The sequence below is a fragment of the Henriciella barbarensis genome (assembly GCF_003576345.1).
Taxonomy (GTDB): Bacteria; Pseudomonadota; Alphaproteobacteria; order Caulobacterales; family Hyphomonadaceae; genus Henriciella; species Henriciella barbarensis.
This window is the reverse complement of sequence record NZ_QWGB01000007.1, coordinates 112,078-167,280: the sequence shown is the minus strand read 5'-3', so window position 1 is coordinate 167,280 and position 55,203 is coordinate 112,078. Positions and strand designations below refer to the sequence as shown.

Here is a 55,203-nt window from a genome sequence, read left to right as displayed (position 1 = left end):
TTTGTGTGCGTCGCCCTGCCTAGCGAGTTGATTGGCGCGCGTCGATGCTTAGTTTTCGCGTCAAACGGAGTTTATTCATGAAAATCACATTCGCTGAACAAGCAGAAACCGAAATTGTCGCATTTGTTGTCGATCAGGACGGTGGCCTGCCGGGCGCAGCCGCATCGCTGGACGAATCAAGCGGCGGTCTTTTGAGCGAGGCGCTCGAGCAGAAGCGCTTTACTGGCAAGCATGGCCAGACAGCTGTCGTTGTCCTGCCGAAAGGGGCGTCTGCCCGCCGCGCCGTCCTGATCGGTGGTGGCAAGCCAGCCGACCGCGACGCACGCGCTCAGGAGAAGATCGGCGCGCTGCTGGTCAAAAGTCAGGCTGGCAGCGGTTTTAAATCGCTCGCTCTGTATGCCGATGACGCTGAGTTTGCGGCGCGGGTCGCGATTGGCGCTAAGCTCGCCTCCTATCGCTTCGATCATTACTTCACGAAACTGAAGGATGATGACAAGCCGAGCCTTGAGACCTTCACGCTTGTCGCTGGCGACGTTTCAGCTGCCGCAGACAAATGGGCACCACTTGACGCAGCCGCAGACGGTACGTTCATGGCGCGGGACCTGATGAACCTTCCGCCGAATATTCTCTATCCGGCAAGCTTTGCTGATCGCATCAAGGAACTCGAGAAGCACGGACTTGAGGTCGAAGTGCTTGGTGAGAAAGAGATGGAAGCCTTGGGTATGGGTTCGCTGCTCGGCGTCGGGCAGGGGTCCGTGAAGGAATCCAAGCTCGCTATCATGAAGTGGATGGGCGGCCAGGATGGGGACGCACCAGTGGCTTTATGCGGCAAGGGTGTGTGCTTTGACACTGGCGGCATCTCACTGAAACCTGGCCCGGGTATGGAAGCAATGCGCGGCGATATGGGTGGTGCAGCCGCCGTCACCGGCGCCATGCTTGCGCTCGCCAAGCGCAAGGCCAAGGCAAACGTGGTCGGTCTGGTCGGCCTCGTTGAGAACATGCCTGACGGTAACGCAATTCGTCCGGGCGATATCCTCACCTCGGCATCTGGTCAGACTATTGAAGTCCAGAACACCGACGCCGAAGGTCGTCTCGTGCTCGCTGACGTGCTCTGGTACGCCCAGAAGGAGTTCACGCCAAAATCCATCGTTGATCTTGCGACGCTGACCGGCGCGATCGTAGTTTCGCTCGGCCATCATCATGCAGGTCTCTTCACCGACAGTGACGAGATGGCCGAACAGCTTACCAAGGCGGGCCTCTACGAAGGGGAACGCGTCTGGCGCCTTCCAATCGGTCCTGAGTATGACCGACAGCTGAAATCGCAATTCGCTGACATGAAGAATATTGGCGGTAAGTCTGCCGGCTCCATCACGGCGGCGCAGTTCCTAAAGCGCTTCATCAATGAAGGTCAGGCCTGGACCCACCTCGACATTGCAGGCGTTGCCTGGGTCGAGACCGAGAAGTCGCCGCTCGACCCGAGCTGGGCATCTGGATTCGGCCCGCGCCTGCTCGATCGTTGGATCGCCGACAATTACGAGGGCTGATTGACATGAAGAAGGCCGTAACACTCGAGGAATTTGTTGCGGCCTTCGGCGACGTCACTGGTGATGCGTGCACGCGCGACACTTGGCTCTACAAAGACCTGCGGATAGACGATGACGAGCTTGGTTGGACTTTGATGGAGATGGCTGCGGCGGGACATACCGTTCCCTCCGCATTCGAAATTGACCCATACAAATACCTACCTGATTGCGGGGGGTGGCCATTCAACCAACAATGCGCTGACCTCACGCTTCGCGAATTGTACGCCTTCAGTCAGTTTGAGGCCCGTTCATGAGTGAAACCAGCAAACCTGAATGGTGGTTCTATCACCTCAAGCGCACAACGCTTGAGCAGGCGGCCGGGCCTCTGCTGGAGAAATGTCTGGAGCGGGGCTGGCGCGTGCTCGCCGTCAGCCCCGATATCCGTCGTCGCGGGGCGCTGGACGCGGCGCTCTGGACGTACGATGACCAGAGTTTCCTGCCTCATGGACAGGCTGAGGCAGCAGGCCTGGACCCGGCGCGTCAGCCGGTCCTGATCGCTGAGAAGCCTGATAACCTGAATGAGGCTGCCGTCGCACTATTGATGGACGGGGCAGATATGCCGGTCAACGCGTCTTATACGCGGTGCATGGTGATGTTCGACGATGGTGATACGCCGGTACGCAACAAGGCGCGCAAGATGTATAAGGCGGCGTCTGATGCAGGGCTCACCACCCGCTACTTTCAGCAGACAGACCAGGGCGGCTGGAAAGAGGCCGGCTAGGCCTTTGGCGGGCTATTTGGCCTCGATATCAACAATATGATCAACGAAACGATGGTGAGAATGCCGAGCGTCCCCATGATCTCTGCTCCGTAGGCGGGAATGGTGCCTGTCCAGAGCCAGATGAGCGCGTAGATTGCCGAAATCAGAACGGCCAGTGCTATCATCAATCTGAAAATACCGATCATGGCCCGAAATCCTTTTCTCACGCGGCAATCTGGCTTGAACCTAGTCGCTCAAGGCCAGCCTGTCAGCAAGAGTTGCCCGACTGCAGCCTGCTCGCTATAGGCCGCGCGAGAGTTTCACACCAATCAAGACCATTGAAGGAGCCATTCATGGCTATCCAACGTACTTTTTCGATCATCAAGCCGGACGCCACCGAGCGTAACCTGACCGGTGCCGTGAACGCTGTCATCGAGAAGGCAGGCCTCCGCATCATCGGCCAGCGCCGTATCAAGATGACCCGTGAGCAAGCCGAGCGTTTCTACGAAGTTCATAAGGAGCGTCCATTCTTCGGTGAACTCGTTGACTTCATGACCTCAGGCCCAGTCGTCGTTCAGGTCCTCGAAGGCGAGAATGCCGTCAAAGCTCATCGCGATGTCATGGGCGCAACCAACCCGGCAGACGCTGAAGAGGGCACCATCCGAAAGCTCTACGCAAAGTCGATCGGTGAGAACTCGGTTCACGGTTCTGACAGCGAAGAGAACGCTGCCATCGAGATCCGCCAGTTCTTCTCCGAAGCTGACATCACGGGCTAAACGCTCATCAGCATCGATGAATTGAGGGCCCTCTCGTCGCAAGCGAGAGGGCCCTTTTGTTTGGTAAACGCAAATTAACCATTGTCGCGCGATAGTTGATTCGTCGTAGCCTGGAGGATCCGCGCCGTTGAAACGTTTGATCTATCTTTCGAAAGCCCGACCGTCGCTTCACGGTGATGCGCTTTATGATCTTCTCGCGGCGGCGCGGGATCATAACCGCAGGGCGGCGATCACAGGACTTCTGATTCAACAGGACCAGTTTTGCCTACAAGTCATTGAAGGTGATGAAGCAGCAGTGCGCGGCTCCTTTGCGCGTATCCGGCGGGACTGGCGACACGAAAACTGCCACGTGATTTTTCATGATGATGTGCCGGGCCGGCTGTTTCCGGGGTGGCCGCTGGCTTACCGGGCCGGGCGAGACCTGGAACGCGGGCAAGTGCGCCAGCTTGCAGACATCGTCGAGTGCGCGACGCGCCTCGCCGACAAGCCTGCCGACTCTGATCGTTGGGCTATGGACGTCTATCTGCGCGCGTTGCTCGACAGTTTCAGTGCGCTGACGGTGCAGTAATCATTCGGCACGCATCGGCCAGGGCGCGCGGATAAAGCTCATGTTCGGCGATCAGAACACGTTCGGCAAGGCTATCTGGGGTATCGCCTGCTTTCACGGGCACGCGGGCCTGGCCGATAATCGCGCCTTCATCGACGCCTTCGCTGACCCAGTGCACTGTACAGCCAGCCTCGCTCTCACCTGCCGCGATCGCCCGCGCATGGGTATCAAGACCTGGATAGGCAGGTAGAAGCGATGGATGGATGTTCACCATCCGGCCTTCCCATTTGCCGACAAACCAAGGCGTCAGCACGCGCATGAAGCCTGCAAGCGCGACGATTTCAATTTCGTGCCGGACGAGCGCTTTATGCAGCTCCTCTTCGAAGGCGCGGCGATCATCGAACTGCCGGTGCGGAATGAGCGCTGTTCCAATCCCGAACCGCTTCGCGGCGTCAAGCCCGGGAGCTCCTTCTTTGTTTGCGATTACCAGCCTCGGTTTCGCCGGGTAGGCTTCATGGATCGAGGCTCGTAGCAGGCTTTCCATATTGGAGCCTCGGCCAGAAATCAGGATGCCAAGATTGAGCCGTCTCATGCGGGAACGATGTCACCAATGATGATGGGGCTTTCGCCAACCGCTTCAAGCTCTGCAATCGCGCGATCAACCTGGTCGGGCGCGACCGCAAAAACGAGGCCGATACCCATATTGAAGGTCCGGTGCATCTCATCCTCGGCGACATTTCCTTCTTCCTGCAGCCAGCGGAAAATATCCGGAAGCGGCCACGCTGCACGATCAAAGCGGGGTGTCAGGTCATCAGGCAGCATGCGCGGGACGTTTTCAGTCAGGCCGCCGCCCGTGATATGGGCGAGCCCCTTGATCCGATCATTTCGGATAAGCGGCAGGGCGGCATGGGAATAAAGGCGGGTAGGCGTGAGCAGCGCGTCGCCGAGCGGCTTGTCCGCGAAGGGGGCAGTTGCATCCCAGCCGAGGCCCGTTCGCTCAACGATGCGGCGTATCAGTGAATAGCCATTGGAGTGTGGGCCGGACGAAGCGACGCCGATCAGGACGTCGCCTGCCTTCATCTCTGCAAAGCGAGGCAGCACATTCGCGCGCTCAACAGCGCCAACGACGAACCCCGCAAGGTCGTAGTGGCCGGGTGGATACATGCCAGGCATTTCAGCCGTTTCGCCGCCGACTAGGGCGCAACCTGCCTGTCGGCAACCTTCCGCGATGCCTGACACAACCGCTTCGGCAATACCCGCATCGAGCTTGCCGCAGGCGAAATAGTCGAGGAAGAAAAGCGGCTCCGCCCCCTGTGCCAGCACATCATTCGCGCACATGGCTACGAGGTCGATGCCGACCGTGTTATGAATGCCGGTCTCGAAGGCCAGCATGAGCTTGGTGCCCACACCATCTGTCCCTGAGACGAGGATCGGGTCCCTCCAGTTCTCCTTCTTCAGGTCGAAGAGAGCGCCGAAGCCGCCAAGACCGCCCATGACGCCTGCACGGCGGGTTGCCTTGGCCAATGGAGAGATCGCATCGACAAGGCGTTCGCCCGCCTCAATGTCGACACCTGCATCCTTGTAGGAGAGGGAGGGTTTGTCTTTTGAAGTCATGGGGAAGCGCGTTACCATGTGGATGAATATTCGGCCAGCCGGACATGGCGGTTCCATCGTGCCTACGGCCTTGCTAAGGACATTTCGAACCGGAGTCGGAAAGGCGACCAAATGACCAGACGAATCCTTCTGATGTTTGCTGTGGTATTTTTCGTAGCAGGCACGGCGGCGGCCCAGCTGCGCGATATCTACACGATCCGTGAGATCGAAGTCGAAGAAACCGCTGGCAGTGTGATCCAGGCCCAGCAGGAAGCCTTTGCCTCCGCGCGTGTCAAAGGTGCCTACAGGCTCTTCGAGCGCCTTACGCTTCCGGAGGACCGCTCCGGCAAGCTTTCGTCAGGCGCGGTCAGCGCCGCGCTGGCGAACCGTTTAGCCGTAGCTGTTGATGTAGAAGAAGAAGAGCGCGGCGGCGGCAAATATGTCGGCAAACTCGCCGTCGTCTATAATCCGACCAATGTACGCGAATTCCTTGATGAGCGGTCCATTCCGTATATCGACCAACTCGCGCCGAAATCCGTCGTATTCCCGGTGCGTAGCTCTGCGAACGCGGTTGCGTGGAATTCCGCCTGGCCAAATTCTTCGCGCGGACGCCTGGCGCCGTTTGAAACTTCACGCGGCACGTCGGCCACGTCGTCCTCGGCATGGCAGGAAATGCAGGGCGACGTCATGGCGGCAAATGCCCGCCGCGCGATCAAGGCTGAACTGCTTGGCGATGCGGGTAGCTACCGGGTCCGCCTGATTAGCGTGACCGCTGCGGGTGAGACCGATCTCGGCACAACCGGTTCTTCTGCGACGCTGGAGGCGGCCGCAGAGAACGCAGCCGACCTGCTCGACACTGTATGGAAACGCTCAGCAATCATTCGTTCGGGCGAACGCACTCCCGTCGAGGCGACCGTTCTGTTTACATCGCTTCCAGAATGGAACTCGCTACGAAGTGCGCTGGCGCGTTCGCCGCTAGTGTTTGGTTTCGAGATTATCGGTCTTTCCCGTCAGGGAGCCGTCGTTCGGTTCGCTTACGCTGGCGAGCGCGACAAGTTCATCTCAGGCCTGCGCGAACGCGGTGTGACGGCGGACGCTGATGATTTGGGCTGGGTGATGACCTCAGCGGTAACGCGCGCGCCGAGCTAGCCCTGGTGTCTCGTACGGACCATCCCCAACGGAAGAGCCGTCAGCTCAAGTTCGAATTCCCGGGCCAGGGGCACACGCTGGACACGCTGGCGGTTACCGATGCCAACAGGACCGCGCTTGCGCTCCTGAAGCGCTGGCCTGACTGGCGGACCGCTGCTTTTTGTCTGGTCGGCGATGAACTCTCCGGTCTCACAACGGCTGCTCAGGCCTGGTGTGAGCTGGCCGGTGGTGCGATGCTGGGCGCGAAGGCGCTTTCCAAGCTCTCACACAAGAAGATTGACGCAATCGCGCGTACACCTGTTGCTGTCGACCGCGCTGACCTTGTTGAAAATGACGACAACCTTCTATCGCTCATAAATCTCTCTGCCAGTCATGGCGGTTCCTTGCTGTTGACGGGACGGTTGCCACCAGCGCGATGGCGCACGCGCTTGCCAGACCTTCAGTCGCGACTCAGCGCAATGACACTGATCGAGCTTGGCCCCCCCGATGATGATATGATGTCGATCCGTCTCAGGGCTGCAATGAAACGCCGCTATCTGAAGCTGCCGGATGAAGTAGAATCCTATCTGATCATCAGGCTAGAGCGCAGCTATGCGGCAATAGAAAACTTCGTGGAAAATCTTCACGAAATGAGTGATGGGCGTGAGGTAACAGTCCCTCTTGCCCGTGAGATCCTGGACGAGATGGACGGCACGCGCCCTCTATTTGAAGACTAGATAGGTAGGGCATACGAGAGGCAGTCGATGAGCACGACCGAAACAAGGCCCGAAGCTAAGACGTCAGTGCGGCTTGCGAAGTCCTGGATTGCGCAGCCCCAGCGCTTTCTCAACAGAGAGCTGTCCTGGTTGAAATTCAACGAGCGTGTGCTCGAAGAGGCGCACAACGTGTCTCATCCCTTGCTTGAGCGTCTTCGTTTCTTGTCGATCTCGGCGAACAATCTCGATGAATTCTTTATGGTCCGATATGCGGGCCTGCGCGAGCAGCTCCGGGCTGGTGTCGTGCGCACCAGTCAGGACGGTATGATCCCGTCGCAACAGCTGGAGGCCATCGAAACACAGTCTGCCAAGCTGATGGAGTCGCAGCAGGCCTGCTGGCGAGAGCTTCGCGCGCTGCTCGATCACGAGAAAATAGAAGTAAAAAAGATCGGTGAGCTTACCAAAACCGATCTTGGCTGGCTGCGCGATCACTTTGAAAGCCATATCTTCCCGATGTTGACGCCGCAAGCCGTCGACCCGGCGCATCCATTTCCATTCATCCCGAATCTGGGCTTTGCGGTCGCGTTCCAGCTTGCGCCTGAGAATTCTGGCGAGGCGATGGTCGGGCTCGTGCCCATGCCGGCATTTTCACCGCGCTTCATTCGCCTGCCGGACCGGAACAGACAGTCGATACGGTTTGTGCGCCTTGAAAGCGTAATCGCGACTTTCATGAACATGCTTTTTCCCGGCTACCGTTCGCTGGGACATTGCGTGTTCCGTATCGTCCGCGACAGCGACATCGAGATTGAGGAAGAAGCAGAAGATCTCATCCACGAGTTCGAGATTTTGCTGAAGCAACGTCGGCGCGGCCGGATTGTACGCATTCACATCGACGGTGATGCGCCTGAAGAACTCGAGAAGTTCATCACACGCGAGATTGGCTCCGAGCCTCGCGACGTCATGATTCTTCATGGTCTTCTTGGTATGAAAAACCTGTCCGAACTGATCGTCGAAGACAGGATGGACCTGCAGTTCAAACCGTATGAACCACGCTACCCCGAGCGTATCCGTGAAATGGGCGGCGACTGCTTTGCCGCGATCAAGGCGAAAGACTTCGTCGTCCACCACCCGTACGAATCGTTTGATGTCGTAATCCAGTTTATTCGCCAGGCCGCGATCGATCCGGACGTCGTTGCAATCAAGCAAACCCTCTATCGCACCACGCTAAACTCTCCCATCGTGGCGGCGCTTCAGGAAGCGGCCGAAATGGGCAAGAATGTCACCGCCCTCGTTGAGATCAAGGCGCGCTTTGATGAGGAAACCAATCTGCGTCTTGCCCGCGATCTGGAACGGGCTGGTGTTCAGGTCGTGTATGGTTTTCTGGACTACAAAACCCACGCAAAGGTTTCGCTGGTGGTGCGCCGTGAAGGCGGCAAGCTCGTGTCCTACACGCACTTCGGTACGGGCAACTACCATCCGGTGACGGCCCGGATTTATACAGACCTGTCGCTCTTCACCTCGGATCCGGCCCTTGGCCGCGACGCAAACAAGCTGTTCAACTACATCACGGCTTATCGCGAACCTCCTGAGAACGCACCAGATTTCGAAAAGATCGCGATGTCGCCGCGCACACTCGAGTCCTACCTGATTGATATGATTGATCAGGAAGCTGAAAATGCGAAAGCAGGAAAACCAAGCGGGGTCTGGGCAAAGATGAACTCGCTGGTCGATGGGGACGTCATTGATGCGCTCTACCGTGCGAGCCAGGCTGGCGTGCCCATCGTCCTTGTTGTGCGCGGCATATGCTGCTTACGCCCCGGCGTGCCCGAACTGTCCGAAAACATTCAGGTCAAAAGTCTGATTGGCCGCTTCCTCGAACATTCCCGGATCGTTTGCTTTGCCAATGGCGAATACCTGCCATCGGCCCGAGCGAAGGTCTGGATTTCGTCAGCAGACTGGATGCAGCGCAACCTGAAGCGGCGCGTTGAGGCGCTTGTGCCGGTGGAAAACCCCACAGTACACCGTCAGGTCTTGAACCAGATCATGATCGCCAACCTCAATGACGACGAGCAAAGCTGGGAGATGGACGGAGATGGTGAGTTTCACCGCCTCCGCCCGCCAGAACGCGGCAAGGGCTTCAGCGCTCACCGGTACTTCATGGAAAATCCTTCGCTATCCGGACGCGGCAATGCGCTGGTCGTGTCGATCCCTCCGAGACTCGCGCCAAAAAAGCGAGGCTCTAAATGAGGCTAGCGCTGCAGCCTGAGAAAGCTGCCGTTGTCGATATCGGCTCTAACTCCGTTCGGCTCGTAATCTACGAGGTGACAGGCGCTGCGGCGCTTCCATACTTCAACGAGAAGGTTCTGGCCGGGCTGGGACGCGGCCTGCCAGAGACCGGGCGGCTGTCCGCGGAAGGGGTCGTCGATGCTGTGGCCGCCATTCGCCGCTATCGCGCGATCCTGACCGGCCTCGGCGTCACGCAGGTGACGGCGGTGGCGACAGCAGCTGTGCGGGATGCTGAAGACGGGCCGGAGTTTGCGCGCATGGCCGCGACCGAACTCGGTGCGCGCCTTCGTATTCTCCCGGGACCTGAAGAGGGCCGTCTATCGGCCCTTGGCGTGCGTACAGGGTTCGACCAGCCAGAGGGGTTGGTCGGTGATCTTGGCGGCTCCAGCCTCGAATTCCAGCCAATCTCTGCAGCCGGGCAGGACGGGCAGGGTGAAACCCATAAGCTTGGTCCGTTTTCCATGCCGCGGGGAGATGAAGCCAAGCCGGCCGAGCGGCGCAAAGCCATTCGAAGAGTCCTGAAGTCCTCAGAGCTCCTGAATCAGGGGCATCGAAGGCTTTATGCGGTGGGCGGCTCATGGCGCGCCCTGGCCGGCATTCATATGGACATCAAGGCGTACCCGCTTGCCATCCTGCATGGTTACAGGATGACGGGGCCGGCGCTTCGCTCGGTTGTGCGCACAGTGCTCGCGACGCAACGTGATAAGGAACTGGCCGGGCGCATTTCCAGTCTGGTCGGACGCCGGTATGACACGATCATTCATGCCGCGCTCGTCCTTGATGAAGTTTTTGATGCGGGTGGGTTCAAGGAAGTCCTGATCTCCGCAAACGGCCTGCGCGAGGGCGTTCTCTTCGATCGAGGCGAAAAGCTGCTTTTCGAAACGATGCGCGAGCCGTTTGGCGATGCACTTATCGACGGAACGATTGCATTCCTTAGGCTTGAAGCATCCCAGATGGCTTTCGGGGAGGCTTTGTACCAGTTTATTAGGCCAGTCCTGCCGCGCTCCCACTCTCGCCAACGCCTGTTTCGAGCTGCTTGTCTGATGGCTGACTGTGGCGGACGTTTTCATCCCGACCACCGGGCTGACATGGCCTATTACTTGATCCTGCGCTCGCCCATTCGCGGTATTACGCATGATGAACGCGTGCTGCTCGCGCACGCGACAGGTGCACGCTACACACACAAGTTCCAGAGACCGAAGCCGTTCGCGCGACTGGGACTGGAATCTGATGATCAGCTCGCTCGTATCATGGGAGCGGCGATGCGGCTTGGCGCAGTTTATTCCGGGCGCTCGGCACCACTACTCAAACAAGTAAAGCTGAAGGCGTCCAAGTCGAAACTTGTTCTGGAGGTAGAGCCCGGCAGTGAAGACATGATCTCTGGCACCGTAAAGAAGCGGTTCGAGCAGCTGGCCACCTTTGTGGATCTCGATGCGCAAATCGTGACAGCCGAACAGGCTGGCTAGTCGTTTCAGCTTTTCGGTTCAAAAAGCCGAACCTGTCCATTCTCGAACGAAAGGGCGAGTTTACCTGTGAGCAGCGCGCGCGCTTTCTGACCGAACACCTCATAACGCCAGCCTGTCAGCGCCGGGATGTCCTTATCGGTCTCACCGCGCGCGATCCGTTCGATGTCGGCCGCGTTCGCGATGAGGCGCGGAACCACGTCACTGTCCTCGCTTACATACTTCAGCAGGACTTTCAGCATTTCCGGAGCACCGGCAGGTGTTTGGGGGTTCTGCTTGCGCTGTGGTGCAGGCGGGGCGTAGGCGTCAGGATCGGCCAGCGCGTTTTCGACGGTCTGCAGCAAACCGTCGGCATTGCGTGATCGGATAAAACCTTTGGGTACGGCGCGCAGCCTGTCGAACTGCTCTTCAGATTTCGGTTTCTGGTCGGCGATTTCCTGAATGGCGTCATCTTTCAGGATGCGCCGACGCGGCCTGTCCAGCGATTGGGCCTGACGCTCACGCCATTCGGCGACAGATGCGAACACAGCAAGATATTCCTTGTGCGTCTTGCGAACTTTCAGCCGCTGCCAGGCATTCTTTGGGTCGGTGTCGTAGAGGGCCGGCTCGGAGAGGCTGCCCATCTCTTCGGCAATCCATTCCATTCGTCCGCGCTTCTCAAGCTCATCACGCATCCAAAGATAGGCGTCGCGCAGGTGGGTCACATCGCCCAGTGCATAAGCGAGCTGTTTGTCCGACAGCGGGCGCCGCTTCCAGTCGGTGAACTGGCTCGACTTGTCGATATGACGGCGAAGCACGCGCTGGATCAAATTGTCGTAGGAGATGGAATCACCAAGGCCGAGGGCCATCGCCGCGATCTGTGTATCAAATACCGGGGAAGGCGGTGTGCCGATCAGCTTATTGAAGATCTCCATGTCTTGCCTCGCAGCGTGAAACACTTTCACGCGCGACGTGTCCGCTAGAAGATCAAGGAAGGGGGCGAGATCGATGCCATCTGCCTTGGGATCGATAACGCCTTCCACGCCGGGCGCGGAGGCCTGGATCAGGCACAGCTCGGGCCAGAAGGTCGTTTCGCGATGAAACTCGGTATCGACACAGATGAAATCGCTCGCCGAAAGCGAATCGCAGAACTTTTGCAGCTCTTCCTGCTGTGTAATCGGCGTCAGCGTCTTGTCAGTCATGGCGCGCACGCGTATCGCATCCGCACAACAATGGCGAGGGGAAGGTTCACAAAGCTTCTCAGGCCTCAAGAATCCTCGGAGTGAGAGAATGCACGCTTACCGCACCCATACCTGCGGCGAACTCACCAAGTCTGATGTTGGCGCTACGGTAAAACTCTCTGGCTGGCTGCACCGCCGCCGCGAGCATGCTGGCGCCCTGTTCATTGACTTGCGCGACCATTACGGCCTGACGCAGGTCGTGGTGTATCCAAACGCGTCCTTCTACGAAGACGCCAAGCGCGCGACTGCCGAAAGCGTGCTGACGGTCACCGGTGAGGTGATTGCACGCGATGCTGAAGCGGTGAATCCAGAACTGCCGACCGGCGAGATCGAACTGCCCGCCGAGACGCTGGTCATTGAAAGCGCTGCAGCCAAGCTGCCGCTGCCAGTGTTCGCAGAGCCGGACTATCCCGAAGACATCCGTCTGAAGCACCGCTATCTCGATTTGCGCCGTGAGACGCTGCACAAGAACATGGTTCTGCGTAGTCAGATCATTGCGAGCCTGCGCCGCCGCATGATCGAGCAGGGCTTTACCGAATTCCAGACGCCGATCCTCACGGCTTCAAGCCCGGAAGGCGCACGTGACTTTCTCGTACCGTCGCGTCTGCACCCTGGTGAATTCTACGCCCTGCCTCAGGCACCCCAGCAGTTCAAGCAGCTCCTAATGGTGTCGGGTTTCGACCGTTACTTCCAGATCGCGCCGTGTTTCCGCGACGAGGACGCGCGCGCCGACCGCTCCCCTGGCGAGTTCTACCAGCTTGACATCGAGATGAGCTTTGTTGAGCAGGAAGATGTCTTCCAGGCAATCGAACCTGTAATGCGCGGCGTCTTCGAAGAGTTCGCAGATTGGCAGGGAAAGGGACGCTCGATGCCGGAAGGCCCGTTCCCGCGCATTCCATATGCTGAGGCCATGGCGAAATACGGCTCTGACAAGCCGGACCTGCGCAACCCGATCGAACTTGCCGACGTCACTGACTTCTTTGCCGATGATAGTAAGACAGGCTTTTCCATCTTCGCGAAGATCATCGCAGGTGGCGGAAAGGTTATTGCCATCCCAGCGCCAAAAGCGGCTGAGCAGAAGTCACGCAAATTCTTCGATGACCTCGACAAGTGGGCGAAGAAGGAAATGCAGGCGCCTGGCCTTGGCTATGCGCGCCTCAAAGAAGCCGATGTCGGTGGTGTCGACAGCCAGGACCCGGTCTTGAAGAACTTCGACGCCGATCACCTGAGGGCTTTCCTTGACCATCTCGGACTTGGCGCCGGTGACGGCATCTTCTTCTCCGCAGGCAATCACGACGCCGCCTACAAGTTGGCTGGTGCAGCCCGTAACAAGGTTGGCGAAGAGCTGGAGCTCATCGAGCAGGGTATCTTCAAGTTCTGCTGGATCGTCGATTTCCCGATGTATGAGTGGGACGAGGACAACAAGAAGATCGACTTCTCGCACAACCCGTTCTCCATGCCGCAAGGTGGTATGGAAGCGCTGGAGCAGGCCGATACGGTCGAGAAGCAGCTCGATCTGAAAGCCTTTCAGTACGATATCGTCTGTAACGGTGTTGAGCTGTCCTCCGGCGCAATCCGGAACCACCGTCCTGACATCATGCTGAAAGCGTTCGAGCTGGCAGGATATGGGGCCGATGTGGTCGAGGCAGAGTTTGGCGGCATGCTGAATGCGTTCCGCTTCGGCGCCCCACCGCATGGCGGTATCGCGCCGGGCGTTGACCGTATCGTCATGCTCCTCGCAGAGGTCGACAATTTGCGCGATGTCACACTGTTTCCGATGAACCAGCAGGCTCGCGATTTGATGATGCAGGCACCATCCGCTGTGGACGACAAGCAGCTTCGCGAGCTTAACATCCGTCTTGCGCCGCAGGCCAAAAAGGACTGAGCGAAGCCGGCTCCATTATTCAGTGATTAGACAAACGCCCTTCGATTGCTCGGAGGGCGTTTTTTTATTGCCCGGCCGTCTGGATCAGGCCGCCGCGGAGTTCTTCGCGTCCAGGGAGCCGCACGGCCTGGCAGGATAGAAGTGCGATGCCTGCCGGTACATTTGTCTTCTCGCCAGCGCAGCTACCTTCGAAGACGGTGCTCTCCAGACCGGTCGCACCTTCGAAACTGACATTGATCAGGCGGATATTTGTTAGCCGGGCCCCATGCAGGTCCGCATTCGCAAACGAGGTCCCGTTGAGGATAGCGTTGTTGAACCGTGCCTCGCGAAGGACTGCGCCCTCAAAGACAGCGCCGGTCAGATTGGCACCGGAAAAATCTGTTCCAGATGCGCGCGCTCGTGAAAAATTTGTTCCAGTTGCCGTTGCCGCGCCGAAGTGCGCGCCTGTGAGATGGGTGTCAGAAAGCGAGGCTCCCGACAGGTTCACATTGAGCAGACTGGCTCGCTCAAAGCGCGAGCCCTCAAACTGAGTGTTCGAAAGCCTGGAACCATCAAGCGTCGCGCGGCGGAAATCCGTACCCTTCGCCATGGCATCGGAAAGATCGATATTGAGAGCGCGCGTACCGCGCAGGAATGCTCCGGAGACATTGGCTTTGGGGTAGTGTGCAGCTGAAATATCGCCGCCGGACATATTGCGTCCGCGAAGGTCACAGCTCACACAGGACCCGCCATAAGCCGGCGCCCAGGAAACGCGGGTCGACTTTGATTGAGCGTTCGCTGCTCCGGACGCGACCCCGCAAGCGGCAAGCGCCAGGATGACAGACATGCGACGAAATCTAAGCATGCGGTGTTTTTACGAGGTCCAGAGCCAGCTTTGAACTGAATTCCCGGTAATGACTGTAAACGGACGCTGGGGTGTGTCTCTCTAGCCGCACCGCGGAATGGTCATTCCCGCAGGCAGGCGCGTGGCCTGATCGCCGCAAGCTTTCCTCAGCTGTGCTTGGGTCAGACCCTTGGCAAGACGAAGGTCTGCGCCGGATAGATTTGCGCCGGCGAGGCTCGCTCCGGAAAAATTGGAAGAGCCGAAATAGCCACCCACCAGCGTCGCGCTCTCTAGGTTCGCATTGGAAAAATTCGAAGCGTTGAAACGCACGCCGAACATATTCGTGACTGACAGGTTCGTGCCGCGAAGGTTCCAGTTATCAAACGTGGACAACTGCATGTCACTCTGGCGGAGCCGGGCACCGGAAACGTTGACGTTAGCCACATCAAGATAGGCAAGATCTGCCTGAAAGAGGTTGCATCCTGAGCAGGACTGGCCGTTACGAACCTTCGCAATCTCGCCTGCGTTCTGTGCGTTGGAAGGCAGGGCGAGGGCGGCAAACGCGAAAGCGGTCAGGAAATGTTTCAGCATGGCACACCTGTGGAGCTGGGGATAAGACTTACCCGGCTCTCACGCAATCGCGCTGCCAGATTCCCCACTTAGTTGAATCCGGATTCAGACCGCGTTGGCTCATTACAGGTAGCGCAATGGGCGACACGTTCATCGCCTGTCGGCATGAGGGTGAAGCTCGAACAATTAGGGCATGGGTCACCAAGGTAGTCTTCGGCGTCGTCATCCTCGTCGAGTTCTGCAGTTGACGCGGCTTCATCGCGCTCTGCCCGCTTGCGCTCTAGAATGACTATATTATCCGGCAGCTGACCGCGTGAAAAGCCGCGCGAGATGAACTGTACGGCTTCATCTGGCAGCGGCTGTGGCCCTTCTCTGGTTCCGTCCTTCAAGCCACGGCCAAGTCCGTCATGGCTGACATCGTCGCCAAGCTCCGCAAGGTCGTCGCGGCCAAGATAGGAAATGGCGAGCTCACGGAAAATATAATCGAGGATGGAGGTCGCTTTCGTGATGCGATCATTGCCAGTCACCTCGCCGGCCGGTTCGAACCGGGTGAAGACAAACGCGTCGACATATTCATCAAGAGGCACGCCATATTGCAGGCCGAGCGACACGGCGATCGCAAAATTGTTCATCAGCGAGCGAAAGGCGGCGCCTTCCTTGTGCATGTCGATGAAGATTTCACCGAGGGCGCCATCTGCAAATTCGCCTGTGTGCAGGTAGACCTTATGGCCACCCACCGTCGATTTCTGGATATAGCCCTTACGCCGGTCCGGCAGGCGCGTGCGGCGCGCAGGCTTGCCAGTCTCGTCGAAACTGTCGGCGCCTAGGCTCATTTGCGTTATCGCCCGGGCCTCTTCAGCGTGCAGGTCCTCGGCGAGCTCCATGATGGCGTTCATCCTGTCCGAAGCAGCCCCGTCTTCGCCACGGTTGCGCGCTCGCAGATAGAGCGCGATGCCAGCTTCCAGCGCCGCGCTGCGGTCGGCATGCTCGTCCCACGCGCTGGCATCAATGCAGACAAGCGCGCCGCTGGCTGCCAATGGCGCCGCGACGGCGAATTCGAAGGCGCGTGGGTCAGGCAATGTGATGCCGTGCCTTAGCAGGACTTCGCGCGCAATTGTTTCTGATGCGCTACTGACACATGCATCCGCCGCAACGATCTCTTCATCGGAAAAACCGATCATGCGCAGCAATGGGCGCCCGTCTGTATCAAAGCTTTCAGGAGCGAGTTTCAGGCGTGAAGCGATAACATCATCCCCAAGCACCCAGCGAGAGAAGGCCGCGCCGAGTGGTAGGCCTTCCTTGAGGGCGTTGCGAACCCTGATGACCGCTTCGTCAGAGAAGCCGCGGGCGTTGAGAGCGTCGCTATCGATTCCGTCCAGCCTGTCGAGGTCGCACCCTGCGTGAAGTGTCTCGCGTAGCTCGTCTGCAGCACTTGGCGCGAGACGTAGCAACGACGTAATGGCAGCTGGCGAGGCGCTGGCACCAGCCTCTTCAGCGGCCTGTACCAGCGCGACCTCACCGGACAGACCATCACTTGCGGGTGTGAAGGTTGTCTCATTGCTTGCACGAAGCGGCATGGCAGCGAGGCGCAAGCCTTTGACTGGTTTGAAATCGGCAATGCTAGCGCCAAGAAGTTCCGCCGTTTCGGCCGATAACGTCCAGCCCGAAACAAGGCAGGCAAGAGCCTCACAAAGCGCGCGGCCCTTCTGGACGAACGAAGTCTCGTCAGTCGCGCCGAGGGCGAGTGCACCGGCTGCAACACCGTGCACGATGACCATGACGGTCTCATCAGGCATGAGGTCTGGGAGGGCTGAGAGCGTGTCATGCAGCAGACCTGCTTCCAGACCTTCGGCGGAAATGAACGCGGAGATGTCCAAGGCGCACGCTGGCGCGTCGCCCGAGGGTGCAGGACCTGGCCACACGCTGAGGCTGATGCCTTCATTGAGCGCGTGTTCAGCTAGCGTCGGCACCTCAAGATACTGGGATGCATCGAGGCCAACCGGCACCTGCTCATCAGCTGACATGGCGCTGCGCCTCAGCCAGCGCTCCAGCCCGGGGAAACCTTCAGGATGCGTGATTCCCGCTTCGATCATTTGCGCTGGAAGACCTGCATTGAGAGCTTCAGCGAGCTCTGCATTCTTGGGAGCAACCCCGAGCTGTTCGACAAGGTCCGCCAGACCCAGGCGGGATTCCTTTTCCAGCCGGTCGCTTGTGCGGGTATCCAAAGCCTCGCGAAGGGCAGCGGCGCCGTCTGCGGCAAAACGCCTTTGCGGTAGCAGTACAAGCGTATCCAGTGGCAGGATCGGACTGACACGTCCTGACTGCATCGCATCGCGGAAGACCTTGTCTGCATGCTGCTGTCGGCTCATATCGTCTTTCTTTCGCATCGGTGTCGGCCGGTCGTCTTCATACCCTGGTGGGTGATGCAGAAGGCTTGACGGCCCGTTACTTATATTGTGAGCCGATCCATAACTGGATTCGCCGCAGGACCTGCTCCATATTCCAGATTGCGCACAGAAGTTTCAGGATCGCGACATGCTCAAACTCTTCACCTGGTGGAATGGCGTCACGCTTGGCGGCCTGTTCGACATCAAACGCCGCAGCAACTATGTCGGCACCGATGATTACGGCAACACGTACTACGAAGACCGCAAGGTCTCCATCGAACGCCGCAACCGTCGTTACGTGGTTTACAAAGGGCTTGCAGAGCCTTCCAAAGTGCCCGCCGATTGGCATGGCTGGCTGCACCACACGCTGGATGAACCACCAACGCAAAAGCCGCTTGACCGCCGCAGTTGGGAGAGAGATCACAAACCCAACATGACGGGCACGCTGTTCGCCTACCGTCCGAAAGGCGCGCTTAGCGAAGGTGGAAACCGCCGCAAGTCCGACGCCGATTATGAGGCCTGGACCCCAGATGCGTGAATCCGCTCTCGAAACGATCATTGGCGCCGCCGTGCTGGGTGTCGCCGCAGTTTTTATGTGGTTCGCTATAGGGAATGGCACCGATCGCGCGGAAGCCTCTTCCGGCACTGTCGAACTTGGGGCCCGCTTCAATAGCGCCAAAGGTATCAATGTCGGGACCGAGGTCAGCATGGCCGGCGTGAAAGTCGGTACGGTGCGCAATATCCGGCTGAATACAGAGCGCGCAGAAGCGCTGGTCACGCTTGCTATTTCTCGTGATCTCGTCCCACTCGATGATGGCACGACCGCCCGTATACAGTCCGAGGGTCTGCTGGGGGGTAGCTACATTAATCTCGAGCCAGCCTCTGGTTTCGGCCAGATCGAACCTTGCCCGCAGGGCGAGGAACTATTCGGCGAGAGCGGTTGTGGCGAGATCCTGTACACGCAGGGCAGCGTCGACCTTCTGACGCTCATGGCTTCATTCGCGAGCGGCAGCGGAGACGATAGCTCCTCTTCCGCATCCGGGTCTTATGACAACACGATGAGCTCACCTGAAGATGATGCCGGTGTGAACACAGATTCTCCCCAATCGAATGGTTCGGTCAGCGACACCGAAGATGAACCGGCAGGAGAAACAGAGTGAAGCGCCTTTTCTGCACCGCAGCCATGGCCGCGCTGACCCTTGGCGGGGCGACAGCGCAGGGAAACTCGGATCTTGAAGAAGGCGCCTTCGATGCTGGTGCTGCTGAGGATGACGCGTTTGAGGAAGAAGAGCAGGCGAGCAGCGCTCCGACCTACTCGCAGGAGCAAATGGCGACGCTGCGGGCGCTCGACAAGATTACAGGCCGGTCTGCTGACTTCGAAATTGAGGTCGGGGCGCCGATTGTCTTTGGTGTCCTCGAGATTGATCTGAAGGTCTGCTTCCAGACCCCCCCGGAAGAACCGCCAGAGAGCGCTGCCTTTCTACAGATCAAGGAAGCAGACTACGTCGAGACCAATACGTTGACAAAGCCGCGCCTTGCGTCTGAAGTACGGGCGGAAATGAGCGCTGCCGAGACATCTGACGAGTCTCCGTCGGTGACAGAGAGCGAAAACGAACCGGCTGGACCGCTCTTTTCAGGTTGGATGTTCGCGTCGACGCCGGGCCTTAGCGCACTCGAACACCCTGTCTACGACGTATGGGTGATCAGGTGCAGGCAGCCTTCGCCCGATAGCCTGTCCTCGCCGGTCGTTCCCGACGAATAGAAGTCGCCTCCGTGCGAAAGAGCTGCTTCAAGGCGCTTGATGAAGTCTGCCTTCTTCATCTCAAGCAGTCCGAACTGCTCAAGATGCGGGTTGTGAAACTGTGCATCCAGTAGCTCATAGCCACCCTCGATCAGCCGAGCGACGAGGTGGACAAGCGCGATCTTCGATGCGTCGGTTGCGCGGGAGAACATGCTCTCGCCGAAAAACGCTGCCCCCAGAGATACGCCGTAAAGACCACCGACGAGGTCTCCCTCATCATTCCAGCACTCGACGGAGTGGGCGTAACCCCGCTTGTGCAGCGAGCTGTAGAGGTTCTGGATGGGCACATTGATCCAAGTCGTCGGGCGGTCGGGTGTATCTTCGGCGCAGCCTTCCATGACACGGTAGAATGCCTGATCAACCGTCACACGGTAAGGTTCCTTTCGCACGGTCTTTCGCAAGCGCCGCGGCACGTGAAATCCCTTGAGCGGCAGAACGCCCCTGATCTCCGGAGAGATAAGGAACAGATTCATGTCCTCGCGCGAATCAGCCATAGGGAAAACGCCCTGCCGATAGCAGTCGAGCAGCATGTCCGCATTGAACCGGTCCGACATATGTCCAGCGTTCGTTTAGGCCGCCGAATTGGCTGCGAGGAAGCGCTCCAGCCAGTGGATATCGTAGTTGCCGTCGACGACATCCTGCGCTTCGACGAGACGCTGGTGCAGCGGCAGTGTCGTGTGAACGCCGCCAACCACCATCTCATCAAGCGCGCGGCGAAGGCGCATAATGCACTCATTGCGCGTGCGGCCGTGCACGATCAGCTTGCCAATGAGGCTGTCATAATTCGGTGGGATCTTGTAGCCGGCATAGGCCGCGCTATCGAGACGCACATCCGGTCCGCCTGGGGCATGGAAGTCAGTTATCGTGCCAGGTGAGGGCGCGAAGGTTTCCGGGTGCTCGGCATTGATCCGGCATTCGATGGCATGACCGACTAGCAGGACATCTTCCTGCGTGAAGGAGAGCTTCTTGCCGTCGGCAATGCGGATCTGTTCGCGAACTAGGTCGATGCCCGTGATCATCTCCGTCACCGGATGCTCCACCTGCAGGCGGGTATTCATTTCGATGAAGTAGAAGTTGCCGTCCTCATAGAGGAATTCCATCGTACCTGCGCCAAGATAGCCAAGCTTCTCGACCGCGCGAGCGACAATATTGCCGATCTCTTCGCGCTGGGCCTGGTTAAGGGCAGGGGATGGAGCTTCCTCGAAGACCTTCTGGTGGCGGCGCTGCAGCGAGCAGTCGCGCTCCCAGAGGTGGGCGACATTGCCGTGGCTGTCCGCGATTACCTGGATTTCGATGTGGCGCGGCGTGCCGAGATATTTCTCAAGGTAGACCGCGTCATCGCCAAACGCGGACCGGGCCTCGTTCTTGGCCGCACGGATTGCGCTCTCCAGCTCTTTTTCGGTCTTGGCAACGCGCATACCACGGCCACCGCCGCCAGCTGCAGCCTTGATCAGGACCGGATAACCAATCTTCTTGGCAATCTTTTTGGCGTCACCAATACTGTTCACGCCACCATCGGAGCCTGGCACGACGGGGACGCCGGCGTCGATCATCGCCTGCTTGGCGGCGATCTTGTCACCCATTGTACGGATGTGCTGCGCTTTCGGTCCGATGAACTTCAGCCCGTGAGCTTCGACCATTTCGGCGAACTGGGCATTCTCGGAGAGAAAACCATAACCGGGATGGATCGCGTCGGCATTCGTGATTTCTGCGGCGGCGAGAATGCGTGACTTCTTCAGATAGCTTTCGGAAGACGGTGCCGGGCCGATGCAGACGCTCTCGTCGGCGAGACGGACTGCCATTGCATCCCGGTCTGCTTCCGAGTGTACCACAACAGTGGCGATGCCCATTTCCTTACAGGCCCGGTGAATGCGCAGGGCGATTTCGCCCCGGTTGGCGATAAGGACTTTCTCGATCATGCCGCTTGCCTCACTCAATGACGATCAGCGGTTCGCCGAACTCCACAGGCTGGGCGTCCTGCACGATGATTTCTTTAACCGTGCCGGCCTGCGGTGCCTCGACGGGGTTAAACGTCTTCATGGCCTCGACGAGCATCAGCGTGTCGCCCTTCTTTACCTTGTCGCCAACCTGGACGAAGGCTTTCGAGCCTGGCTCTGGAGACAGGTAGACGGTCCCAACCATTGGGCTGGTGACGGCATTTTCAGAAACTGGCGCGGCGGCTGGAGCCGATGCCGCAGCTGCAGGCGATGCTGGTGCCGCCGGTGCGGCGGCCGGGGCAGGCGCTGCAGCATACTGGACAGGTGCTGGGGCCTGCATCGGGCTTGCCTTGCTGACCCGGATACGAAGGCCGTCGTGCTCGACTTCAACCTCGCCAAGGTCTGCATCCCGGAGGATGGCGGCGAGTTCCCGGACGAGGCCGGTGTCGAGGCTGTTCTTTGCGGTGCTCATCAGATTGTGTGTCCTCAAGCTTTCATTCTTATCGCAGCTTCGAGTGCGACTTCATAACCATGCGGACCAAGCCCTGCAATCGAAGCCACGGCTGCGGGAGCCACATAATTTGTCTGGCGAAACGCTTCACGTGCCGCCGGGTTTGACAGGTGAACCTCAATCAGAGGAGCGGTGCAAGCGCGCAAGGCATCATGCAGCGCGACAGAGGTATGTGTGTATGCGCCAGCATTCAGGATCAGGCAGCCCGCCTCGCGGGACGCTTCCTGAACCCAGTCGACCAGCTCGCCTTCGCTATTGGTCTGGCGGAACTCTAGCGCTTGATCGCCCGCTTTCTGGCGAAGACGTGATTCGATGTCTGCGAGCGTATCGTACCCGTAGATTTCCGGTTCACGTGTGCCCAGAAGGTTGAGATTTGGTCCGTTAAGGACATAAATCGGCTTGGTCATGGCTTCCGTTTGCGCGCGTTTCCCGCGCATGGCAAGCCATTGAACCTGAGAGGAGAGCGCCAGATGAAAGTGTTCGTGAACGGCGATGAATTTGAGATCGAGGATGGCGCAACTCTCTCGGACCTTGTTGCGAAGCTGACCGATGATCCGCGCGGCGTTGCAATCGAGCGCAATCGGGAAATCGTCCCGAAGTCATTGCACAATCAGACGGTGCTGCAGCCTGATGACCGGCTCGAAATTGTGCAATTTGTCGGCGGCGGCTGACCTTCCCTAAGGACCTGCCTTTTAGCTGCCAACGCGCGGTGCTAGGCCCAACATTGACAGTCAAGGAGCTCGTGATGGCGAAGAAACTGAAGAAGCATGAGGAAGTCGGTGAGGAGTTCATCGCAGACGCCTCCAAGACCAAGCTTGTCCGCCATGAGTTTCCATTTCCCCGTGAGGTCGTCTGGAAAGCGCTGCTGGATGGAGATACCTGGACCAAGTGGCTGCCGATTACAAAAGTCGAGTGGACTTCGCCCGAACCATTCGCCGTTGGCACGACACGCACGGTCTGGATAGGTGAGCAGGCCGTCGAAGAAGTCTTCTTTGCCTGGGAAGACAATAAGCGCATGGCGTTCCGCTTCGATAAATCGACGCTTCCGCTGAAAGCATGCGTCGAGGACTATCAACTGGTGAATACGCCGGGCGGTTGTCGTCTGGACTGGCGCTTCCGGGCCAAGGCACCCTTCATTCTCGGGCCTCTCATTTCGGGGCAGATGTCGTCAGGCATCAAGAAGGGGCTGCCACAGCTCGAAGCCTATATTCGGGATAATCCATCGAAGTTTGGCCTTTCCTGAGCGGCGTACCAGTTCTGACATCCGCCCCCCTAGCTTTGGGCCGGTTTGTCACATACCTAGCTCACCATGACAGACGATACGCTCAAGATCGCCGGGCGCGAATACCAGTCGCGCCTCATCATCGGCACCGGCAAGTACAAGTCCTACGCCCAGAACGCTGAAGCTGCTGAAGCGGCAGGGGCGGAGATGGTCACGGTCGCCCTGAGGCGCGTGAACCTGTCCAATAAGGACGAGGACCGGCTGCAGGATCACGTTTCACCTGACAGGTACACCTACCTGCCGAATACGGCGGGTTGCTTCACCGCCGACGAAGCCGTTCGGACGCTTCGTCTTGCGCGTGAAGCTGGCGGCTGGGATCTCGTGAAGCTAGAAGTGCTTTCCGACCAGAAGACGCTTTATCCTGACATGGAAGAAACGCTCAGCGCGGCGAAAGCTCTCATCGCTGATGGCTTTCAGGTCATGGTGTATTGCTCTGACGACCCGGTCTATGCCCGCAAACTCGAAGAGGCAGGCTGCTGCGCGATCATGCCGCTCGGCTCTCTTATCGGGTCAGGACTCGGCATCCAGAACCCGCTCAATATCCGTCTCATCGTCGAGCAGGCCCGCGTGCCGGTGATCGTCGACGCAGGGGTTGGCACCGCGTCGGATGCGGCCATGGCAATGGAGCTTGGCTGCGACGGCGTCCTGATGAACACGGCCATCGCAGAGGCCAAGGATCCTGTTCGCATGGCGCGCGCGATGAAGCATGCTGTTATTGCCGGACGCGAGGCCTATCTGGCGGGGCGGATGGGTCGCAAACGCTATGCTGATCCATCCTCACCGCTCGCTGGTCTGATTTAGCCTAGCTTTCGCGCGCAACCGCGGCGTCCAGCATCTGCGTCACCGCAGACCGGTTCGCACCGGAAACGAGCTGGTCACCGACGAGGAATGCAGGTGTGCCGTCGATACCTACGCGGCGGGCTAGCATCTTGTTGTCTGCAACGACCTTCTGAAGGCGCACCGAGCCCATGTCGGCGCGCATGCGAGCGACGTCGACCCCTGCGCGCTCTGCAGCAGCGTCGATTTCATCCGGCGTGAAGCCGCTGGAGTTGTCGAGTTCCATGAGTTCGCGGTGCATTTCGGTGTAGAGGCCCTGTTCGCCTGCTGCGAGCGCGGCGAGGGCGGCTTTTTCGCTCTCCGGGGAAAGTATCGGAAACTCCTTGAAGATCACCCGGACCTTGCCGTCATAGGCTTCAGGGATGTTCATGGTCCACTCCATGGAGCGTTTGCAGTAACCGCAGCGATAGTCGAAAAACTCAACCATCGTTACTGGCGCATCATCCGGCCCAACCGAATAGTCGGCCTCGCTCTCGTATAGCTCTGCTGTGGCGGACGCGATCGCCTGACGTGAAGTTTCAGCCTCCTGTGCGTCTGCGCGCTGCTGCAATTTGATAATCGCCTGCTCAATGATTTCCGGATTTTCCAGAATGTAGTCGCGCACGATCTCTTCGATCTCTTCGCGGTTTTGCGGCGCGCCACTGTCCTGCTGGGCACAGGCAGGCGTGAAGGCAAGGAGGGAGAATGCGGCCAGCGGGGCCAGTTTGAGGGTCATGTCTCGTCCTGTATCAATACTGTTCAGTGCGTTTCGTTACCCGCAATTCATTGCATTTGTCTCAATATGTAAGCAGGCCAGCTACTGACAATCGCGTGATCGTCGATCTAGCCGCGGCGGCGCCAGTAATCCTGATTCTCCGGCAGGGCGGGGTCTGTGACGTTCCGGATATCATTTGCACGCCGCGCTTCCGACGTACCCTCCTCAAGGTCTTCAATAGCCCGGCGCGCAAAGATGTGTGCACGCTGATAGTCGCCGATATGATAGGCGGACTCCGCCGTCGCGAGTTCGGCCTCGGCGCGCCGACCCTGCTTCTCCAATGCGGCGGCGAGCTGGTTCCAGGCGAAAGAATTGTCCGGTTCCCTTATCAGCGCATCGCGCAAGGCTTCTTCGCCAGCTTCCAGATCGCCCTGTTCGGCCCGCGCAATGAGTGAGCGTCCATAATTGATCAGTAGAAGCGGATGGCCGGGAAGGTATTCCAGTGACTTTGCATGCGGTTCAACCGATTCAGCCGCGCGGCCCATTTCGAACAGTGCCTGCCCCTTCAGCTCCCAATAGTATGGATTCTCTGGAAATTCCTCGAGCAGAGAATCGATCTCGCTCAGCGCGGACGTCATGTCTGAGGACTGCATAGCCGCGATCGCGCGGGCATAGCGGGCCGGCTCGCTATCTTCGGTGCGCGGATACTTCTGGTAGACCCGGGCAAGAGGCTCCAGGAAGCCGATCAGTTTTGCCTGCATCAACTCAAATTCGCGAATTGTCTGCGCGTCCGGTTCGACATCCATGAGGCCAGTATCTTCAGCCAGCGCACGCGTCGTCCTGATCCGGTCAGAGGCGAGTGGGTGCGAGCGGAAGTAGGGATAGCGGCGCGATTCCGACAGCACTTCCTGAACGCGGTACTTGTCGAAGAAGTCAACGATACCAGAGGGTGACTGTCCAAGCTGCGCGAGATAGGACACGGCCGCTGCATCTGCCGTCGCTTCTTCGGCGCGCGTATGGACGAAGAAGTTAAGTGCTGCAAACTGCTGGGAGCTTGCGATCAGCGCAGCGCCGGCGTCACCAGCGCCTGCAGCCATTGCAAGCACGCCGAGGCCAATGGAGATGAGTGCCGGTCGGCTCGCGACATTCGCCGCTCTTGAGCGCGAAATACTGTGACCGCAGGCAATATGGCAGGTTTCGTGCGCGATTACGCCTTTGATCTGACCAGGTGTATCGGCCGCGATCAGCAGCCCCGTGTGCAGGTGAATACGCTGGCCGTTTGCCACGAAAGCATTCAGGTCGGGGTCGTTGATAATGTAGAGGCCGACATCGTCTGGGTCGAGACCGGCCACTTCAAGGATCGGGTCGGTCCAGTTGCGTAGCGTCGTCTCGATCTCCGCATCGCGTATCAGGCTTTGTGCTGAAGCTGTCATCGCAGCAGCAGCTGTGAGCGCTGCAGCAAGTGCGCCTTTCAGAAAACGTGTCGGCATGGACCCTCGCCTCTTATTCCGGTTGAAGCCTATGGGATGATTGCGGCTTTGGCGAGGCCGGCAGCCTGAGCTTACTGAAATGTCAGACAGAGGCTGAATTAGCGCGCGGCAAAAACGAATTCAGGGGCGAGAGACACAGCAAGCTTGTCTCCGCGGCCTGGCGTGAAAGGGCCAAGTGCCAGTGCGTGAATAGTCTCTGTCTCAGTGAGCTTGAGTTCAATCTCGATCAGCGAAGACGTGCGCTGTGCGGCGACCACTTCGAGCATCGCATCACCGGCCGGGTCCAGACGTACTGCCTCGGGACGCAGGCAATAGTTTTCGGCGGGCGGCACCTTTTCCTGCCATTTCTTCGGCAAGGCATCGCGGCGCACTGACCGCAACGGACCAAGCGCGCGTGCAACGGCCATGCTGACAGGCTCAAGGTAAAGCTTCTCTGGCGTTTCTTCCTGCAGGATAACGCCCTCAGACATTACCGCGATGCGGTCTGCTGCCCGCATGGCTTCCGAAGCATCATGCGTGACCAGAAGGGCAGGTATACCAGCTTCGGCCACAGCGGCGAGCGCCGTGTGGCGAACCTCCGATTTCAGTGTGACGTCGAGGCCGGAAAAGGGTTCATCCATGAGGATTGCGACGGGCTGCGCTGCGAGCGCACGAGCGATGGACACACGTTGCTGTTCGCCGCCAGACAGCTCATGCGGATAGGCTTTGGCACGGTGCGAAAGACCAAGCCGGTCCAGCCAGTGGCGCGCAGTTTCTCGTCGCTTGTCTTTGTTCTGACGAACCAGCCCAAAGCCGACATTGTCGATCGCGTTTAAGTGCGGAAAGAGCGCAAAGTCCTGGAAGATAAGCCCGATCTGCCGGTCTTCTGCCGGAACGTGTTTGGAGATCGTGGAAACGGGTACGTCTCCATGCAGGATTTCACCCGAATCGACCGGCTCCAGCCCAGCGAACAGGCGCAGCAGCGTCGATTTGCCAGCGCCAGATTGCCCGAGCAGTGCGGTGATCTTGCCGGGCTGCAGCGTCAGCGACGCGTTCCGCACAACGGCACGGCCATCGTAGCGGCGGGTAACGCCGCGCGCATGAATTGGTTGAAGCTTGCTCATCCAGCCGCCCTTGATTGACCGGCACGTGTTAGCTGCAATGAAAGGAGAACAACAGGGCCAAGTCCTGCCGCGGTGATGAGGAGCGACGGAAGGGTCGCGGCTGCAAGACGTTCATCAGACGCATAGGCAAAGGCCTGAACCGCTAGCGTGTCCCAGTTGAATGGACGTAGCATCAGCGTTGCGGGCAGCTCTTTGAGCGTCTCGACAAAAAGTATGATTGCCGCGGCCGACGCCCCGGACATGGCGACAGGCAGATCAACCCGGACAAGGCGCTGGAAGCGGCTTGCGCCAAGACTACGGGCGGCGTTTCCGAGACTGGCTGGCGCGCGCGAGAAGGCCGCGTTCAATGGTTCCGCGCCGGCGGCTGTAAAGCGGCTCGCATAGATCCAGACGAGGAAGATCAGCGCAGCTGGTCCGGCAACGGAAAAACCCGTCCATGACAGGATGAAGAGCGCGCCCAAGGCCAGCACGATGCCGGGGGCAGCATAGCCAGCGCCTGCCGCAAAGCGACCGATGAACTGGCTGAAGCGGTTCTGGCGAGCGCCAATCGTGATCGTCAGGGCGAGTATGAATGCAACTGCCGACCCAGCGAGGGCGAGAGTGAGAGAGTTCAGAAATGGCCTGACCATCTGTCCTTGCCCAAGACCCGTCTCTGCGCTGACCCAGATCAGGCGGGTCACTGGAATGACGAAGCTCAACATCAACACCAGGGTACAACCAATCGCAACGCCCCAGCCCGCGACCGGGCCGAGTTTCTGACGCCGGGGCGTGCGCCAGCGCGTGGCCGTCTGCTGAATGCCGCCGCGTCCGCGTGCGATGCGTTCAATGAACTGAAGACCGAATGCTATCAGGATTAGCAGCACAGCAAGCCGCGCAGCAACAGCAGGTTCGCTGAAGCTGTGCCAGGCGCGGAAAATACCAACACTAAGGGTCTGCACGCCAAGATAGCTTGCTGCGCCATAGTCAGCGGCAGTTTCCATCAGCGCCAGGGCTAGTCCCGCAAAGATTGCCGGGCGAGCTGCAGGCAGGGCAACCTGAAGGAATAGCCTGCGCGGTGAAGCACCGAGGCTGCGTGCCGCCTCCATCGTGCAAAGTGAGAGATTCGAGAAAGCTGCCCGGGCTGTCAGATAGGCATAGGGAAACAGGGCGCTTGCCATGACGAAGGATAGCCCGGGAATGGAATAAACGCTCGGAAACCAGTAGTCGCGGGCCGAGAGACCGGTCACATCGCGCAGCAATGACTGGATCGGCCCGGCAACATCGGCTGCGTCAGCCCACGCATAGGCAAGTACATAGCCGGGCGCAGCCAGCGGCAGGATGAGCGCCCACTCAAAAAAGCCGCGACCGGGAAACTCGTTCAGGCTGACGAACCATGCCGTTGGAACAGCGAAGAGCAGAATGAGCGCGGCGGTCAGGCCAATCACCGCCAATGTCGTCGTCGTATAGCCGAGCAACTGCGTCGATACGATATGCAGCCATGCATCCCCGCCGCCGCCAATCACGCCGGTGAAAATTGCGATTGCAACCGGCGCACCGATGAGGCCGGCCGCAGCCAGCGTGATCAGTGCAACCGGGTTCAGTCGCGGCAGGTGGAATGAGGATGCCTTTATGGCCTGCATGACGGGGTGCTAGTTCCAGCCAGCCTCGTCATAGATGCGCTGGGCTTCGGACTGGCGCTCACCAAACGTATCCAGCGGCGTATCGCTGTCCTCGAACTCAGGAATGGCGTCCAGGCCTTGTGGCCACGTTACATCTTCAATGACAGGGATTTCCTTCGTTTCGTCGACCAGGCGGTGCTGGCCATCGGCAGACAGCAGATAGTCGACGAATTGCATCGCTTCGTCTCGGTTTTGGGCATTAGCAGCCATGGCGACGCCTGTGATGTTCACATGGATGCCTTCGCCCTCGCCGAAGCTTGGAAAGGCAATTTGTGTCGCAGCAGCTGCTTCGCGGGTCGCGTTCGACCCGCTTTGCGTCATCCGCACCCAGTAGTAATGGTTCGTGATCGCGACCGAGCAGAGGCCGGCGGCAACCGCTTCGACCTGATCGGTGTCGCCACCTTGCGGCGTACGCGCCATGTTGGCGACCACTGCGTCAGCCCAGGACTGCGCCTCTTCGGCGCCCCATTTCTCGATCATCTCTGCCATCAGCGACAGATTGTAGATGTTGGTGGAAGAGCGCACGCAGATTTCGCCTTCGAGCGATGGATCAGCAAGGTCTTGCCACTCATCGACCTGGACCGGGCTGATGCGCTCGGGGTCATAGGCGACGCCCCGAATACGGCGGGCGAGACCAACCCACTGGCGACCGGGCTCGATCAGGCGTTCAGGGATAAGCTGTTCAAACTCGCCTTCCGGCAGGGGCTGGGTGAGGCCCGCATCCTTGAAGCGCCAGAGGGCGCCTGCATCTGAAGCGATAATCAGGTCGGCCGGGCTGTTCTCGCCCTCCGCGCGCATCGTTTCCAGGAGCTGGTTGGCGCCAGCCTCGCGGAAGCGCACGCGAATACCGGTCTGGTCCTCAAACGCCTCGTACATCAACTTGTCGGAGTCATAGTGACGGGCCGAATAGATGTTCAGCGTGCCGTCGCTGCCAGCTTCGATGTTCTCAGCGGTGTCGCCGCTTTCCTCTGTGGCATCGGACTGCATTCCGTCGTCCGATGCGGTCGGTGCGGTGCCGCCATCGGAACACGCGACGAGCAGAGCCGTGAAGCTGACGCTCGCAATTGTTTTCATCGTCGTTTTCATGGCCTTGGCTAAAACACAAATGAGAACCAATCGCAACTAGCTGCCGTCAGCCAGTCCGCGATCAAGTCAATCTGTCGCGCTTCTTGTGCGGTGCTCTGCTTGAGCGGGGCAGGCGGCTTTGCCTAAAAGCAGATATGATCGGAAAGCGTGCCCCGTCCCAGACAATTGCCATCGCTGGCGCAGGCCTGATCGGTCTCAGTTGCGCGCTGGAACTGTCAGCGCGCGGTCATGACATCACACTGTTCGATCCACGGCCCGCAGAAATGTCGACCGGCTGGGCAGCAGCCGGAATGATTGCGCCAGCTTACGAACTGATGCTGCAACCGGGACCGGTAGATAACGCGTTCGCGGCTTTCTGCTTCGAAAGTGCCAGGCTCTGGTCCAGCTTTGCGAAGCTGATCAAGCTGCAAACCGGCAGCCCTGTCGCGCTCTCCAAAGCGCCGACGCTCGCGCTCGCCCGGAACACGCAGGAGCAGGCACGTCTGGACGCTCTGGCGGATCTGCTTCGGGACTTGGGTCATGCGTGTCAGCGCGTCTCGGATAGGACGCTCCAAAATCAGCACGGAATTTCGTCCTCAGTTCTGAACGGTCTGCGATTGCCGGAGGACACGCATGTCGACAATCGCCGCGTCATCGGCGCCGTTCGTCGCTACTTTTCAGTAGAGGGCAGGGTGATCGCGTCCGCCGTTTCGACGCGCAGCGAGATGGAAGCGCTGTCGGACAAGACCTTCGACGCCATTATATGGGCCCGAGGTACGGCAGAAACCGGATCAAAGACCGAAGTAAAAGGGCAGGCGATTTCCTTAAGTCCGGTTCCAGGCCAGCCGTCCAACGTTCTGCGCTTCGGCGCGCGTTACATCGTGCCCAAGGCGGATCGCACGATTATTGGCGCAACCACGGAGCCTGACTTCATAGGAAAGGGCATAGACCCGTCTGTCGCTGATCTGCTTCATGAGGAAGCGGCGCGTGTTCTGCCGCAGCTCGCCTCGGCAGACCGACTGGAACACTGGGCCGGTTTCCGCCCGCTCGGGTCGGCCGAGCGACCTTTTATCGGCCCAAAAGCTGGCCGGGAATTCATCGCTACGGCCCACTACAGAAACGGCGTTCTGCTGGCGCCTGCGACCGCGAAGCTGATTGCCGATCAGGTCGAAGGACTTAACTACGAAAGCGCTTATAACGTATTCGCTCCGGCGCCCGGACACGGCGCGACGGCGTGACACTGGTTCAAACGACCGCAGCGTGTTTAGACAGGCCGGTTCGAGGAGGAAAAGAGATATGCATTCTATCGGTGAAATGACGGAAGACCAGCTTGCCATCAAGGACGCGGTCGAGAAGACGTGCAGCCAGTTCGGTGAGGATTACTGGGCCAAAACGGATGAGACTGGCGATTGGCCGGAAGAATTCTGCAATGCCATGGCAGAAGGTGGCTGGCTCGGCGTCGCCTTCCCCGAAGAATATGGTGGCGCGGGACTCGGCCTGACCGAAGCTGCGCTTGTGATGCAGGCGGTCACGCGCTCCGGCGCTGGATATTCTGGTGCTTCTGCAATCCACCTCAATATATTCGGACCAAAGCCGCTGGAAAAGTTTGGCAATGCCGAGCAGAAGCAGGAAAACCTGCCAAAGATCATCTCAGGTCAGGAGAAGATGTGTTTTGCCGTGACCGAGCCAAATTCAGGCCTCGACACGTCAAGCCTCGAAACCAAGGCCGAGCGGACAAATTCCGGCTACACCATCAATGGCCGCAAGATCTGGACGACCGGTGCGCAGCGCGCTGACAAGATCCTCATCATTGCGCGCACGACGCCGAAAGAAGAATGCTCGAAGCCATATCTCGGCCTGTCGCTCTTCTATACCGATCTCGACCGCGGCAAGATCGACGCCAAGCCGATCCCGAAAATGGGCCGCAAGGCTGTCGAATGTAACATGCTTTATATCGATGGGCTCGAAGTGCCGAAGGAGCATTTGATCGGGGAAGAGGGCGCCGGGTTCAAATACCTCCTGCAGGGCCTCAATCCGGAACGCGTGCTCTTCGCCGTGGAATCAGTTGGGCTTGGTTTCGCCGCGCTTGAACGCGCCACCACCTATGCCAAGGAACGCGTCGTCTTCGGCCGCCCAATCGGCCAGAACCAGGGCATCCAGCACCCGCTCGCCCAGCGTTGGGCAGAGCTGAAGGCCGCAGAGCTCCTCGCCTACAAAGCGGCAGGTCTCTACGATCAGGGCGTCGATTGCGGTGCAGAAGCAAACGCCGCCAAGCTGCTCGGCACTGAAGCAGGCTTCAAGGCATGTGAAACAGCCGTCCTTAGCCATGGCGGCATGGGGTATGCCAAAGAGTATCATGTCGAGCGCTACATGCGCGAAGCCATGCTCGCCCGTATCGCGCCTGTCAGCCGCGAGATGATCCTCAACTTCATCGCAGAACGCGTGCTCGGCCTGCCGAAGAGCTACTGATCCGGTCTTATCGGGCGACGCATGATCGTGCCTGAAAAGTTCAGGCAGGCCTTGCCGTCGCCCGTAATCAGGCCGCGTACAAAGGTCAGATTGCGGCCAGACCGCAGGACTTCGCCGCGCGCCTCAATATAGGCGCCCTCGGCAGGCCCTGACAGGAACTCGGACGTGAAGGCGACGGTCACACCGTACTCGCCCTCAAGCTGCTCGTGTGCGATGGCGAACAGGGAAAAGTCGGCAAAGGCCATGAGGCACCCGCCATGGACGACCCCGCCCATATTCATATGTTTGCGTTCAGCCCGGAAGGCGGCAACGGGGCCTTTTTCGTCAACGCGAAAGTAGAAGGGGCCGGCCGTCTCAAACTCGAATGGCTCGTCGCGCCAGGTTGACCAACCCTTGAATTCTCCATCCTCTACCACTTCTCCAGACGCCATCTTTTCCTCCGCAAATATCTTCTATGCCCCTCCTAAACGCGCTTGATGCCTGCTGCCAAGCGACGCGGGCCTTGCCCTTCGACAGAACTCCCCTCAAAGCCTATGTTGACCCGAAACCGAATGGGAGAAGAGACATGGCTTTTGATGCCGAAATCCGTCAGGCGCTGATTGACCAAGTGCGCCGTTTCGTGACCGAAAAATGCATTCCTCTGGAAAACCAGGTGGGTGAGACCGATGAGGTGCCGCAGGAAATCGTCGACGAGATGAAGCAGCTTGGCCTGTTTGGTCTCGCCGTACCTGAAGAATTTGGTGGACTTGGCCTCGACATGGAGACCGAATGTCTCGTCGCGCTGGAGCTGGGCCGCACGTCGCCGGCGTTCCGCTCTGTTGCGGGCACCAATATCGGTATCGGGTCGCAGGCGCTGGTCCTGTTCGGCACGCCAGCCCAAAAAGACAAATGGCTGCCAGGAATCGCGGCGGGCGACCTCATTTCGAGCTTCGCGCTGACAGAGCCGGGCGCAGGATCGGACGCTGGAAGCCTGACGACCAAGGCTATTCGGGACGGCGATCACTACGTCCTGAATGGCACGAAGCGCTACATTACGAATGCCAATAAGGCCGACCTTTTCACTGTAATGGCCCGCACCGCGCCTGACGTGAAAGGCCCCAAGGGCGTGTCGGCTTTCGTGGTTGAGCGTGATACGCCCGGCGTGAGCGTCGGACAGCCAGAGAAAAAGATGGGCCAGCAGGGCGCCCATGTGTGCGACGTCATCTTTGAGAATGCACGCGTTCCGGTCGAGAATCTGATCGGCGAGGAAGGCGAGGGCTTCAAGGTTGCCATGAGCGTGCTCGACAAGGGCCGCCTGCATATTTCCGCTGTCGCTACCGGCATGTCCGAACGCCTCATCAAGGAAATGGTGACCTATGCCAGCGAGCGCGTTCAGGGCGGCAAGCCCATCATTGACCACCAGTTGATACAGGCGCTGCTCGCTGACAGCCAGGCTGAAACCTATGCTGCTCGCTGCATGATCATGGACGCGGCACGAAGGCGCGATGCGGGTGAAAACGTCACTATCCTCGCCTCATCGGCCAAGCTGTTTGCGACCGAAGCAAATGGCAAGGTGGCTGACCGCGCCGTTCAGGTCTTCGGCGGTGCTGGCTATATCACTGACTATGGAATTGAGCGGTTTTACCGTGACGCCCGCATTTTCCGTCTGTACGAAGGCACCAGCCAGATTCAGCAGATCATCATCGCGCGAGAGCTGAAACGGGCAGCGCAGGCCGACCAACTTTAGGGTCGGCCATAAACGCCAGAAGGAAGCGGACACAATGTCAGTGAATGAAGATGGTATCCAGGCATCGGATGTTGGCCTGAACGAAGAGCGGCTGAACCGGATCCCCGAGTTTTTTGCGGACAATTATCTGGATACCGGCAAGCTGCCATGCGTGGCGACGCTCGTCTCGCGCAATGGTCAGATCGTGCACGAAGCCTATCGCGGGCGTGATGAGCTGGATGGCGGGGACCCGATTGGGCCGGACACCATCTTCCGCATCTATTCGATGACAAAGCCGATCACCTCGGTAGCGGCCATGATGCTTTTCGAGGAGAGCAAGATCCGGCTCGATCATCCAGTCCACAACTACATTCCGGAATTCGCTGACACCGAGATGTGGGTGAAGGGCACGGTCGACGATTATGAGACGCGCAAGCCGCTGCGTCCCATGGAAATCCGCGATCTCTTCACGCACACATCTGGCCTGACCTACGGCTTCCTGATGCAGCATGAAGTGGATGCTCTTTATCGGCGCGAGAAGATTGCACGCCCGGATGAAAGCCTAGAAGAGATGTGCAAGCGGCTGGCAAAGCTGCCACTTCTCTTCTCGCCCGGCACGCGCTGGAATTACAGCCACTCCACCGACGTGCTTGGCCGCGTCGTCGAAGTGGCCTCCGGTATGAAGCTGGACGAGTTCTTCCGTGAACGGATATTTGAGCCTCTCGGCATGGTCGATACCGACTTCTTCGTGCCGAAAGACAAGATACATCGCCTCATGGCCTGTTATTCGCGCGATCCGCAAACCGGCAAGATCAGCGAAAGCGACGGCAAGGGCGAAGCGTCACGTGCCTACCGACACCAGCCGCCACTTCTTAATGCGGGAGGGGGGCTCGTCTCCACGCTGCGAGACTATCATCAGTTCTGCCTCATGCTACTGCACGGCGGTTCCCTCCACGGCACGAGATTGCTCAGTCCGAAGACCGTCGAGTTCATGCGCATGAACCATCTTCCGGAAAACCGCACGATCAAACAGATGGGTGACAAGACCTTCTCTGAAGCCCGGATGGAAGGAAACGGTTTTGGCCTAGGCGGCAGCACGATCGTCAATGTCGCTGATTCGATGCAGCCTGGCTCTGTCGGTACGTTCAGCTGGGGTGGTCTGGCGAACACATTCTTCTGGATCGACTATGAGGAAGAGATGATTGCCATCCAGGCGACCCAGATGATCCCGTCAGGCTGCTATCCACTGCGTCCTCAGTTCCAGCAGCTTGCCTACGCAGCCATTGAATGGTGAGCGAGGAAGACCGTAAGCGGCGCCAGAAGGCCTCGCTTGACGAGTTGATTATCGAGCTGGTGAATGAACGCGGCGCAGACAAAACCGTCTGCCCATCTGAGGTGGCGCGCGCCAAGCGTGATGAGAACTGGCAGCAACTCATGGGCGAGATCCGCGTGCGGGCGGTAAAGCTCGCCGATGCAGGGCAGATCGCGATCTATAGAAAAGGAAAGCCGGTAGACCCCCATGACTTCAAGGGTGTCTACCGGCTCGGATTTCCGGGTACGGAATAGTGGCGACCTAGACTTTCTTGAAGTCTGCCGGACGCTTTTCGAGGAAGGCCTTCACGCCCTCTGCAAAGTCTGGTGAGCGGCCAGCCGTGCGCTGTGCGAAGCGTTCGGCCTGAAGCTGGTTGTCGAAGTCATTGTCTTCGGCCTGCCAGACCAGATCGCGGATCAGCGAAAGCGCCGTGGTCGGGCCATCGGAAAGCTGCTTGGCGTAGTTCCTCGCCTCGTCCAGCAGGCTATCGTCTGACACGACCCGATTCACCAGGCCCCATTCCAGTGCCTTTGCTGCCGGGATCTTCTCGCCAAAGAGGGTCATTTCCATCGCACGGGCCCGGCCGATGGCGCGGGTCAACAGATAGGTGGAGCCACCATCCGGCACGAGACCGATGCGGCGGAACGCCTGCAGGAAGTAGGCGCTCTCGGCCGCCACGATGAAGTCGCCAGCCAGCGCAATGGAACAGCCAACACCTGCGGCGGCACCATTCACGGCCGTGATGACGGGGTGCGGATGGGTGCGGATTGCCTTGATGAACGGGTTGTACGCCCGGTCGAGTTCACGGCCTGCATCGGGCTTCCGCTCGGACTTGCCGCCGCCCATATTGCCCGACAGGTTCGCCCCTGAGCAGAAGCCGCGGCCATTGCCCGTAATGATGGTGCATCGTGCCTCATCGCCTGCCTTCTCAAGCGCGAGGCTCAACTCGTCGATTGTGTCGACACCAGCGGCATTCATGGTTTTTGGGTCGTTGAACGCGATAACCGCGATATCGTCCTGGACCTCGTAAGTGATCTTCTCAAAGCTCATCGCGATTCTTCCTCCTCTAGAGATTTGCAATCGACTGTAGCGCGCTGTGAAAGCCGCAAAAACCGTGACGCCGGGGCAATCTTTGGAATGGTCGCCACTTCCGGTACACTGTATTCAAATCACTTGGGTTAGGAGGAAATCATGGCTCTTGAAGGCGGCGCAGGCGAACTCGGTACGATCCTCGCAAAACAGAAAGCCGCGCACCTGCGCGATGGTATCCCTTCGCTCGAAAAGCGTATCGACTGGCTCGACCGGTCGATCGATCTTCTCGCGACCCATGGAGACAAGCTGAATGAGGCGATGCGCGAAGATTTCGGCCACCGTTCGGTCGATCAGTCGAACTTTACCGATATTGCTGGCTCCATCGGCGCGCTGAAGCACGCCAAAAAGCATGTCAAAACCTGGATGAAGCCAGAGAAACGCTCGACTGACTTTCCACTTGGCCTGTTCGGCGCCAAGGCCCGTATCCAGTATCAGCCGAAAGGCGTGATCGGTGTGATCAGCCCTTGGAACTTCCCGGTGAACCTCACTTTCACGCCGCTTGCTGGCGTCTTCGCGGCCGGCAACCGCACCATGATCAAACCGTCAGAGTTTACCGAGCGCACCTCCGAGCTGATGAAACAGCTCTTCGCTGAATACTACTCCGAAGAAGAAGTCGCCGTGGTGACGGGCGGGCCGGATGTCGGCGCCGCTTTCTCCAAACTCGCCTTCGACCACCTGCTCTTCACGGGTGCGACGTCGATTGCTTACCACGTCATGCGGGCCGCTGCGGACAATCTCGTCCCTCTGACGCTGGAGCTTGGCGGCAAGTCGCCGGTCATTCTCGGCGAATCTGCCGACCTGGACAAAGCTGCCAAGCGCATCATGGCAGGCAAGACCCTGAACGCGGGCCAGATCTGTCTTGCGCCAGACTATGCCTTTGTGCCGAAAAACAAGACGCAGGACTTCATCAAGGCGGCCAGCGCCTCGGTCGAAAGCATGTTCCCGTCCGGTATCAAGGACAATGACGACTATACGTCTGTCGTAAACCAACGCCACTTCGAGCGACTGAATGGCTATATCGAGGATGCCCGCTCCAAGGGCGCGGAGGTCGTCAACCTGAACCCCAGGCAGGAAGACCTCACCCAGCAGCCGTATCACAAGATCGCGCCAACCATCATCGTCGACCCGACCGACGACATGAAGGTCATGCAGGATGAAATCTTTGGTCCGATCCTGCCGATCAAGACCTATGGCTCCACGCAGGAGGCGGTCGATTACATCAACGCCCATCCGCGCCCGCTCGGCCTTTATTATTTCGGACAGGATGCCGACGAGCGGGAGCATGTTCTCAATAACACGACTTCAGGCGGTGTCACGGTAAACGACGTCATCTTCCACGTCGCTCAGGAAGACCTGCCATTTGGCGGGGTCGGACCGTCCGGTATGGGCAGCTATCACGGGGTCGATGGCTTCCGCGAATTCAGTCACCGCAAGTCGGTCTATACGCAGGTGGGCCCCGACCTTATGGCGATCGCCCGGCCACCATATGGCGAAAAATACCGCAAGCTGGTTGCCGGACGTCTGAAAAAGTAGGCGTGCCTCGCAAGCGCGAATGAAGCTCAGATAGGCCGGAATACGGGGTTCCGGCCTATTTTTGCGCGCTCAGGTAGTTTAAACTATTTCACTTTCGCCAAAAGCTGCTCTATCTCTGCAAGCTTGCGGAAGGGGACCCTGCGCTTGGAGCAAAACCGAGAGAAAATCCAGCTTGCTGTTCTTGATCAGCTCGGGGAGGGCATCATCCTTGCCGACAAGGATGGCAAGATCGTCCTGGTCAACCGCGCGGCCGAAGTCATTCACGGTCGAAGTGAGCTCGATATTTCTCCGGACGATTATAGCGACAGCTACGAACTTCTGACGCTCGATGAGGAGCCGTATCCTCCCGAAAAGCTTCCTTTAAGCCTGGCAGTAAAGGAGGCGCGTGTGGTCACGGACGCGCCTTGGAAAGTGCGCAGGCCAGATGGTTCTATCGTAATCGCGGTGGGCACCGCGCGACCTATATTCGGCAAGGATGGGAACCAGGTCGCCTCTGTCCTGACAATGCGGGATGAAACCGCGCGCTATCATGCTGAGCACAAGCTCAAGGACGCGCTCGAGGTAAAGGAGACGTTGCTTTACGAAGTCAATCACCGCGTGAGAAACAGCCTTCAGGTCGTGTCCTCGCTGGTCACGATGCACATGCGTACCCTGGAGGACCCTGACGCGCGAGATGCTCTGGACGCCGCGCGCCGACGCATCGACGTCATTACAGCGACACATCGCAGCCTGTATGAGCTCGGCACCCATGACTGGGTGGATTGCTCCTATCTTCTGCCAGATCTCTGCAAGCAGATTGTCGAAACCTTTTCGGCCAAGCAAAATATCGTCCTCAAAACCCGCAAGAAAGGCGTTGTCATCCTCGCGGTCAGCCAGGCGGTTTCGCTGTGTCTCGCCGTTACCGAGCTTATGATCAATGCCTGCAAGTACGCTTTTCAGGGTCGGGCCGCCGGGCGGATCAACCTTGTCATGGAATGCTGCGATGACGACCGTGTACTCATCAGCGTGGAAGATGATGGCGTGGGCATGGAGGAGACAGAAACCGATAGCCGCAAGGGTATCGGCTCCATGATCGTGACCAGCCTGACCCATAGCCTCGACGCGACGGTCGAGCGGGAAACCGGACCGCTTGGTACCAGATTTACAATCAGTTTTGCGCGTGCCGAAGAGGGAAAGCGCTCCGCATTAGGGCTACCAACCTCTCCGCAGAACGATCCCCTCGATCACTGGCAGAAAAACCGCCTCGCCTAGGTCGTTGGCGCTAACGCTTCAGGAAATCAGGCACGTCGTCACCGAAACCGCGGACGCCATCTGAAGCGGGCTGCAGTTTGTCGGATTTGTCCGTCTTGCTCGAACGGCCCCGTGATGAGCTTCTGGAATTGCGCGGCTTTGCTTCCTTGGCTGGACGCTCATCCTTACGCTCTTCCTTGGGTGCGCTCTTCCTTGCTGGCGCGTCGGTGCTCTTGGCTTCCTGCTTTTCCGGTGCGGCTTCTTCAGAAGCGGTCTTGTCACCGCCGCGCGAACGCCCGCGTCCACCACCGCTACGGCCGCCACGTCCACTGCTTCCATCGCGGCTTCTGCCACGTCCGCGAGCGCGCCCGCGCCCGCCTGCATCTTCAGGCAGGTTTTCGATTTCTTCGTCAAGACCAGGCAGCTCGAGGACTTTGACCTCCTGATCGATGAGTTTCAACACGCCTTCCCAGGACTGCTCATCCTCTGGCGTCACGATCGTCACGCTTTCGCCCTCGCGGCCGGCGCGGCCCGTACGACCAATCCGGTGCACATAGTCCTCATCTTTCGGAGGCGGCGCGTAATTGAAGACGTGGCTGACGGCCGGCACGTCGAGACCGCGTGCGGCCACGTCCGAAGCGACAAGCAGCTTAAGGTCGCCATCGCGGAAACGGTCCAGCGTCTGGGTCCGGTAAGCCTGTGGCAGGTCGCCATGAATAGCGGCCGCATCGAAGCCGTGCTTGTTCAGCGACTTGGTCACGATGTCGACATTGCGCTTGCGATTACAGAAAACGATACCGTTTTTGACATCGCGCGCCTCGATGATGCGGCGTAGGGCCGTGCGCTTTGCCTTGTCATCATTACGCGATAGCTTCAACACATATTGCGTGATCGTCTCTGCCGTCTGGGCCTGACGCGCCACTTCGACCTTCATCGGGTCTTTCTGAAAGCGTTGGGCCAGCTTGTTGATCTCTGGCGGCATGGTTGCCGAGAATAGCAGGGTCTGGCGACGCGGCGGCAGAAGTGCGCAGATTTTCTCGATGTCAGGGATAAAGCCCATGTCGAGCATGCGGTCGGCTTCGTCAATGACGAGGACTTCGACGCCCGTTAGCAAGATTTTGCCGCGCTCGAACTGGTCGATGAGGCGGCCAGGCGTTGCGATCAGGACATCGACGCCGCGCATCAGCTTCATTTCCTGTTCCTTGAACGATACGCCGCCGATCAGCAGCGCCATCTCAAGTTTCAGGTTCTTGCCATATTTTTCGAAGTTCTCTGCGACCTGGGCAGCCAGCTCGCGCGTCGGCGCCAGGATCAGCGTTCGTGGCATGCGCGCCCGTGCACGGCCGCGCTCCAGCCTATGGATCATTGGCAGGACGAAGGCAGCGGTCTTACCGGTACCGGTCTGCGCAATGCCTGTTACATCGCCACCGAGGATGATCTGCGGGATTGCCTTGGCCTGGATCGGCGTAGGCGTGTCATAGCCAGCCTCTTCGATGGCCTGGAGGATCTTTGGGCCAAGGCCTAGAGCTGCAAAAGTCGTTTTCGGGGTTTCGTTCTGGGTGTCAGTCAAATTTGTCTCTTTTCCAGGGATGGATTGAATTACGCTCGGGTTGGAGCCGTCCGTATGACAGCTATGGACCGGGCGCTTTTCCATGCCCGGAAGAACATAAGGCGCCGCAATAGCCGAATTTCCGCAGGTGCGAAAGGGTCTGCGTGTCGCGCAAAAGAATTGGCCCGCTTCCGGAACGGAAACGGGCCAACTGAATACTGTCGATTCCGCGTCGACTAGCTCGCGTCGGCGAGGTTCTGGTTCACGAAGTCCCAATTGACCAGGTTTTCCAGAAACGCGTCCATATAGTTTGGCCGGGAGTTCTGATAGTCGAGGTAATAGGCGTGCTCCCAGACATCCATTGTGAGGAGCGGGGTCGCGCCTGCTTCGGTCAGAGGCGTCTCGGCGTTCGGCGTCTTGCGGATGCCAAGCTTGCCGTCCTTCAGGACCAGCCAGGCCCAGCCGGAACCGAACTGGCTGCCGCCCGCTGCCTTGAATTCTTCAGCGAACTTTTCGTAGGAGCCGAAGTCGTCATTGATCTTGTCGGCGATTGCACCGGTCGGCTTGCCGCCGCCGCTTGGTTTCATGGAGTGCCAGTAGAAGGTGTGGTTCCAGACCTGCGCGGCATTGTTGAAAAGGCCGGCCTTTGAACTGTCGCCTGATGCGTCCTGAATGATCTTCTCAAGCGGCGCGTTGGCGTGGTCGGTGCCCTCGATCAGCTTGTTGAGGTTGTTCACATAGGCTTGGTGGTGTTTGCCATAGTGAAAGTTCAGTGTGTCTTCGGAAACGTGCGGTGCAAGCGCGTCGCGGGAATAGGGAAGAGGTGGAAGATCAAATGCCATGGGGTCACTCCTTGCTGTATTGCTGCCTTTGATAAAGGCGTTTGCCCACAGATATGGTTGCCATGACGATTAGTTCCACCCCGCCGGACCCTGAAATATGGGCGAATATCGACCGAAGGCTGCGGACAGGCGACGAAGATCGCTGGCTTTCTTCCCGTTATGCACAGACTGAGGCGCGTCATGCCCTGATCGCGCTTTACGCGTTCTGCTGGGAGTTGGCGCGCGTCCGTCTTATCGTGACTGAACCGACCCTGGGCGCTATCCGCTTTCAGTGGTGGCGTGACGCGCTCAGCGAATTGGACGAGGGTAGCCCCCCACGTGCCCATGACGTAGTTCTCGCCCTTGTCGGAATGCTGGAACAATCAGCGCTCACGATGGCCGATCTTTCCTTGATCATTGACGGATATGAAGCGGCATTCGAGCAGAAGGATCGCTCTCTTGAGCCTGAGGCTGCGATCGCGCGAAGCGCAACGAAGCTCGTCGCGCCGTCTGTCGATCTTGGCGAAGACATTGACGAGCTGGCAGCGGAGTTCGCTGCTGGGCGCCGGGGCGACGCGCCCCAGGTGCGCGCACAGCGCCTTCGTCTTCCGCCTGAAGTGTTGCCCGCGCTGGCGCATCTCCGCCTGCGCCGTCTCTATGCGCGCGGTGCCTCACCTCGCCCGTTAGCAAAGCGGCTATGCGTGTTGAAGGCTGTTCTATCCGGGAAAGTCTGACGCGCACCAGCTGGGCGCGTGACATCGAAAATCAATAAGCTACATTGGTCTTATTGGCCGAAGTTCGGTCGGCGCCGTGCGTTTCGGCGCGTCAAATTCGAAGAGGGAGTACGACATGAAGCTTCGGGCCTGCACAGCGCTTGCAACCATCCTCACACTGACAATCGCGCCTGTCACCGCGGTCGCCCAGCAGGCAGGACCTGCACAAGCGCAGGGCGCGGCGGTTGCGGAGGTCCCGGAGTTCGAGATCGAGTTTGAGAAATTCACCCTCGAAAACGGGCTCGAGGTCATCCTGCAGGTCGACAGGTCTGACCCGATCGTCGCCTTCTCGACCGTCGTTCATGTCGGCTCGAACCGGGAGCGCCCGGGCCGGACCGGCTTTGCGCATTTCTTCGAACATATGGCGTTCAACGATTCTGAAAACGTGCCCCGCGGCTGGAACCGCAAAGCCATCCCGGATTGGGGCGGCAGCCGTAATGGCGGGACATGGTCGGACGGCACGATCTATTACGAAGTCGTCCCGAAAGACGCTGTCGACAAGATCCTCTGGATCGACTCTGACCGGCTTGGCTACATGATCAACACGGTGACCGAAGCTGCGCTCGAGCGTGAGAAGCAGGTCGTCAAGAACGAGAAGCGCGAACGGGTCGATAACCGGCCCTATGGCTATACGCAGGAAGTGATCCGCAAGGCGCTTTATCCTGAAGGCCATCCCTATAGCTGGACCGTCATCGGTCAGCTACCGGACCTGCAGGCGGCAACTCTGGACGACCTGAAAGAATTCTATACGGAGTATTACGGTGCAGCGAATGCAACGCTCGCCATTGTTGGCGATATCGACATCGAAGAGATGAGGGAAAAGGTCCAGCGCTGGTTCGGCGAAATCCGCCGTGGGCCTGACGTCCAGCCTCTCGCGCCGATGCCGGTCTCGCTGAGCGAGACGCGTTCTCTCTGGTTTGAGGATAACTTCGCGACCCTGCCAGAACTGAGGCTGACCTTCCCGACAGTCGCCTCCTATGATGAGGATGAGCAGGCGCTCAACGTACTCGCTCGCCTGATTGCGGGAACGAAGAACTCACCGCTTTACCGTGAGATCGTCGAGGAACAGGCGCTTGCTCCGGATGTCTCCGCCTACAATAATAGTATGGAACTCGCCGGTGAGTTTGTGTTCCGTATACGTGCAAAGTCCGGAACCGACCTGGATGCAGTGAAAGCGGCGCTTGATTCCGCGCTCTCGGACTTCGAGGAGCATGGCGTCAATGAGCTTGACTTGCAGCGCATCAAGGCCGAGCAGGAAACAGTTCTGTATAATGAGCTTTCGACCGTGCTCGGGAAAGCGAACCAGCTTGCCACCGATAACGAGTTTGCTGGCGACCCCGCCAATTCTATCCGCACAGCGGAGCTGCTGCGTGCGGTGACGGCTGAAGATGTGATGCGCGTCTATGAGACTTACATCAAGGACAAGCCCTCCATCATCACCAGCTTCGTGCCGCAGGGTGAAGCCGCGCTCGCTCTGGAGGGCGCAGAGCAGGCCGAAGTCTGGATTGAGGATGTCCGCGCCGACGTTGCGAGCGAGGAAGTCTCGCAGGGCGAAGAAGCGGAATATGCGAAGACGCCAAGCCAGTATGACCGCTCCGAGCCGCCATTCGGCGAGCTCCCGCTTATAGAGATGCCCGAAGTCTGGCAGGCATCGCGGGGGGAGGGTGCGGAGCTTTTCGGTATCGAGAATGACGAGCTTCCGCTGGTCACCTTCGACATCGTCTTCGATGCCGGCTCATGGCTCGATCCGCAGGACAAGGTCGGGACCGCCAACCTCGTGGCGGCTATGTTGAACGAGGGGACGGCGACGAAGACGCCGGCCGAACTGGAACAGGCAATCGGCCTTCTCGGTTCCGGTGTCAGCGTCCGCGCTGACGCCACTAGCGTCACTATCAGCGCCACCTCACTCGCCCGCAATTTCGAAGAGACGGTCGCATTGATCGAGCAGATGATTTCATCGCCGCGATGGGATGTTGAGGACTTTGAACGCGAGAAGTCAGCCGCGCTCACAACCATTCGCGACCGACAGGCCAATCCGCAATACATCGCCGCCGGCGCCTTCGCGCAGCTGATCTACGGCGCAGACCATCCACAGGGCCGGTTCAGTATCGGTACCGAGGAAAGCATAACGGCCATAGAGCTCGATGACCTCAAATCCTATTTGGATCAGATGCTCGCCAGTGATGTCCGGATGCATATTGCCGGCGATGTGTCGCGGGCGCGCGCAGAAGAGGCGTTTGCTGGCGTCACGGCACTGCTCTCGGACGAAGACATTGTGCGCCCTGAATACGAGGTCGCCGAGCAGGATGACGAGGGCAAGGTCTACTTCATCGATGTGCCGGGATCAAAACAGAGTGTACTGAATATCGGTAAGCTGATCGTGCCGACGACCGATCCTGACTATAATCCGATCGACTTCGCCAACGAAAAGCTTGGCGGCGGGATCAGCGGCGACCTTGCCCAGGTCCTGCGGATCGAGAAGGGCTACACCTACGGCGCCTATTCCTATCTCAGCGAAGGCACCTCGCCGCAGACCTTCAGGGTCGGCACCAGCGTGCGGGCCAACGCCACCGGCGCGTCGCTCGATGTCATTCGGCAAATGCTTCAGGATTACGGCCCGACCTTTGATGATGCTGCGGTGGAGCTGACGCGCCAGAAAGTCGTGAAGGCGAACACGCGCGCCTTCGAAAGCCTGAGCGCAAAGCTCGGCATCCTGCATGAGATCAGTGAATATGACCGCCCGATCGACTTTGTGGAGCAAGAACAGCAGGCGCTCGTCTCCATGCCGCTGGAAGAGTATCAGCGCGTAATCAGCGAATATCTCGCGGAGCCTCAGATGACGTGGGTCATAGTTGGTGATGCCGAAACGCAGCTTGAACCGGTCACCGACTTTGCGGGCGGGGATGTCACTGTCCTCGACATTCACGGCAATCCCGTCGAAGCGAGCGCTGACGCGGATTAAGCGAGGAGGCGCCGGTTGCGACGCGCTAACCGGCGCGCCTATCTCCCCTGCAATGGGTCCAGCTTCGGCTTCGGCATCAGTGCCAGGAAGCCGAGCACGATGACAAACCATATACCGATAACGAGGAAGCAGTCGCGGAAAGCATACACCGCCGCCTCATTCGAGATCTGCCGGCCGAGCTCTCCAAATGCTGACTGAAACGCCGGCAGCTGTGGCATGCCGCTCCGCTCCAGTTCGCGTGCAATCTGGACGTGGGTGTAGGATAGCTGCGCATTCGCTTCATTGACTCCAGAGGCCAGATGCTCGCCGTGAAAGATCAGCCGGCGCTGCAGCAGGATCGCTAGAAGGTTTACACCAAATGCCCCGCCAATCTGCATCAGGAAGGATGCGCCGCCAGTCGCAGATGCGAGCAATGGCGGCGGTACGGCCCGCACGGCCGTCGTATTGGCGGGCGGCATGCAGAAGCTGATTCCGATGCGGCTCAGCACGATCCAGACAACCAGTGTCCAGTATGGCGTCAACGCCGTGACATGCGATAGCAGGAAGGCCGACGTCCCGAACGAGATAATGCCGAACGCCAGCAGCCAGCGCACATCCACCTTGTCGGTCAGCCGCCCGGCAATCGGAAAGCCAATCACCATGGCAAGACCCGCCGGGATCATCATGATGCCCGCTGCCGTCGGCGAATAGTTCTGCACCAGCTGCACGAACAACGGGATCATATAGGTCGAGCCATAGATCGCGATGCCGGTTGCCGAGATGACAAGCCCTGCAGACCAGAACTGGCGATAGGTAAAGATCTTGGGGTTCAGAGCAGGGAAGGGGTGACGCCGCTCCCAGAAGAAAAAGGCGATCCCGGCAACAAAGCCGACAGCGAACTTGATCAGGGAAATATCGGAATCCCAGCCATCGCGGTTCCCGCCCGCAAAGCCCGACAGGAAGGACACGGCAGAAACGCTGAGCAAGAGCAGGCCCTGCCAGTCGAGCGGGCGTTTCTCCGCTTGTTGCGCCGGGTCCGCCTTGGGCATGAGAAGTGGTGCCGCCGCCAGCGCCAGCAGCGCGAGCGGAACCGTTGCGACAAAAACCAGCCGCCAGCTCGACAGGTCGACGGCGACCCCCCCGAGCGCCGGACCAAAGGCTGGCGCGAGCACAACGCCAATGGAAAAGATGCCAATCGCCGTGCCGCGCTGCTTGTCCGGAAAGGTCTGGAAGATCAGGAACATCGACATGGGCTGAAGTAGTCCCGCCGCCATGCCCTGCATCGCCCGCGACACGATCAGCAAGGCAAGCGTGTTGCTGACGGCGCCCAGCAGCGAGCCCGCAACAAACATCAGCATGCCGAATATATAGGTCGCGCGCGGTCCGTAAGCGGACATGGCCCAAGCGTTTGCCAGCATCGCAATGGTGGAAGACGCGAGGAAGGCCGTAGACATCCACTGTGCCTGATCCTGACCAAGGCCGAACGCACCGATAATCGCGGGCAGGGCAACATTGATGGTCGTCGCTGCGAGAAGCGTCGACATTGACCCGATCAGCATGGAGAAAAGCAGAAGCCACCGGTATGACGCGCCGAACTGGGCAAAGCGCTCACGGATGGCGCTATTGGCAAGCGGCGGAATGTCGGCTGGCAGGGGCAGCGGCGCGCGAAATTTACCCGGCCGCGGCATTCCTGACGTAACGCTCACCCCGCTTCCCCGGGCGGTGTTTTCTCAATTCTGACCGTCGCCATGGTTCCGGGTCGCAAAGCCAGGTCGCCGGCATCAAGATCGATACGGACGGAGATGCGCTGCGTGATCTTGGTGAAGACGCCATTGGCATTCGGGTTTGGCATGAGAGCGGCTTCGGCCAATGTCGAGTCATTGATGGATGCCACGCGACCCTCGAACTCGCGGCCCGGATAGCTGTCGATCTGGACCTTCACCCCCGCGCCGGGCTGCACGTGCCGGATCTCGGTCTCCTTGATATTGGCGGACACCCATGCCGCACCAGGGTCATGAACAAGCGCCATGCGAAAACCGCGTAGCGAATGCTCGCCTACATCATAGAAAATCTCGTCCACGACACCGTCGATGGGGCTGCGGATCGTATGCTGGTCGACCACGACCTGTTGCGCCTCGACCCGTGCCTCCGCCTGGCGCAGCGCGGCGCGAAGGACTGAGAGATCGTATTCGATCAGCGCGACTTCCTCGCCTGCAATGCTTGCCGTGCGTTGTTCGGCAAGCGCCCGGTCGGCGTCGGCTTCTGCGCGCCTAACGGCTTGCTGGGCGGTGTCCAGCTCATTCTGGGCGCGGTCCAGCGCGGCCTGCGTCACCCGTCCACGATTGAAGAGGTCCTCGGTGCGCGCAAAATCAGACTGCGCCGTTTCGAAGTCTGACATGGCGGCCGCCACTGACGCGCTGGCCGACAGGGTTCCGGCCCTGCGTGCGGCCACTTCACTGCCGGCCTTCGACGTTGAGAGGTTTGCGCGCATTTCCTCGCGCTGGATTTCTGCGCGGAGCCGGTCAGCCTCTGCCTGATACTGCGCAAGCGTCAGTTCAGCTTCACGCCGGTCGATTTCGAAGATGACATCGCCAGCCTCGACGCGGTCGCCCTTGCTGACCGCCAGCACTGTGATGCGGCCCGAAATATCAGTCGATACCGCCACCATGTCGGACGCGATTCGCGCATCCGCCGTCGAGACATAGCCGGCGCGTACACTCAAAAACCGGAAAAGAAAGACTGCAGCGATCAACAGGGCTGCGACAATCACGGCCATCCTGACGCGCCGGCCCGTCAGCCACGGCCAACGTCCTGCGAGACCGGACTTTACGCCGGTATCAGTCTGTGCGGCCCCGCCATCCATGAGCGTGTAGCCTTCCTGGTTTCCATCCCTGAAGGCTATCTAACGCCAGTTCGAACGATTGTTCGAGAGGTGACGCAAAGGCAACTCGAAGCTCCCCGTCGACTAGTCGTCGAAGCCAAGGAAGGTCGCGGCCTCATCAACCGACTTGCGGTTCGAAACGACCGAGTTGGCCGGGAATTCGTCGTCAGGCCACCCCATCGCAATACAGGTCTGGATCACCTGATCGTCCGGGATTTTCGCGTGCTCGCGAACCACAGGGCTCTGCATGATTCCCTGGCTGTTGATGACGCAACCCAGACCTTTCGACCAGGCCGTATTGACGATGCAGTTGACCACGCCGCCGCAATCAAAAGGCGCGATGTCGCTGCCCTGAATGGACTTGTCATAGGTCACCACGATGGAGACCGGCGCATCGAATTGACGGAAGCCGCGCAGCACCCAGTCCATACGTGCTTCCTTGTCGTGGCGTTCAATGCCCATGACGGCGAACAGCTGTTTCGCGATCTCGATCTGGCGCTCGCGGTGGGGGCCCTCATAGCCAGGACCCATACGGAACTCACGGCTGTCGGGCACGCCAGCCACATTGCGCTCCACATTGCCCTTGCGAATCTTGTCCAGCACATCGCCAGCGACGACGTAGAAATTCCAGGGCTGGGTGTTAAGTGAGGTCGGCGCGCGCATCGCGATCTCCAGAACTTCGCGCACCAATGCTTTTGGGACGGGCTTCTTCTGAAAGCCCCTGATGCTGCGACGCTCGCGTACAACCTGTTCGTATTCCATCCTCAATCTCTCCCTCGTGCCTGAATCGGGCATTTCTGCCGCGCAAGCTAGTTTGCTACCGCTGCGGTAGCCAAGGCCCGTTGAGCGGCAAATTCAAATTAGCTCAAAGTCAGGGCAAGCAGGGCTGGAACCCGGCGCCTGCTCAAGCCATTACTAACTCGACCTACAGGACAGGGGGAAAGAGATTTGGCTGATTATCTTGCAGTGTTTGCAACGCCTGAGGCATGGGCGGCACTCGCCACCTTGATCATTCTCGAGATCGTGCTTGGCATCGACAATCTTGTCTTCATCTCAATTCTCACAAACAAGCTCCCGGAAAAGCAGCGGCCAGCCGCGCGGCGGATCGGCATCGGCCTAGCGCTCATTCTGCGTTTGGCGCTGCTGGCAACGATCGCATGGATCGTCGGCCTGACGGCGACGGTCTTTGATCTCGGCATTGCCGGCCCGCCCGGCGATCATGGCGAGGTTACATTCGAAACGGCCTTTTCCTGGCGCGACATCATTCTCGTATCCGGCGGCCTCTTCCTCGTCTGGAAAGCGACGACAGAGATCCACCACCATATCGACCCGGAACCGAGCGACAGCGTCTTTGGTGACAAGCGTGCCAGCGTGGGCTTCGCGAGCGTACTGGTCCAGATCATCCTCCTCGACATGGTCTTCTCGATCGACTCGATCCTGACCGCCGTAGGCATGACCGATCAGGTCCCGATCATGGTCGTGGCCGTCGTTATCGCAGTTCTGGTCATGTTGCTCGCTGCTGGGCCGCTGGCACGGTTCATCAACAAGAATCCGACCGTGGTCATGCTCGCACTGGCGTTCCTGTTGATGATAGGCATGGTGCTGATCGCCGATGGCTTCGGTGTTCACGTGCCCAAGGGCTATATCTACGCGGCCATGGCTTTCTCGGTCTTTGTCGAAATCCTGAACCTTGTTGCGCGAAAGCGCAGAAAGTCCGGAGACGCGGGAGAGGCCGGCCACTAGGTAACAAGCCTGATGTGCGCTCGCGCCGCACTATCGGCGCGGGCGCGCAGAGTGCATATCTGCTCCATGATAAACGACCCGATCAAGCGCGGTATCAAGCAACGCTGCCCCAATTGCGGCGAAGGCAGGCTCTTCGGCCGTTATCTTGTCTTTCGCGATGAGTGTGAGGCCTGCGGCCAGGATTTCCGCTCGGCTGACACCGCCGATGGCCCAGCCTTCTTTGTTGGCTTTTTGGTGATGATCGTCTTCGCGCCATTCTACTTCATCTTGCCAATGGTAGAGATGGCGCTGTGGCTGAAAATTCTCGGCTTTGTCGTGCTGCTCAGTGCCATGGTCGGAACAGCGCTGGCCTTGCTGCCAATGTTCAAGGGCGTACTTTTCAACCTGCAGCTTTCGAACAAGGCCGAAGAGGCCCAGTGGGAAAGCACTGGCAAGCACGGAAAACCGCCGCATAACTGGAAGGGCTGAGCAGCGCAGCGCGCCTGCCCGTCAGCCGACCGCCAAGCCGCCTGCTGCCTACCAGCGGCGGCGCTTCGACCCCACCATGTCCCTGAAGGCCTCGAACGTGCCGCGCGCAATCTGCGTCACGGTTGGCTTGCGGCCATGCGCACCGCGCACGAAGTGGACACAGTTCGAGCCGGTCAGATGGTAGTCATGACCGATACGCCGGCTGGCGCGATCAATTGCCGTAAAGTCACATGCCGAAGCGCTGCGGCCATGGTTCCTGATTTCACGGCCTTCAGCGAAGTCTTTAATGGACTGCGTGACGACACCATCATGGCGGCGCGTGTTCGATATGATCCGGCCATCCCAGCCAACAACGCCATAATGTCGAAGCACGCCGCCAAAGCGAACAGAGACAACATCACCGGGTCGGAAGTCAGTTTTATCGTTCATCGATAAAAGCTATGCCGGATCCTTTGAGGCGTCAAGCAAGCCGATTTCGCGCGCTCTTTCAAACACCGTCGAGAAAACACCGCCAGTACACCGTCACTGCACCATGATTTTAGGGGAAGTTACGTGAACGACCGGCTGGAAAGTCTACCTGGCAGGAAACAATTGTGGGCGTGCACTTTCAGACGGCAATCTTCTTCGGCTGGTACGCTACTTCGATGTCGTTCGCGCATTGCGCCTTGCCGAACAGATAGCCCTGTAAATTGGTACAACCCAGCGCTTTGAGAACCGTCAGCTGGTTCTCTGTCTCAACCCCTTCAGCGACGATTGTGAGATTGATAGCCCGCGCCCATTGCGTGATGGTGCTGATCAGCATGGCCACGCTGTCATTGATGTCGAGGTCAGAAATCAGCGAGCGATCGAGCTTGATCTTTGACAGCGGTAGCCCGACGAGCGAGCGTAGATTCGAGTAGCCCGTGCCGAAGTCATCAAGTGCCACCTTGAGGCCAAGCGCGTGCAGCGCGTCGAGTTGGCTTCTCGCGAAGGCGAGGTCTTCGATAAAGACCGATTCCGTCACTTCAATAACAAGTCGATCGCGAGGAAAATCAATCTGTTCAAGCACTTCAGAGAGTATTCTGACAAAATCCGGCGACATCAGGTCGGATGGTGACACGTTCACGGAAATGTCGCTCAACCAGCCATCGTCTATCCATGGCTTGGCGAGTTCACAGGCGCGCTGAAGCAGATACCGGTCTAGGCGACGACGAAGCCCCAGCTCTTCAGCAAGCGGAATAAACTCCATTGGCGCGACAAAGCCGTCTGGCCCCATCCACCTCGCCAAAACCTCGAATGAGAGCTTCGACGGGTCGCGTGGGTCGATGATCGGCTGGAACCAGGGCTCAATCTCGTTTTTTTTGATGGCTTTGCGAAGCAGTATTTCGAGATCGTGGCGCCGACTTGCTTCGGCTTTCAATTCGCTGTCGTAGGCACAGACCCCGCCCACTGGCAGGGCACGCGCCTTCTGCATCGCGAAGTCTGCAGCGCGGCGGAGGCCTTCGATGTCAGAGCCGGCGGTGTTTGTGCCCGCCGCCCCGATCGCCACGTCGAGCGTTAGCTGCCGATTTAGAACCTCGATCGGCTGATGCAGAACCTCCTGTAGGTGCTGAGCGTAGCAGAAGGCGTGCCTGGCGGGCAGTTCAACACAGAGCGCGAATTCATTGCCGCCAAACCGGGCGGCAAACCCACTGGCCTCGTCTGCGACCTGTTGCAGCCGCGCTGCGACGGCTTTCAGCACGAGGTCACCCCCGTACTGGCCGACCCGAGCGTTTATCGATTTGAAGCGACGCAGATCGACGAGAAGTAATTTTAGCGACGTCTTCTGCAGGCGAGGGGCCAGAAGTGCCGTCACAAGGCGCTCAAAAAAGGCGGTTCGGTTTGCGAGGCCGGTAAGATGATCAACCCGGGAGGCTTCGAGGACGCGGTCGCGCTCCACCTGCAGCGCTTCGATCTGAGCTCTCAGGTTTTCTTTCGCCTTTTTCAGGTCTGTGTTCGCTGAAAATAGTTCCAGCGATTTCTGTTCAAGAATCTTTTCGGCGGCCTTTCGAGATTGGCGTTCACGTAAAGCGCGCCTCTCGAGCATTGCGACGTCCTGATCGGAGAGTGTGTAGGTCATTGCGGCCTCCGCTCAAGCTGGAAACGGACGACCCGACTGGAGCCGTCACCTCTGGGCGTCATGTGCATGGCGACTGTCTCTCCAAAAGCTTGAGCCGAAGCTTCCAGAAGACCGTACGCCAGATGCTCAAGCGCCCGTGATGAGATGTAATCGACGACCAGCGTGTCGTCCGTCCGCATGATGATGTGAAACTCAGGGAGCTCCGCATCCGCGTAGAGCTTCTGGACTTCCACATGAATGTGAGAATCTATGGACTCTACGAAATCGAAGAAGTCAGCAACTTCGAAATAGGCCGGATAGCCCTGCCTGAATGAGCTAGCCAGATGATGACCGAACGCCTTCAGCAGCGTTGTCGGGCAACGGCCCGTGGTTTGTGAGACAGCGCCTATGAGTTGGCTCATCTCAGCGCATGGGTAGGTGCCAACTGAGGTATACGCGCCCTCAGACTCCAGCTCGCATCTATCGATAATACGCTGTGTCTGAATGACACCCAGTTCAGCTTCGACGTGATCGAGAAATTCAGTGAATACCACACCCTTCATGGTCATCCCCCCTCAAGTGATGAGGTGAAATGCGACAGTTCCAATTGCTGAACGCTCTACGGCGCGGCGGAAATTTCAGCGAAACTTTCGGCCGTCAGATTAATGTTGCAGCCAGTTGCGGCTTCCTTCCTGCAGCAATTACTGTGGTAGAAACGGTAAACCGCACTGCGACGCCTGCCCAAAGCTTCCGGGAGCTGCGACATTCTGTCCAACTCCTTAAATTATTTGTCTTTTTTCATTTTTTAAATGTCGCTTAGAAGCCTTTGAGTTCGGCGAACTCATCCACCTCGGCCCGCTCCGCACGGAGCTGGTTCACGGGGTGATCCGGCTCAGGGTAACCGACAGCCATGCCGCAATAAAGCATCTCGGTTTCGCCAAGCCCGAAATGCGTTTTCAGTGTCGGTCGCAGGATGCCCCAGCACTCCTGGAAACAGGTGCCCCAGCCGCGTTCTTCAGCAAGCAGAGCCAGCGTCTGCATGAACATGCCTGTATGGGCCCATTGGCCGTGACCCATGCGCTCATCGATCACGAAGAAGACGGCCAGCGGCGCATCAAAGAAGCGGAAATTGCGCGAAAACCATTGAATTCGCTTGGCTTTGTCTTCGCGAGGGATCTCAAGCTTCTCATACATCATCTCCCCAACCTTGCGGCGACGCGCTTCATGCGGCTCCCAGAGGTCTTTGGGATAGATCGGCCGGTCAGTCCGTTCCCCGCGTGGGTCTTCGGCGAGCTTTTTCTGGGCAAGGTCAATAACGGCCTGCTTCTCCTCGCCAGTAACGGCTATCACCCGCCATGGCTGAAGATTACCGCCAGATGGTGCCCGCTGCGCTGTCGCCAGCCAGTCACGGAGCTCATCGGCGGTGATCTGCTTATCGAGAAAAGCGCGCGTCGAGATGCGCTGATTTACGGCCTGGCTCACATCCATGGGTTGGCTCTCCTTGCTTGAATAGCGGTCTAGGACAGCGACGCTGGGGAAGGGAAGAGCCTGAGCGTCAAAGGCGCGGAAGAAACAGATAACGAAGCAGCAATATGGCGGTCGGGATGGCAATCCCGATGAGTGCTAGAGTCAGGACGAGCCAGAGCGAGGTGTCAAAGATAAGCCCTGCGCAAAGCGCGGACATGGACGCAACCTGGCAGATATCCAGCCAGTTCCCGTATCGCGCGAAATCGATCATCATGACAGCGATCAATGCCATCAAGGAGGGTAGCATCAGCCAACCACCTGCGATCTGCCTCGGTTCCAGCCAGGTAAGCAGGGTGACACAGACAAGGCTGCAGACGAAAACCAAGAGGTCCCGCTTCCTTGGCGGCTTCTGATGCGCAGTGTATTGCGCGCGCAATTCGTCCGTCATCGTGGCACTGTTCAGGACTGCACCATTGGGCCCGAAAACCGGCGCCTGCCGTTCTGCGTCAGTCATGATGTGATGCTACGACACCATGCCCGTCATTAACATAAAAAAGAAGGCGCCCCCGAAGAGCGCCTTCCAATCGGATATTAATTTCAGAGACTTAGTCGTCGTCGTCCATATCCAAAATGTCATCGTCATCATGGTCCATATCGTCATGGTCCATCATGTCATCATCGTCTTCGGCTTCTGGCTCATCATCGTGCCAGATGCGTAGCGCGTTCACGCTGAGCTCGGCATTCAGGCCTTCTGCATTGATGATGTAGATCCGTGGATCGCCTGTGGCGGCCATCGCATTGGCGTCGGCATCGACAACGGTTGCGCCAGCGGCTGCGCCGACTTCCCATTCGTCACCATCCATCAGCTCATCAAGCGCGTCCTGCTCTTGGAAAACGTAGACCATCTGGGATTTGTCGACGCCAGCCTGGAGGCCGACGGACGCCTTACCGATATAGTACTGGCCGGTCGGCTCTCCATCGATGAACAGAACACCTTCACCGCCGGCGCCGCCTACGATGAGGTCGGCTTTCCAGACTTCCGGGAAGACAAGTACGCCAGCGGCAGCATCAATGTCTGCGCCGCAGG

56 protein-coding genes (1 of these 56 only partly in view) are annotated in these 55,203 nt (G+C 59.0%); 26 read left to right on the top strand and 30 right to left on the bottom strand.

The window, feature by feature from the left end:
- The first annotated feature begins 77 nt into the window (after positions 1–77).
- Positions 78–1,544, top strand: coding sequence for a leucyl aminopeptidase (locus D1224_RS11710; RefSeq protein ID WP_119380135.1), 1,467 nt, complete (start codon positions 78–80; stop codon positions 1,542–1,544).
- Here D1224_RS11710 and D1224_RS16500 read toward each other — a convergent pair.
- Positions 1,532–1,702 (bottom strand): hypothetical protein, encoded by a 171-nt coding sequence (locus D1224_RS16500; RefSeq protein ID WP_182482272.1) that lies wholly within the window; start codon positions 1,700–1,702, stop codon positions 1,532–1,534. The genes D1224_RS11710 and D1224_RS16500 overlap by 13 nt on opposite strands.
- A gap of 131 nt (positions 1,703–1,833) precedes the next feature.
- Here D1224_RS16500 and D1224_RS11700 point away from each other — a divergent pair, with 131 nt between their 5' ends.
- The gene (locus D1224_RS11700; protein WP_119380133.1) at positions 1,834–2,304 is read left to right on the top strand and encodes a DNA polymerase III subunit chi; all 471 of its coding nucleotides are present in this window, start codon (positions 1,834–1,836) and stop codon (positions 2,302–2,304) included.
- On the opposite strand, the gene D1224_RS11695 is transcribed toward D1224_RS11700, so the two are convergent.
- Positions 2,301–2,489, bottom strand: coding sequence for a hypothetical protein (locus D1224_RS11695; RefSeq protein WP_119380132.1), 189 nt, complete (start codon positions 2,487–2,489; stop codon positions 2,301–2,303). The genes D1224_RS11700 and D1224_RS11695 overlap by 4 nt on opposite strands.
- Positions 2,490–2,636: 147 nt before the next feature.
- Here D1224_RS11695 and ndk point away from each other — a divergent pair, with 147 nt between their 5' ends.
- Together ndk and D1224_RS11685 are read left to right on the top strand one after the other, a co-directional pair.
- Positions 2,637–3,059, top strand: coding sequence for a nucleoside-diphosphate kinase (gene ndk / locus D1224_RS11690; RefSeq protein ID WP_119380131.1), 423 nt, complete (start codon positions 2,637–2,639; stop codon positions 3,057–3,059).
- A gap of 127 nt (positions 3,060–3,186) precedes the next feature.
- Positions 3,187–3,627, top strand: a complete 441-nt coding sequence (locus D1224_RS11685) for a BLUF domain-containing protein (protein ID WP_119380130.1) — start codon at positions 3,187–3,189, stop codon at positions 3,625–3,627.
- Here the strand turns inward: D1224_RS11685 and purN are convergent.
- Positions 3,605–4,198, bottom strand: coding sequence for a phosphoribosylglycinamide formyltransferase (purN, locus tag D1224_RS11680; protein ID WP_119380129.1), 594 nt, complete (start codon positions 4,196–4,198; stop codon positions 3,605–3,607). The genes D1224_RS11685 and purN overlap by 23 nt on opposite strands.
- Entirely contained in the window at positions 4,195–5,220 is a 1,026-nt protein-coding gene (purM, locus tag D1224_RS11675) for a phosphoribosylformylglycinamidine cyclo-ligase (RefSeq protein WP_119380274.1), read from the bottom strand. The genes purN and purM overlap by 4 nt, the downstream gene beginning before the upstream one ends.
- Before the next feature lie 111 nt (positions 5,221–5,331).
- Here purM and D1224_RS11670 point away from each other — a divergent pair, with 111 nt between their 5' ends.
- Genes D1224_RS11670 through D1224_RS11655 form a run of 4 tightly spaced genes read left to right on the top strand, consistent with a single transcriptional unit; the run spans position 5,332 to position 10,795 of the window.
- On the top strand, positions 5,332–6,348 hold the full coding sequence (locus D1224_RS11670; RefSeq protein WP_147372380.1) for a hypothetical protein: 1,017 nt from the start codon (positions 5,332–5,334) through the stop codon (positions 6,346–6,348).
- Between the two features lie 5 nt (positions 6,349–6,353).
- Positions 6,354–7,064 carry an HdaA/DnaA family protein gene (locus D1224_RS11665; protein ID WP_119380127.1) on the top strand — a complete coding sequence of 237 codons (711 nt, stop codon included), beginning with the start codon at positions 6,354–6,356 and terminating at the stop codon, positions 7,062–7,064.
- A 27-nt stretch (positions 7,065–7,091) separates the two neighbouring features.
- The gene (locus tag D1224_RS11660) at positions 7,092–9,290 is read left to right on the top strand and encodes an RNA degradosome polyphosphate kinase (protein WP_119380126.1); all 2,199 of its coding nucleotides are present in this window, start codon (positions 7,092–7,094) and stop codon (positions 9,288–9,290) included.
- A complete protein-coding gene (locus D1224_RS11655) occupies positions 9,287–10,795 on the top strand; it encodes a Ppx/GppA phosphatase family protein (protein WP_119380125.1) in 1,509 nt (502 codons plus the stop codon). Before D1224_RS11660 ends, D1224_RS11655 begins: the two co-directional genes overlap by 4 nt.
- A 5-nt stretch (positions 10,796–10,800) precedes the next feature.
- Here the strand turns inward: D1224_RS11655 and rnd are convergent, their stop codons facing one another.
- Complete coding sequence (rnd, locus tag D1224_RS11650) at positions 10,801–11,973, bottom strand: ribonuclease D (RefSeq protein WP_119380124.1); 1,173 nt, start codon at positions 11,971–11,973, stop codon at positions 10,801–10,803.
- Between the two features lie 88 nt (positions 11,974–12,061).
- Here rnd and aspS point away from each other — a divergent pair, with 88 nt between their 5' ends.
- Entirely contained in the window at positions 12,062–13,897 is a 1,836-nt protein-coding gene (gene aspS, locus D1224_RS11645) for an aspartate--tRNA ligase (RefSeq protein ID WP_119380123.1), read from the top strand.
- A 64-nt stretch (positions 13,898–13,961) separates the two neighbouring features.
- Here the strand turns inward: aspS and D1224_RS11640 are convergent, their stop codons facing one another.
- The 3 genes from D1224_RS11640 to D1224_RS11630 all read right to left on the bottom strand — a co-directional run bounded on the left by D1224_RS11640 (position 13,962) and on the right by D1224_RS11630 (position 17,659).
- Positions 13,962–14,741 carry a pentapeptide repeat-containing protein gene (locus D1224_RS11640; protein ID WP_119380122.1) on the bottom strand — a complete coding sequence of 260 codons (780 nt, stop codon included), beginning with the start codon at positions 14,739–14,741 and terminating at the stop codon, positions 13,962–13,964.
- An 81-nt stretch (positions 14,742–14,822) separates the two neighbouring features.
- Positions 14,823–15,311 carry a pentapeptide repeat-containing protein gene (locus D1224_RS11635; protein ID WP_119380121.1) on the bottom strand — a complete coding sequence of 163 codons (489 nt, stop codon included), beginning with the start codon at positions 15,309–15,311 and terminating at the stop codon, positions 14,823–14,825.
- A 68-nt stretch (positions 15,312–15,379) separates the two neighbouring features.
- Positions 15,380–17,659 carry a TSCPD domain-containing protein gene (locus D1224_RS11630; RefSeq protein ID WP_147372379.1) on the bottom strand — a complete coding sequence of 760 codons (2,280 nt, stop codon included), beginning with the start codon at positions 17,657–17,659 and terminating at the stop codon, positions 15,380–15,382.
- A gap of 166 nt (positions 17,660–17,825) precedes the next feature.
- Between D1224_RS11630 and D1224_RS11625 the strand changes: the two genes are divergently transcribed.
- The 3 genes from D1224_RS11625 to D1224_RS11615 are packed head-to-tail and all read left to right on the top strand — an operon-like array spanning position 17,826 to position 19,439.
- A complete protein-coding gene (locus D1224_RS11625) occupies positions 17,826–18,215 on the top strand; it encodes an NADH:ubiquinone oxidoreductase subunit NDUFA12 (RefSeq protein ID WP_119380119.1) in 390 nt (129 codons plus the stop codon).
- Positions 18,208–18,837 carry an MlaD family protein gene (locus D1224_RS11620; protein ID WP_182482271.1) on the top strand — a complete coding sequence of 210 codons (630 nt, stop codon included), beginning with the start codon at positions 18,208–18,210 and terminating at the stop codon, positions 18,835–18,837. The genes D1224_RS11625 and D1224_RS11620 overlap by 8 nt, the downstream gene beginning before the upstream one ends.
- Positions 18,834–19,439 carry a DUF2155 domain-containing protein gene (locus tag D1224_RS11615; protein ID WP_233350527.1) on the top strand — a complete coding sequence of 202 codons (606 nt, stop codon included), beginning with the start codon at positions 18,834–18,836 and terminating at the stop codon, positions 19,437–19,439. Before D1224_RS11620 ends, D1224_RS11615 begins: the two co-directional genes overlap by 4 nt.
- On the opposite strand, the gene aat is transcribed toward D1224_RS11615, so the two are convergent.
- From aat to D1224_RS11595, 4 genes are read right to left on the bottom strand one after another with little or no spacing between them, the layout of a single operon-like run.
- On the bottom strand, positions 19,364–20,032 hold the full coding sequence (aat, locus tag D1224_RS11610; protein ID WP_119380117.1) for a leucyl/phenylalanyl-tRNA--protein transferase: 669 nt from the start codon (positions 20,030–20,032) through the stop codon (positions 19,364–19,366). The two genes, D1224_RS11615 and aat, sit on opposite strands and share 76 nt — an antisense overlap.
- Positions 20,033–20,047: 15 nt before the next feature.
- Positions 20,048–21,397 carry an acetyl-CoA carboxylase biotin carboxylase subunit gene (accC, locus tag D1224_RS11605; protein ID WP_119380116.1) on the bottom strand — a complete coding sequence of 450 codons (1,350 nt, stop codon included), beginning with the start codon at positions 21,395–21,397 and terminating at the stop codon, positions 20,048–20,050.
- 10 nt (positions 21,398–21,407) lie between these two features.
- On the bottom strand, positions 21,408–21,887 hold the full coding sequence (gene accB, locus D1224_RS11600) for an acetyl-CoA carboxylase biotin carboxyl carrier protein (protein WP_119380115.1): 480 nt from the start codon (positions 21,885–21,887) through the stop codon (positions 21,408–21,410).
- 14 nt (positions 21,888–21,901) lie between these two features.
- On the bottom strand, positions 21,902–22,333 hold the full coding sequence (locus tag D1224_RS11595; RefSeq protein WP_119380272.1) for a type II 3-dehydroquinate dehydratase: 432 nt from the start codon (positions 22,331–22,333) through the stop codon (positions 21,902–21,904).
- Positions 22,334–22,396: 63 nt separating this feature from the next.
- Between D1224_RS11595 and thiS the strand changes: the two genes are divergently transcribed.
- The 3 genes from thiS (at position 22,397) to D1224_RS11580 (ending at position 24,009) form a co-directional block, all read left to right on the top strand.
- Positions 22,397–22,597: a sulfur carrier protein ThiS gene (gene thiS / locus D1224_RS11590; protein ID WP_119380114.1), complete on the top strand. Its 201-nt coding sequence runs from the start codon at positions 22,397–22,399 to the stop codon at positions 22,595–22,597.
- A 74-nt stretch (positions 22,598–22,671) separates the two neighbouring features.
- Entirely contained in the window at positions 22,672–23,169 is a 498-nt protein-coding gene (locus tag D1224_RS11585) for an SRPBCC family protein (RefSeq protein WP_119380113.1), read from the top strand.
- 66 nt (positions 23,170–23,235) lie between these two features.
- Complete coding sequence (locus tag D1224_RS11580) at positions 23,236–24,009, top strand: thiazole synthase (RefSeq protein WP_119380112.1); 774 nt, start codon at positions 23,236–23,238, stop codon at positions 24,007–24,009.
- 1 nt (position 24,010) lies between these two features.
- On the opposite strand, the gene D1224_RS11575 is transcribed toward D1224_RS11580, so the two are convergent.
- The 5 genes from D1224_RS11575 to D1224_RS11555 all read right to left on the bottom strand — a co-directional run bounded on the left by D1224_RS11575 (position 24,011) and on the right by D1224_RS11555 (position 30,076).
- Positions 24,011–24,760: a DsbA family protein gene (locus tag D1224_RS11575; protein WP_119380111.1), complete on the bottom strand. Its 750-nt coding sequence runs from the start codon at positions 24,758–24,760 to the stop codon at positions 24,011–24,013.
- A gap of 107 nt (positions 24,761–24,867) precedes the next feature.
- A complete protein-coding gene (locus tag D1224_RS11570; RefSeq protein WP_119380110.1) occupies positions 24,868–26,229 on the bottom strand; it encodes a M48 family metalloprotease in 1,362 nt (453 codons plus the stop codon).
- 98 nt (positions 26,230–26,327) lie between these two features.
- Positions 26,328–27,332, bottom strand: a complete 1,005-nt coding sequence (locus D1224_RS11565) for an ABC transporter ATP-binding protein (protein WP_119380109.1) — start codon at positions 27,330–27,332, stop codon at positions 26,328–26,330.
- Entirely contained in the window at positions 27,329–28,951 is a 1,623-nt protein-coding gene (locus D1224_RS11560) for an ABC transporter permease (protein ID WP_119380108.1), read from the bottom strand. Before D1224_RS11560 ends, D1224_RS11565 begins: the two co-directional genes overlap by 4 nt.
- Before the next feature lie 9 nt (positions 28,952–28,960).
- On the bottom strand, positions 28,961–30,076 hold the full coding sequence (locus D1224_RS11555; protein ID WP_233350526.1) for an extracellular solute-binding protein: 1,116 nt from the start codon (positions 30,074–30,076) through the stop codon (positions 28,961–28,963).
- Between the two features lie 134 nt (positions 30,077–30,210).
- Here D1224_RS11555 and D1224_RS11550 point away from each other — a divergent pair, with 134 nt between their 5' ends.
- Together D1224_RS11550 and D1224_RS11545 are read left to right on the top strand one after the other, a co-directional pair.
- Positions 30,211–31,293, top strand: coding sequence for an FAD-dependent oxidoreductase (locus D1224_RS11550; RefSeq protein ID WP_119380106.1), 1,083 nt, complete (start codon positions 30,211–30,213; stop codon positions 31,291–31,293).
- A 58-nt stretch (positions 31,294–31,351) separates the two neighbouring features.
- Positions 31,352–32,524, top strand: a complete 1,173-nt coding sequence (locus tag D1224_RS11545) for an acyl-CoA dehydrogenase family protein (RefSeq protein WP_182482270.1) — start codon at positions 31,352–31,354, stop codon at positions 32,522–32,524.
- On the opposite strand, the gene D1224_RS11540 is transcribed toward D1224_RS11545, so the two are convergent.
- Positions 32,518–32,955 carry a PaaI family thioesterase gene (locus tag D1224_RS11540; protein ID WP_182482269.1) on the bottom strand — a complete coding sequence of 146 codons (438 nt, stop codon included), beginning with the start codon at positions 32,953–32,955 and terminating at the stop codon, positions 32,518–32,520. The two genes, D1224_RS11545 and D1224_RS11540, sit on opposite strands and share 7 nt — an antisense overlap.
- Positions 32,956–33,089: 134 nt before the next feature.
- On the opposite strand from D1224_RS11540, the gene D1224_RS11535 reads away from it, so the two are divergent.
- The 3 genes from D1224_RS11535 to D1224_RS11525 are packed head-to-tail and all read left to right on the top strand — an operon-like array spanning position 33,090 to position 35,795.
- On the top strand, positions 33,090–34,250 hold the full coding sequence (locus tag D1224_RS11535) for an acyl-CoA dehydrogenase family protein (protein WP_119380105.1): 1,161 nt from the start codon (positions 33,090–33,092) through the stop codon (positions 34,248–34,250).
- Positions 34,251–34,284: 34 nt separating this feature from the next.
- On the top strand, positions 34,285–35,523 hold the full coding sequence (locus D1224_RS11530) for a serine hydrolase domain-containing protein (protein ID WP_119380104.1): 1,239 nt from the start codon (positions 34,285–34,287) through the stop codon (positions 35,521–35,523).
- On the top strand, positions 35,517–35,795 hold the full coding sequence (locus tag D1224_RS11525; RefSeq protein WP_119380103.1) for a DUF3253 domain-containing protein: 279 nt from the start codon (positions 35,517–35,519) through the stop codon (positions 35,793–35,795). Before D1224_RS11530 ends, D1224_RS11525 begins: the two co-directional genes overlap by 7 nt.
- A 7-nt stretch (positions 35,796–35,802) precedes the next feature.
- On the opposite strand, the gene D1224_RS11520 is transcribed toward D1224_RS11525, so the two are convergent.
- Entirely contained in the window at positions 35,803–36,591 is a 789-nt protein-coding gene (locus tag D1224_RS11520) for an enoyl-CoA hydratase/isomerase (protein WP_119380102.1), read from the bottom strand.
- Between the two features lie 141 nt (positions 36,592–36,732).
- On the opposite strand from D1224_RS11520, the gene D1224_RS11515 reads away from it, so the two are divergent.
- Complete coding sequence (locus D1224_RS11515; protein ID WP_119380101.1) at positions 36,733–38,166, top strand: coniferyl aldehyde dehydrogenase; 1,434 nt, start codon at positions 36,733–36,735, stop codon at positions 38,164–38,166.
- Between the two features lie 144 nt (positions 38,167–38,310).
- Positions 38,311–39,417 carry a sensor histidine kinase gene (locus tag D1224_RS11510; RefSeq protein ID WP_147372378.1) on the top strand — a complete coding sequence of 369 codons (1,107 nt, stop codon included), beginning with the start codon at positions 38,311–38,313 and terminating at the stop codon, positions 39,415–39,417.
- 10 nt (positions 39,418–39,427) lie between these two features.
- Here the strand turns inward: D1224_RS11510 and D1224_RS11505 are convergent, their stop codons facing one another.
- Positions 39,428–41,050, bottom strand: coding sequence for a DEAD/DEAH box helicase (locus D1224_RS11505; protein ID WP_182482268.1), 1,623 nt, complete (start codon positions 41,048–41,050; stop codon positions 39,428–39,430).
- Between the two features lie 131 nt (positions 41,051–41,181).
- Positions 41,182–41,787: a superoxide dismutase gene (locus tag D1224_RS11500; RefSeq protein ID WP_119380268.1), complete on the bottom strand. Its 606-nt coding sequence runs from the start codon at positions 41,785–41,787 to the stop codon at positions 41,182–41,184.
- Between the two features lie 62 nt (positions 41,788–41,849).
- On the opposite strand from D1224_RS11500, the gene D1224_RS11495 reads away from it, so the two are divergent.
- Both D1224_RS11495 and D1224_RS11490 read left to right on the top strand, forming a co-directional pair.
- Positions 41,850–42,500 (top strand): squalene/phytoene synthase family protein, encoded by a 651-nt coding sequence (locus D1224_RS11495; protein WP_182482267.1) that lies wholly within the window; start codon positions 41,850–41,852, stop codon positions 42,498–42,500.
- A gap of 115 nt (positions 42,501–42,615) precedes the next feature.
- Positions 42,616–45,501 (top strand): M16 family metallopeptidase, encoded by a 2,886-nt coding sequence (locus tag D1224_RS11490; protein WP_119380098.1) that lies wholly within the window; start codon positions 42,616–42,618, stop codon positions 45,499–45,501.
- Positions 45,502–45,539: 38 nt separating this feature from the next.
- Here D1224_RS11490 and D1224_RS11485 read toward each other — a convergent pair whose 3' ends face one another.
- The 3 genes from D1224_RS11485 to D1224_RS11475 form a co-directional block, all read right to left on the bottom strand.
- Complete coding sequence (locus D1224_RS11485; protein WP_119380097.1) at positions 45,540–47,186, bottom strand: DHA2 family efflux MFS transporter permease subunit; 1,647 nt, start codon at positions 47,184–47,186, stop codon at positions 45,540–45,542.
- Positions 47,183–48,343 (bottom strand): HlyD family secretion protein, encoded by a 1,161-nt coding sequence (locus tag D1224_RS11480; RefSeq protein ID WP_119380096.1) that lies wholly within the window; start codon positions 48,341–48,343, stop codon positions 47,183–47,185. The genes D1224_RS11485 and D1224_RS11480 overlap by 4 nt, the downstream gene beginning before the upstream one ends.
- Positions 48,344–48,445: 102 nt before the next feature.
- Positions 48,446–49,123, bottom strand: coding sequence for a nitroreductase (locus tag D1224_RS11475; protein ID WP_119380095.1), 678 nt, complete (start codon positions 49,121–49,123; stop codon positions 48,446–48,448).
- Positions 49,124–49,309: 186 nt separating this feature from the next.
- Between D1224_RS11475 and D1224_RS11470 the strand changes: the two genes are divergently transcribed.
- Together D1224_RS11470 and D1224_RS11465 are read left to right on the top strand one after the other, a co-directional pair.
- Positions 49,310–50,104, top strand: coding sequence for a TerC family protein (locus D1224_RS11470; protein ID WP_119380094.1), 795 nt, complete (start codon positions 49,310–49,312; stop codon positions 50,102–50,104).
- Between the two features lie 66 nt (positions 50,105–50,170).
- On the top strand, positions 50,171–50,572 hold the full coding sequence (locus tag D1224_RS11465; RefSeq protein ID WP_119380093.1) for a DUF983 domain-containing protein: 402 nt from the start codon (positions 50,171–50,173) through the stop codon (positions 50,570–50,572).
- Positions 50,573–50,620: 48 nt separating this feature from the next.
- Here D1224_RS11465 and D1224_RS11460 read toward each other — a convergent pair whose 3' ends face one another.
- The 6 genes from D1224_RS11460 to D1224_RS11435 all read right to left on the bottom strand — a co-directional run.
- Positions 50,621–51,001: a hypothetical protein gene (locus D1224_RS11460; protein WP_119380092.1), complete on the bottom strand. Its 381-nt coding sequence runs from the start codon at positions 50,999–51,001 to the stop codon at positions 50,621–50,623.
- A gap of 178 nt (positions 51,002–51,179) precedes the next feature.
- Complete coding sequence (locus tag D1224_RS11455) at positions 51,180–52,670, bottom strand: putative bifunctional diguanylate cyclase/phosphodiesterase (RefSeq protein WP_119380091.1); 1,491 nt, start codon at positions 52,668–52,670, stop codon at positions 51,180–51,182.
- Entirely contained in the window at positions 52,667–53,212 is a 546-nt protein-coding gene (locus D1224_RS11450) for a heme NO-binding domain-containing protein (protein WP_182482266.1), read from the bottom strand. The genes D1224_RS11455 and D1224_RS11450 overlap by 4 nt, the downstream gene beginning before the upstream one ends.
- A 253-nt stretch (positions 53,213–53,465) precedes the next feature.
- Positions 53,466–54,137: a nitroreductase gene (locus D1224_RS11445; protein ID WP_119380089.1), complete on the bottom strand. Its 672-nt coding sequence runs from the start codon at positions 54,135–54,137 to the stop codon at positions 53,466–53,468.
- Between the two features lie 67 nt (positions 54,138–54,204).
- Positions 54,205–54,630, bottom strand: coding sequence for a hypothetical protein (locus D1224_RS11440; RefSeq protein WP_119380088.1), 426 nt, complete (start codon positions 54,628–54,630; stop codon positions 54,205–54,207).
- 91 nt (positions 54,631–54,721) lie between these two features.
- Positions 54,722–55,203, bottom strand: the 3' portion of a protein-coding gene (locus tag D1224_RS11435; RefSeq protein ID WP_119380087.1) for a lipid-binding SYLF domain-containing protein. 178 nt of this gene lie beyond the right edge of the window; 482 of the gene's 660 nt are visible here — the last part of the coding sequence; its start codon lies off the right edge, out of view — the gene reads right to left on this strand; the stop codon is at positions 54,722–54,724.

Excerpts from the sequence above, each read along its gene's own strand:
- D1224_RS11545 (WP_182482270.1), top strand. The coding sequence starts at position 31,352 with ATGCATTCTATCGGTGAAATGACGGAAGACCAGCTTGCCATCAAGGAC.
- D1224_RS11530 (WP_119380104.1), top strand. The coding sequence starts at position 34,285 with ATGTCAGTGAATGAAGATGGTATCCAGGCATCGGATGTTGGCCTGAAC.
- D1224_RS11640 (WP_119380122.1), bottom strand. The coding sequence starts at position 14,741 with ATGCTTAGATTTCGTCGCATGTCTGTCATCCTGGCGCTTGCCGCTTGC.
- D1224_RS11655 (WP_119380125.1), top strand. The coding sequence starts at position 9,287 with ATGAGGCTAGCGCTGCAGCCTGAGAAAGCTGCCGTTGTCGATATCGGC.
- D1224_RS11585 (WP_119380113.1), top strand. The coding sequence starts at position 22,672 with ATGGCGAAGAAACTGAAGAAGCATGAGGAAGTCGGTGAGGAGTTCATC.
- purM (WP_119380274.1), bottom strand. The coding sequence starts at position 5,220 with ATGACTTCAAAAGACAAACCCTCCCTCTCCTACAAGGATGCAGGTGTC.
- thiS (WP_119380114.1), top strand. The coding sequence starts at position 22,397 with ATGAAAGTGTTCGTGAACGGCGATGAATTTGAGATCGAGGATGGCGCA.
- D1224_RS11445 (WP_119380089.1), bottom strand. The coding sequence starts at position 54,137 with ATGGATGTGAGCCAGGCCGTAAATCAGCGCATCTCGACGCGCGCTTTT.
- D1224_RS11475 (WP_119380095.1), bottom strand. The coding sequence starts at position 49,123 with ATGGAATACGAACAGGTTGTACGCGAGCGTCGCAGCATCAGGGGCTTT.
- D1224_RS11630 (WP_147372379.1), bottom strand. The coding sequence starts at position 17,659 with ATGAGCCGACAGCAGCATGCAGACAAGGTCTTCCGCGATGCGATGCAG.
- D1224_RS11450 (WP_182482266.1), bottom strand. The coding sequence starts at position 53,212 with ATGAAGGGTGTGGTATTCACTGAATTTCTCGATCACGTCGAAGCTGAA.
- D1224_RS16500 (WP_182482272.1), bottom strand. The coding sequence starts at position 1,702 with ATGTCCCGCCGCAGCCATCTCCATCAAAGTCCAACCAAGCTCGTCATC.
- D1224_RS11710 (WP_119380135.1), top strand. The coding sequence starts at position 78 with ATGAAAATCACATTCGCTGAACAAGCAGAAACCGAAATTGTCGCATTT.
- aspS (WP_119380123.1), top strand. The coding sequence starts at position 12,062 with ATGCACGCTTACCGCACCCATACCTGCGGCGAACTCACCAAGTCTGAT.
- D1224_RS11455 (WP_119380091.1), bottom strand. The coding sequence starts at position 52,670 with ATGACCTACACACTCTCCGATCAGGACGTCGCAATGCTCGAGAGGCGC.
- D1224_RS11440 (WP_119380088.1), bottom strand. The coding sequence starts at position 54,630 with ATGACTGACGCAGAACGGCAGGCGCCGGTTTTCGGGCCCAATGGTGCA.
- accC (WP_119380116.1), bottom strand. The coding sequence starts at position 21,397 with ATGATCGAGAAAGTCCTTATCGCCAACCGGGGCGAAATCGCCCTGCGC.
- D1224_RS11460 (WP_119380092.1), bottom strand. The coding sequence starts at position 51,001 with ATGAACGATAAAACTGACTTCCGACCCGGTGATGTTGTCTCTGTTCGC.
- D1224_RS11570 (WP_119380110.1), bottom strand. The coding sequence starts at position 26,229 with ATGCCGACACGTTTTCTGAAAGGCGCACTTGCTGCAGCGCTCACAGCT.
- D1224_RS11620 (WP_182482271.1), top strand. The coding sequence starts at position 18,208 with ATGCGTGAATCCGCTCTCGAAACGATCATTGGCGCCGCCGTGCTGGGT.
- D1224_RS11550 (WP_119380106.1), top strand. The coding sequence starts at position 30,211 with ATGATCGGAAAGCGTGCCCCGTCCCAGACAATTGCCATCGCTGGCGCA.
- D1224_RS11495 (WP_182482267.1), top strand. The coding sequence starts at position 41,850 with ATGACGATTAGTTCCACCCCGCCGGACCCTGAAATATGGGCGAATATC.
- D1224_RS11480 (WP_119380096.1), bottom strand. The coding sequence starts at position 48,343 with ATGGATGGCGGGGCCGCACAGACTGATACCGGCGTAAAGTCCGGTCTC.
- D1224_RS11560 (WP_119380108.1), bottom strand. The coding sequence starts at position 28,951 with ATGCAGGCCATAAAGGCATCCTCATTCCACCTGCCGCGACTGAACCCG.
- accB (WP_119380115.1), bottom strand. The coding sequence starts at position 21,887 with ATGAGCACCGCAAAGAACAGCCTCGACACCGGCCTCGTCCGGGAACTC.
- D1224_RS11520 (WP_119380102.1), bottom strand. The coding sequence starts at position 36,591 with ATGAGCTTTGAGAAGATCACTTACGAGGTCCAGGACGATATCGCGGTT.
- D1224_RS11555 (WP_233350526.1), bottom strand. The coding sequence starts at position 30,076 with ATGAAAACGACGATGAAAACAATTGCGAGCGTCAGCTTCACGGCTCTG.
- D1224_RS11540 (WP_182482269.1), bottom strand. The coding sequence starts at position 32,955 with ATGGCGTCTGGAGAAGTGGTAGAGGATGGAGAATTCAAGGGTTGGTCA.
- D1224_RS11670 (WP_147372380.1), top strand. The coding sequence starts at position 5,332 with ATGACCAGACGAATCCTTCTGATGTTTGCTGTGGTATTTTTCGTAGCA.
- D1224_RS11515 (WP_119380101.1), top strand. The coding sequence starts at position 36,733 with ATGGCTCTTGAAGGCGGCGCAGGCGAACTCGGTACGATCCTCGCAAAA.
- rnd (WP_119380124.1), bottom strand. The coding sequence starts at position 11,973 with ATGACTGACAAGACGCTGACGCCGATTACACAGCAGGAAGAGCTGCAA.
- D1224_RS11700 (WP_119380133.1), top strand. The coding sequence starts at position 1,834 with ATGAGTGAAACCAGCAAACCTGAATGGTGGTTCTATCACCTCAAGCGC.
- D1224_RS11595 (WP_119380272.1), bottom strand. The coding sequence starts at position 22,333 with ATGACCAAGCCGATTTATGTCCTTAACGGACCAAATCTCAACCTTCTG.
- D1224_RS11635 (WP_119380121.1), bottom strand. The coding sequence starts at position 15,311 with ATGCTGAAACATTTCCTGACCGCTTTCGCGTTTGCCGCCCTCGCCCTG.
- D1224_RS11505 (WP_182482268.1), bottom strand. The coding sequence starts at position 41,050 with ATGGAAAAGCGCCCGGTCCATAGCTGTCATACGGACGGCTCCAACCCG.
- D1224_RS11625 (WP_119380119.1), top strand. The coding sequence starts at position 17,826 with ATGCTCAAACTCTTCACCTGGTGGAATGGCGTCACGCTTGGCGGCCTG.
- D1224_RS11580 (WP_119380112.1), top strand. The coding sequence starts at position 23,236 with ATGACAGACGATACGCTCAAGATCGCCGGGCGCGAATACCAGTCGCGC.
- D1224_RS11660 (WP_119380126.1), top strand. The coding sequence starts at position 7,092 with ATGAGCACGACCGAAACAAGGCCCGAAGCTAAGACGTCAGTGCGGCTT.
- D1224_RS11525 (WP_119380103.1), top strand. The coding sequence starts at position 35,517 with ATGGTGAGCGAGGAAGACCGTAAGCGGCGCCAGAAGGCCTCGCTTGAC.
- D1224_RS11490 (WP_119380098.1), top strand. The coding sequence starts at position 42,616 with ATGAAGCTTCGGGCCTGCACAGCGCTTGCAACCATCCTCACACTGACA.
- ndk (WP_119380131.1), top strand. The coding sequence starts at position 2,637 with ATGGCTATCCAACGTACTTTTTCGATCATCAAGCCGGACGCCACCGAG.
- D1224_RS11565 (WP_119380109.1), bottom strand. The coding sequence starts at position 27,332 with ATGAGCAAGCTTCAACCAATTCATGCGCGCGGCGTTACCCGCCGCTAC.
- purN (WP_119380129.1), bottom strand. The coding sequence starts at position 4,198 with ATGAGACGGCTCAATCTTGGCATCCTGATTTCTGGCCGAGGCTCCAAT.
- D1224_RS11695 (WP_119380132.1), bottom strand. The coding sequence starts at position 2,489 with ATGATCGGTATTTTCAGATTGATGATAGCACTGGCCGTTCTGATTTCG.
- D1224_RS11500 (WP_119380268.1), bottom strand. The coding sequence starts at position 41,787 with ATGGCATTTGATCTTCCACCTCTTCCCTATTCCCGCGACGCGCTTGCA.
- D1224_RS11465 (WP_119380093.1), top strand. The coding sequence starts at position 50,171 with ATGATAAACGACCCGATCAAGCGCGGTATCAAGCAACGCTGCCCCAAT.
- D1224_RS11575 (WP_119380111.1), bottom strand. The coding sequence starts at position 24,760 with ATGACCCTCAAACTGGCCCCGCTGGCCGCATTCTCCCTCCTTGCCTTC.
- aat (WP_119380117.1), bottom strand. The coding sequence starts at position 20,032 with ATGTCGGACCGGTTCAATGCGGACATGCTGCTCGACTGCTATCGGCAG.
- D1224_RS11535 (WP_119380105.1), top strand. The coding sequence starts at position 33,090 with ATGGCTTTTGATGCCGAAATCCGTCAGGCGCTGATTGACCAAGTGCGC.